The organism is Synechococcus sp. UW105 (genome assembly GCF_900473935.1).
Taxonomy (GTDB): Bacteria; Cyanobacteriota; Cyanobacteriia; order PCC-6307; family Cyanobiaceae; genus Synechococcus_C.
In genome coordinates, this window is the sequence record NZ_UCNN01000030.1 from 337603 (window position 1) to 378165 (window position 40563).

Genomic DNA, 40563 nt, shown 5'->3' on the forward strand with positions numbered 1-40563 from the left:
TTTACACACCGATCTTGCGCCAACAGATTCCAGAAATCAAAGACTTCTTTCTGCCGATGGAGGCATTGAGCTACAAGCTGGCAGTGATCTCCATCGACAAGGCCTATCCCGGACAGGCCAAAAGGGCCGCCATGGCCTTCTGGAGTGCACTGCCACAATTTACTTACACCAAATTTGTGGTGGTCGTCGATCGCCAAATCAACGTGCGAGATCCACGCCAAGTGGTCTGGGCAATCGCAGGTCAGGTTGATCCGCAGCGAGATTTATTCGTACTGGAAAACACACCGTTTGACAGCCTTGACTTCGCCAGTGAGCAACTCGGGCTTGGTGGTCGTATGGCGATCGATGCGACCACCAAGATTGGACCGGAAAAAAACCATGAATGGGGAGAGCCTCTGCACAGGCCACAAGAGCTCGAGAACCGTGTGAGTGAGAGGCTGGAAGAATTGGGTCTGGGTGACCTAGACGGCCAAGAACCAGACCCAGAGCTGTTTGGCTATGTGATGGAAACCCTGTTCAAAAAGGTCAACATCAATAACTAGAGGGAGGGAATCATTTCCAGCCCGCTTCTGCCATCATCCGGATCGCCATCGGCTGATATTGGCTCAATTGCGAGATGGTGACCGAGTCCGGGGTAAAAGCACCGAAACGGGTGACATACCCAGAGGTATTGTTAACAGATACTGGGTGCTCAAACGTTGGCAAAGCCAACAAGGCACTACCCTTTGGCGAGGCTAAAAATTCAACCAATCGGATCGCATTATTCTTATTTTTTGAGTACTTAGCTACGGCAGCAGCGCTAATATTAACGTGGGCAGGATCAGGGATAAAAACTCTAACGCTATTCGCTAATTTCTGATCCTTGTTGCCATTGACGCCGGCCAGCATACGGGAGACGTAATAGTGATTAACAATCCCAATCCCACATTGACCCTGAGCAACCGCACGGACCAATGAGATATCACCAGGGAAGTAGGGCTGGGAAACATTCGAGATCATGCCTTTCAACCAGGCCTTGGTAGCATCTACACCACGCAGCGCAATCTGGTCCGCCACGAGAGACTGGTTGTATACATTCTGGCGATTACGCAAACAAACCTTGTTCTTTAAAAAAGGTTTTGACAAGTCTGCATAAGTCTTGAGCTTGGACATTGGCACGATCTTGGAGTTAACCACCATCACGCGCAGTCGCCTTGACACTCCGAACCAACGTCCGCTGGGATCGCGATAACGAGCAGGAACGTCTCGCTTCAAGGCAGCAGAATTAATCGGCGCAAATAAACCAGCCTTGGCCGCATTATTAATGCGAGCTGCATCCACCAGAAGGATCACATCAGCCTTGGAATTAGATCCCTCACGGCGCAAACGCTCAACAAGGGATGCTCCCTTACTCTCCAACAAACGAACTTTGATGCCAGTCTGATCGGAAAAAGCCTTGAAGACCTGGCGATCAGTGTTGTAGTGACGACCGGAATAAACACGAACTTCTTCAGCGGAGGCAGCGGGGATTGCGAGCGAAGCCGGCATCAGCAATGCGAAAAAACCCGTCAGGCAGCGATTCATCGAAAAATCGGGGGAGGATGTTACCATCAAAGCCACGATCCGAGCAAAAAACGAATCATTAGGCACATTTCAAGCGTACAAAAAGCACGAACCATAAGTGGACAGTCTACAAATTGAGATCTTCACTGCCAAGGAATGCGAAGCCATTCGCCACAAGCTTGAACATCTGGAGGAAGGCCAATGGGTCGATGGCAAGCAAACCGCTGGGAGCCATGCCAAGGACATCAAAAAAAACCTACAGCTGAAGCCATCAGATCCACTGACGGAGTCGATCGTTGCTGAGGTCCACAGCAGATTAAAAAAACAGATGGCGATCAAAAGCTTTTGCTTACCGAAAAAATTACATCACACACTGATCAGCAAAACAACCAGAGATGGTGGCTACGGCCAACACGTAGACAATGCATTCATGACAACTGGTAGGGCGGATATTTCCTATACGGTGAGCCTAAGCAACGAGAAAGAGTACGAGGGTGGCGAACTCGAGATCCTCGACACCACCGAAACGAATACCTACAAGTTAAAGGAAGGCCACGTTTTCATTTACCCAAGTTGCTACTTGCACAGTGTCAGACAAGTGCGTGCGGGTACACGCTACGCCTGCGTTGGCTGGATCGAAAGTTACATGGCAAGCCATGAGATGCGCATGAATCTATTTAACCTCGAATCAGGAGCACGTTATCTTCTGGCGGAAAGAGGGCGCTCGGAGGCTCTAGACAGAATCTTCCTGGCACATGCCAACATTCTTCGAACACTTGGAGGATGAGTTAAAAGCAGCATTCGTAGACAGACGCCAGGCAGAAGATCACTTAGAATTGAATTTTAAACTTTGGTTCTGATGCCAAACAAAACTGCGCTCGGTCTATTGATTGCAGCCTCTGCATTGATGGCAACTGGCGCCCCTGCAAACGCAGATTTACCCAGTGGCGAACTCGAAGGTGGTTACCAGGAGTGGACCACTGATCAAGATCTCGATGCGGAAGCAACGAAAGATGCAAAGCTCAAGAAGACGGAAGCCGCGGCTGAAGATGAAGGAGTCTGCATCCCAATCGGAGAAGGCGAAAACTGCTGGTAAGCCGACGATTTCAAGCAGAAGAGGGGGGCGTTAGCCCCCCTCTTTTAATGCCAAATTTCAGCACAAAAAAAAGGAGAGGCATAGCCTCTCCTCCAATCGAAATTCAGATCGAACGATCAGAACTTGAAGGTGGTTTGCACCAGGCCACCAAAGGTGCTGAAGGTGTCGGCACCATGACCACCGTACTTGTTGCTAGTACCGGTCTTTTCACCAAAGGGACGGCTGAGGTAGAAGAGAGCTGGTGTGATGGAAACGTTATCAGTGACTTTGAAGTCGTAATAGAGTTCAAAAGCCATGTTTCCGTCATCAGGAGTACCGTCTTTCTGAGCGGTTTTCCACTGAGGCTCGCCAACAGCGAAGCCAAGACGGTTGCCTTGGATGAAGGCATCCTTCCAGTTCAGACCAACGAGCCAACCCTGGGATTGGGTGCGACGGGTGTCCTTCTTATTAGCCTTTGTCAGGGCGTCAAATGCGGCTTTGGTGTAGACGCAATTCTGAGACGCCTTGGCATACTTGCCTTTGCAGACAAAGTCTGGATTGTTGAAGGCAGTGATGCTCCAACCAGCACTGATGCTGGGGATCCAACCACTTTCAGAAGGCTGCCAGAACGCATTCAGGTTGAACTGATTAGCGTCATCAAAACCACCCGAAGACGCACCAAGAGGTGTGCCGGCGCCACCAACGGTCATGCCCCTTTGTGAGTAGGCATAGGCAGCAGAAACTTGCCACTGAGCGTTGCCGTAGGCAATCTGGCTGAGGAACTTACCTTTGCTGGTGTCGGTCATGATGCCGCCACCGTCACGAGCATTGGCCTTCATGCCGTTTTTGGCGACATAGTTGGCACTGATCTTCAGCTTGGGATCACTGAAGTTGGAGTTACGATTGCTGATCCAGTTGATACCAGCACCGGGTGAAGTGCTTGCACCATAGGCGCCGTAATAGCCGCCCAGCTTGAACTGCTTCAGCACATGCCTGTAGACGCTAGGTGTAGCGGCAAGCATGTAGTAGTTTTCGATCAGGGGACCAACGTAGGCCCTGAAATCACTACCGATGGGGAACTCATACCAGAGCTTGTCAATCTTCAGATAGTTGGCGCTGCTCTTGGAAGCTTCAATCTGGGTTTGCTTCTTGGTGTAGCCACTACCAGAGAAAGCGTTCGTATTGAAATTACCCGTTCTGAGGCGGGTGTAGAGCAAATCCTTACCCGTGAAGCTGGTATTCAGGTTCAGGGTTGCGCGGTAGGAGAAGGTGAACGCCGTGTCACCTAGGTAGTCATTGGTGTAGAGAGGCTTACCATCTTTGTAGGGGGTCTTGCCGTCCTTATCCGTTTGATAGGCAAAGAGATTGTCGGTCTCATCACCACCGTAAGAGGTGGCGCCCATGGTCATTTCGACCTTACCGGTGAGCTTGGTGGTGGTAGAGAACTGGGTGGCTTCCAGTTCGCCAACGCGAGCTTCCAGACCGTCAACGCGGCCCTTGAGGATGGCGAGTTCACGCTCGAACTCTTTCATCAGGCGCTTCAGCTCGTCGGTCACTTCAGTGATCCGGTCGAGGCAAGCGTTCAGCAGTGCGGCCGCTTCAAAGCGGGTCATCGCACGGTTGCCGCGGTAGGTGCCGTTCGGGTAGCCGGCGACGCAGCCGTAGCGCTCGACCAAGTTGGACAGAGCTTGGTAGGCCCAGTCGGTCGGATAGACATCCGAGAACTGGGTGATGCTGGTGACCTGCTCGCCAGAAGCGGCGTAGTCAGACACACCGTTGATGTTCAGGTCGCTGGCGTTTGCAGCCACAGGAGCCAAAAGGCCCAAGGCAGCAGGAGCAACCAGCAATTGCTGGAAGAGTTTCATGAAGGTCCTCACACAAAAGCGCATTAAGCGCTGCGCAGAAGATAATCATTGGCCCGGGCCCTGGTTAGAACAAAAACAACAACGTGGGTCCCAAGGCTTAACAACACCTCGCCTCAATTGACCGCCCCTAAAGGAGCATTTGATACGAAGCCAGGGATGGGCAGCGTTTCGATGGGGCTGGATGCGCCAAAGCTCCTATGCACCGATTGATCAAAGCCTGCTTGGTGCTCCTCGGAGTGCAGGTGCTGGTTGGGCTGATGCTTGTGAGACAACCCACACAAAACCCCAGACTTCCAGTCTCGCAGCAAAGTCCCTAGTCGCAGAGGGGTTTTGGCACGAAAAGGTGTCGCATAAAGCCCACCAAGGCCGCCCATTGAGCACAGAGGCAGCCGCAACAAGGCATTGATATTGAGAATCGCTCGCGAGAACAGCCTGGTTCATGTATATTGCAATGGATTCTCAATAGCTTTAACGGTTTCTCGACGTGAGCTTCCGCTTCTTACCTGACGACCCCAGTTCATCGATCAGGATCCCCTCTGGCCAAACGGTCCTGATCAATAGTGATGACCATTCAGACTGCATGAAGCTGAATGTGCTGGAAGGGATCGCCAGGGTTTATTGCCCATGCGAGGAAACCGAGGGCATGACCCTGGCCTTCCTGCAAACTGGGGACCAACTCAGAACAGACTGCCTCTGCAGCGAAGGTGTCTGCGTCGAAGCGTTGACAGACCTGCGCTTTGAAACCAAGTCAAACGTTCCATCCAACACGGGTTACGACTCTGTGAATGAATGGACCCTGCAACTGTTGCGGATCAGGCATCTCGGCCAAGCCGAACATCGTCTGCATGCCTTGCTGAGCTTGCTTGTCAACAGACTTGGCAAACGCTATGGCGAATGGTGCAATCTCCCTTTCCGGTTAACCCATGAACGAATCGGTGAATTAATCGGCTCAACACGAGTGACATCGACTCGCCTGATGTCGAAATTACGCAATGGCGACATGATCGTGACCAGCGCGAGCAAACAGGAGATCAAGCTCTCGCCCCAGTTGATCGACTCAAGCCCTATTTCATTCTAAAAGTGAACGATATCTCTCACTCAAAATATTGCTATTCAGACAATGCACAAAAACAACTATAATCACCTGATTTGGTATCAGGAAAAGCTAGCCACAAGGCATAGCTTATGCGACAACAACAAACTAAGATCCAGACTGGCGAATGAGTTGCTTAAAATCAACCAAGAGATTCTTGGCAACTGTCTTGTTGAGGACAGCAGCAAAATCAGCCTAGAGAAACTGTTTGAAAACGAGAAGCAAAAACGTAGCAGTCTTAGGCTGTTCTCTGGGTTTGGCCAGCGCGAATCTCTCCGTCGATAATCAACAGGCCAGTCGGATCATTCTTGGCAAAACGAACGCGTCCAGAGATATAGGCGTATTGGTCTTCAGACTGAGTTTGCTTTTCAACTAGGGGGTCGAGGAACACAGTTGTACGTGTATCGCTTTCCCTTTCTGCGATTTCATACACATGTTGAATCGAACTTGTGGTGTCCGATTCAATTTTAAATGCATTATTAACCAATTCCTCCAGAGAGTCCCATGCCTGCCTTGGCCTGTCGAGGGAATCAAGGGCAGTAGACTGTCCACGCGCAATCAAATATTCGGAAAATTGCACGGCATGCAACTTTTCATCGACTGACTCTGCAGCAAAAAACTTGTAGAAACCCGAAAGCTCATGTTCAGCACACCAAATCGACATGGCAAAATAAGCCATTGAGGCTTGGAGCTCAAGATTCAGATGCTGTTGTAGAGCAGAAACAAGGCTCTCACTCATTGGCTCAGCAGCATACCGTCCATTTGGACCCGTGATCAATTGCTGACCAGCGGTGGATGGGAAGGCAATGTCTGTCATAAGCAACTTCAGCGCGAATCATTTGATACTACATCAATAATGATGGCCGATAAGTGAGGCGTCAAGTAACAAAGCGCACTCTTGTGCGATATCGACCATCTATAATGAGAGTCAATAGCAAAGCGAAGCGACTCGTGCCGATTTCTGATGGGCTTGGTATCGCGCAGACAGACCCAACAACGACAAGCCAGGGCGCAAAAAGAACCAACCTTCAACCGTCAAGCCATAAAAAAAAGGGATGCAAACGATCCAAATGTTCCAAATGGAAGGGAAGCAAATGCAAATGTGGTCGTGAGTAACTGATTAATCGATCAATTGACCACAGAATCGGTTATGCCGATTCATCAGCTCTTCAGACACAATCAGTCCTTCGCCATTCGCAGATAGATCTAAAATTCCATGTTCTCTGAGCGCGAGCATGTAGCGAGTAACGGTTGAACGGGTGCAGCCCAATAAATTAGAGATTTTTTCGTGACTTAACAAAAATGGTAAGAAATACTCCTCTTTTCTCCTAAAGCCAAAGCGTGATGTAAGAGTACAAATCAAACGCTCAATCCTCAAAGAAGTCGATTTCGAGGTCACAATCATATTCATAATCAAAGGCCAGTTTCCGAATGTATTTAGGTGACAATTGCAATTCGGATCAAGTTCACGCTCCTGATCCGAGAGACACAAAGCCAGCTCGGAATACGTTAGGGCCTCAATCCTTACGTCGAACTCCTCATAAAAAAGGGCTGATATCCTTAATTTATTTTCTGCGTAAAAACCAACAGTGCTCGACTCGTCCGTAAATTTATTGTGAAGAGCTAAGCGAACAATCCCTTTGTTGATCAAGAGCAAATAGTCTTTATTGGCAACACCGGGCTCAATTTCCTCGAGCCTGAGTGTTTGAGCTCGTTTAACAGTGAGCGAACGTATCAAAAGGCCTAGCTTGCTATATATATTTCAGCAGACTCAAATCAACTACGAAGAATCATTTGATCATGGCAGGCGTGATCAATGATACAAGGTTAGAGTTTTTCGATTTTCATCCAAAGCACCTGAGAGGCTTGATGCTGCTCGGTCAATAACTCATAGAATTCATCCGTAAGCGCTTGTGCACCTTGATTATTCTCGTCTAGGCTGAGATTGCTGACACGGTGAATACACCAGTCGGTGAGTCGTGTGATCTGCTGTATGCGTTTTATTTTTGGGCAATCCGTAAAGTCCATGCAAGGCCTTTAATCGAATCCGATTCTTGCATTGTTTGTCGGTGAGCGGTCAATCACTGCTACCCACTCTTGGCATAACAAGCACAAGTAAGAGGGTCATTTCTTACATCGCCAAAACCAAGCGATTGGATGGCAAAAGATCTGGCCTTCCTGTCAAGCGATCTTCTAAGTTAACTGCCCAATCTCTACACTTTGCAGCATCTCAATCTTGCCCAGCACAGCGAAACAGGATGATCGAACTGTTGAAACCAATTCATTTCGATCAAGTTGATTTTGATCCAGGAGGTGGAAAGCCCAATCACCATCCATCATCTACAAAATACCCACCTCTTGATCGATCAAGATACAGCAGCGATGCTTCGAAGAAGCCATCTCTTTTATCTTCTCTAATCAATGATTAGAGAAGATAAATCAACCAAGTGCTGCGCCTTGATGGGCAAGCATTTCTCAAGTCAATTGAAGGGACTTACGACGACAATATATTTATTTGATACGCGTTATTTCCAATCACAGCAAAAGAAGGATGATCAAGAAATGGCTGGTCATTTCACAAGAATGGCGGCAAGAAGTCGCGATCTCCGCCACAGCAGCAATCAAGAAGGTTCAGCAAACACGTGCAAAACTTATTAAGGACGCGACAACAAGAAGAAACGGCTAGAAAATGATCATTGCCATCTGCATTGCACCAGGGAGAGGCCATGGAAGTGATCGGTCTTGTTATTGCTCTGGTCGGCCTTCTCGGTGCAAAGGAGGTGTTTTTCAGCATTCTGCTCCTCATCCTCAGCGGCCTGATTTGGAATCAATCCAGGCGTCTGACCACTCTCCAGAGGCGTCTTGAGGCCTTAGAGACGCCGTTGAAGCAGGCTGAAAAGCCCCCAGCCTCACCTCTGGCATCGAAAGAAGGGGTGGAGGCGACGACCATCCTCTCGGCATCCATCCAACCGCCGCCAACGACTCGCGCCCATGCCCCGAGCCAGGTCAGCCAGCCAGCCGCTGCACTGACAACGCAGGCCTCGCGACCAGCAGCCAAGCCAAGGCCATCGGCTAGCCAACCATTACCAAGCAACACAACCTCTGATCGAGGCGTCGAGAGCCGCAAGCGCTGGCAAAGCATTGAGAGAAATCTGCTCAAGAATTGGACAGGGCTGATCGGCGTTCTGGCCATCGTTTCCGGTGTCTCCTTCGTGGGCATCAGCAGCCTGTTGGTGCTGCAACCGTTTCAACGGTTTCTATTGCTGGAACTGGTCTGCGTGGTGATGGCCGCACCCTCGTTTGTCATCCAACGCGGTCAACGATTCCATCCCCTCGCCGTGTGGCTGCGGAGCGGTGCCGGTGGTCTGCAGCTGTTTGCAGCTGCAGCATCAAGCAGCTGGCCAGCACTGGGACTGGCCTGGAACGAATCAATCCTGGTGGCGATCAGCCTGATGGGTGCGGCGATCGGCGCCAATCTGCTGCTTGCGGCAATCACAGCCTCGCCCTGGATGGCCGCGGCGCATGTGGTCATCGCCATGGTGCCGAGCATCGTGGCCGCACCCTCCATCACAACCATGGGTCTCGTGGCTGTGATTAGTGCATTCGGCATCTGGAGTCGTGCAGGGCGTCATGGTCCAAGCCGTGTATTGATCTCCGTGAGCTTCATCGCCGGGGAACTATGGCTACAGCGCCAGGTCACTCCCTCCCTGGCTGGTGGCATCGCCCTGTTGCTGGCGGGTGTCGAACTGCCGGTGTTGCATCTTGCCCCCCCCGACCACCTCAAGCGTCATCCAGCTTGGCGAGCTGCAAGTGTGCTGATCACCTGGCTGGGACTGGCGCTCCTCCTCGGCCAAGCACCGATTCCTGGTCTTTTGCCCGGAGTAGGGATGGTGCTCAGTGCCTTCGGCGCCGTGGCCTTGGTCGTGCTCTGCGGCAGGAGGGAGGAGGTGGATCTCATGCGCCTGAACTGGTGCGCTGCACTGGTGCTGGCGATCTCAGGTCTTGGTCAGATCTTGGCTCCGCTCAACACCGATCTGTTCCTGATCTGCCTGATCACCATCGTCTGCACTGGCTTTGTCTGGGATGCCTGTCGACGAGGGGATCGGATCTTGATCCGAAACGGAGGCTATGGCCTGCTGCTGCTCAGCAGCGCACTGGCGTTGCTACTGCCTCTGGAAGCTGATCGTGCGACCGTTGCAGATCTTCCTCTGATCCTGCTACTTGGTCTCTGGCAACAAAGGCTGGTGCACCGGCTCAGTCAAGGCAACACGTCGCTCTGGTTGAAGCGAATTCTGGCGGTTGTGGCCGTCGTCATTCCAGCAGTGAGCATCACCCTTCTGCTCCCAACCCAGGTTGGCATCTGGGTGCTGACAGCATTTCTGCTGGCGTCACTCCGCCTTTCCGGACAGGCACAACCGCTTCGCGCCCTGCGCGTGAGCGTGGTGAGCGTGGCCGTACTGAGCTGGATCTACTCAGCCAATGTGCTCCTCTCCGAACCCTGGACGACGAATGCTCTGGGAACGACCGCACTGCCTCTACTGATTTTGAGCGGTGGGATGGCCATAGGAGGCCAGCGCCTGCAAGGCAGGCTGATTGGCACGCGCAGCATCGGACTGGTGCTCAGCAGCCTCAGCCTGGTGCTCACAGTGGTGGTGATGCGCGAAGCACTGGGATGGCCTGCCACCGGTCTTGCCTCGCTGTGGTGGCTGCTGCTGGCTGTGAGCTGTCTCGGCGCAGCAAAGACTATGGCCAGCCGCGGCTTTCGCGGTGAAGTCGGAGTGTTTCTGGGTCTGAGCTGGGCCGCTCTGATCTGCTTCGTCTTGTCCCGCTTGGCAGGGCAGCCGTTCAATCCATGGCTACCGGTCGCGATTGACAGCAGCTTTATTGGTGCACTCATCCTCATCCGCCAAAGCGGACACCGCATCGGCCTGGATGCATGGCGACTGTGGAGAAGTCTCCGGCAGAGCGCTGGCGATTTGGCCGTACTGGGCACCGTTGTGCTGGTCAGCATCCGCCTGGACGCTGCTGCCCAGGTGTGTGTGCTGGCATTGCTGACCCTCGCCGCCTGGCGCTGCCCCCCTTCACAACACTGGCCCCGCCAGAAAGCGCACGGGGTTGTTCTATTCCTTTCCGCGCTGATCCCCCTGGCGGGCCTGCAACCTGCACTCTCAGTGATGACAGTCGGCGGCCCCTGCCTGATGGTGCTCGCCGCGGCCACTGTCTCAACAACAGGTTGGACCTCCAGCCAAGGGAAGGCCACAAGCCTGGAGGTCACCCCCTGGTGCTTCCGCTGGATCGACGCACTGGCCGGCCTCGCCGCCAACCATCCCCAGAGACTGATCGCCGCTCCACTCAGCATCGCGATTGTGGTGATGCTGGCTCAGATGCAAACGAGCCTGAACTGGCTCACCTTGCTCTGGTCTGTCGAAGCATTGATCCTGTACGGACTCAGTCTGCTGTTCCGAGATCGGCCCTTAAGGCTGACGGCGCTTGTGATGTTGGGTCTTTGCCTGGTGCGCTTGGTGGGATGGGATATGCGTCGAGCCGACATGACACTGCGCGGCATCGTGTTCACCGGGGTGGGCGTGGTGCTCGTGACGATGAACATTGTGAGCACCAGGTTTGAGCGCTGAACAGAAGACCTGGCCCATAGGATCGACGGCATTCAAAGGCGACTAATTGAACGTGTCCGGAACGAGTGGCGCTCCGCGGGAACTGAAAGCGGGAGGCGGTCTGAGCGGACAGGTACGCGTGCCTGGTGACAAATCGATCTCCCACCGAGCCCTGCTGTTCGGCGCCATCGCCGAGGGCACGACCACCATCGATGGTCTGTTGCCGGCGGAGGATCCGATCAGCACAGCAGCCTGTCTGCGTGCCATGGGTGCAGAGATCAGCCCGATCGCAAACGGACAAGTGATCACCGTGCAAGGCGTGGGCCTTGATGGCCTGCAGGAGCCTGATTCGGTGCTCGACTGTGGCAACTCCGGAACCACGATGCGACTGATGCTGGGGCTGCTGGCGGGACGTGACGGACGCCATTTCGTGCTCAGCGGTGATGATTCCCTGCGCAGACGCCCGATGCAGCGGGTTGGGCAACCGCTGGCGCTGATGGGAGCAGAGGTGCGAGGCCGCGATGGTGGCAACCTGGCGCCCCTGGCGGTGCAGGGGCGCAAACTTCGCGGCGCCGTGGTGGGCACACCCGTGGCCAGTGCCCAGGTCAAGTCAGCCTTGCTGTTGGCAGCGTTGACAGCCGATGGGCCAACCACCGTGATCGAGCCAGCCCACTCCCGTGACCACAGCGAAAGAATGTTGAAGGCCTTCGGTGCCAACCTCGAGGTGGGTGGCGAAATGGGTCGCCACATCAGCGTCAGACCCGGTGCATCCCTGAGCGGTCAGCAGGTGGTCGTCCCCGGAGATATCAGCTCGGCGGCGTTCTGGCTGGTGGCAGGAGCGCTCGTACCCGGCGCTGACCTCACGGTTGAAAATGTGGGACTGAATCCCACCCGAACCGGCATCCTTGAAGTGCTGGCACAGATGGGAGCCTGCATCGATGTGCTCAACCGCCGCGATGTTGCAGGCGAACCGGTGGGCGACCTACGGGTGAGTCATGGTCCGCTCAAACCGTTCAGCTTTGGGGAAGAGATCATGCCCCGCCTGGTGGATGAAGTGCCGATCCTCAGCGTTGCAGCCTGTTTCTGCGATGGCGAGAGTCGAATCAGCGGCGCCGCTGAACTGCGAGTGAAAGAAACGGACCGGCTGGCGGTGATGGCACGTCAGCTCAAACTGATGGGAGCCGATATCGAAGAGCACGACGACGGTCTGACCATCCGGGGCGGCAAGAGCCTGCATGGAGCAGAGCTGGACAGCGAGACCGACCACCGCGTGGCGATGAGTCTGGCCATCGCCGCGATGATGGCCGAGGGTGATTCCAGCTTGGCCCGCAGTGAAGCCGCCGCCGTCAGCTACCCCACCTTTTGGGATGAACTTGAGCGGTTACGTCGCTGACCCCGGTGAAAGGCAGCATCCGCTTGGAGAGCTGACCAGCCTCTGCACAGGGGATGGAAGCCTCAGCCTTCACAGCAGCTGCTTTGACGAAGCCTTCCACAGCTCAGCTGGAGCGCTCGCCGAAGCGAAAGCAAAATTTGTGGCCCCGGCACAGATCACGAGATTTCGATCGGGCACACCCCTGCGGGTGCTGGATGTGTGTGTCGGCCTGGGATACAACAGCGCGGCCCTGATGGCAGAACTCCCCCTACAGGGCGCACCCGATCTGCAGTGGTGGGGACTCGAGCTGGATCCAAGGCCCCTGACCCTGGCCTTGCAGCACCACGGGTTCTCAACGCTTTGGCCAGCCCACGTGCTCGAGCGTTTACAGGCTTTGCGGGATCACGGGCACTGGACTGATGCCAGTGGCGGTGGAGGTGGAGGTGGCGGTGGCGGTGGCCGCATGCTCTGGGGTGATGCAAGAACGCAGCTGAAGCAACTGCCAAAGGGGTGGGCAGTGGATCTGATTTTGATGGATGCGTTCTCTCCAGGTCGCTGTCCGGAACTCTGGAGCGAAGAGTTTCTGGCAGCACTAGCGGCACAACTGGCGCCGGGAGGGCGATTGCTCACCTATTCCAGGGCCGCCGCTGTGCGCGCCAGCCTGCGCCGAGCCGGACTGGAGCTCCGCTCGCTTCTACCGGCACCAGGGCAACGCCAGGAATGGAGCTCCGGCACCTTGGCGGAACGTCACGCAGCGTCCAGTCCTCTGGCCAACCATGGGCCAGGTTGGCAACCGCTGAGCCTGATGGAGGAAGAACACCTAAGCACTCGTGCTGCGATTGCTTATCGCGATCCCACCGGCCAAGAAACCGCCCTGATGATCCATCAACGACGCCAGGCTGAACAGCAGGCGTGCCCTTGGGAAAGCACCAGCAGCTGGCAGAGACGCTGGGCGCCCTTCACTCGACCGCAAGCGGGGACTTAGATCCAATTCACAACCTGGAGGTCAAGCCATGGTCGAGCAGACATTCAGGCTCAACACCACGGCTTTCGTGATGCATCTGTGGCTCGCTGATGCACCCACAGCAAAGAACAATCAAGGCCTTCGATTAAAACCTTGGCCTGCGTCACATCGACCCAGCCTCCAGCGTGTGGGTTGTCATCTTGGTGATGTTGTGGCGAAACAAGCTGGATTCTCTCTGCCGTAGATAGAGAACAGCTCGAGAAGAAAGCTCATGGTGGTCGCGCTCGTGGCGATCCTGCTGTTGACAAGCTTGGGCTGGTGGCTGAGCCATGCCACAGCCTGGGGGCGCCAACTCGGCATGACCATGGTCGTGCTCTTGTTGGGTCTCGTGGTGACCAATGTCACGGGCTGGCAACCGGATCAGAAGGCGGCCAGCTGGATCAATGGTCCGCTCACATCGTTGGCCATTGCCCAATTGTTGCTGGCAGTTGATCTGCGGCGGCTATGGCCTGATGCGCGTCGCCTCCTCACACCCTTTCTTGTCTCCGTTGTGCTCACCGTGCTGGCGGTGTTGCTCGGGGCTCTGGTGCTAGGGCCACTACTTGGAGAACAGCGCAGTGTGCTGGCGGGGGTGTTCACGGCCACATTCACCGGCGGCAGCCTTAATTTCGTCTCCGTGGCGAGGACGTTGCAACCGCCAGACTCGCTGCTGCTGGTAACAACGGCGGCTGATCACGTCGTGTTTGCGATCTGGTTTGCGATCAGCTTGTGGATCGGTCAACGCTGGAGCCGCGCAGAAGCGGCCGGCTCTATTGAGCCCAACAGTGACAAGCCACAACCTGCCGGCGCAGTTGGCCTGGCCCTGCTGTGGGGGCTGGCTGTCTTGCTGGCGGCCCAAGCTGTGAGTGTGGTGCTCGCAGCAGTGCCCTCAATTCTGGTGCTCACCACCCTGGCGCTTCTCGCGGCGCAGTTGCCAGGAGGGAGCAGCCGCCGCGGATGCTACGAGCAGGGATTACTACTCATCCAACCGTTCTTCACCGTGGTCGGATTGAGTTCCCCCGTGGCAGGGCTACTTGGAGAGGGGCTGCCTGTCTTGGTCTATGCCGCCTGGATCGTGACCTTGCAAGCAGTGGCTTTATTGCTGCTGCGCCGATGGCGGCGTTGGCCCCTCGGGGAGACCTTGGTGGCCTCCCAAGCGGCGATTGGGGGACCCAGCACAGCTTTGGCTCTAGCCACATCCCTGAAGCGATCGGAGCTGGCTTTACCAGCGGTGGCGATTGGGCTGCTTGGGTATCTGTTTGGCACCTACCTCGGATTGATCGCCAGTGCCGTTGTGTTGTCACCTACAGGCGTTTGAGGCAATCGATCAGCCCCCCTGTGATCGGCTGATCGATCAGAAGAACAGTGAGAAGTCAAGAGTGAGCAGTCGACAGTGCGCCTTGAACTTGAAAGGGTTCATGACCCATCCCAGGCGAAGGCTGGTTCGCAATGGTGCCGTTGCAAGCAACACCACAGCCTTACGACACCCTCAAATCAGTTGATTGACATCGCTGAATGCCCCAGGAAAGCTTGCAATCAAGGGGAATCTCTGGGTTCGCCAGGGCAGCGAGACCCTCAGCAAGTCTCTGCAGTGGCTACAGCAGTGGTTTCAATATCAGCCAACCTGCCAAGACAAAGCCTTCGGAAGGGGCTTCAACCTGGAAGTCGTCAATTTCAACAGAACCTTTGCTGGCAACCGGTGTGAGTGTGCCCTCTAGCCGGTTGGTGTTTCGCCCAACCTCAAGGCAACCACGACCCATCTTGATAGGAGAAGGCAATAAAAAAGCGGGGAGCTTGATCAGCCCCCCGCTCACTGCTTAAGCAACGCGACGCATCACTCTTCGTCTTCGTCAGCACCGCCGACAGGAACGAGACGAATCTGCTTACGGCCCAGCTTGATTTCAAACTCGTCGCCAACTTGCAGGTCGAGCATGGCCGTGTAGGCCTTGCCGATCAGCAGGTTGCCATTGCCTTGAACGGTTGCTTTGTAAGAGAGCTTGCGGCCACCTTTGCCCACACCAGCAGTGCCACCACCAAGATCAATGCCTTTGGCGTTGAGCAGCGCTTCGTAGAACGCAGTGAAGTTGACTCGCTGACCACCCCCCTTTTTCTCAGAGACGTAACCACAAGCCGTTGCCAAGTCACTCTTGGAGACATCGCCCAGATCTTTCACCTTCGCCAGAAGGTCTGCACCAGTCAGCATGAAATTAAATCCCCAACATTTCTATTAATGCAGCCGCTGTCTGCAGAAGTCAACTAAATCAAAGCAACAGCACAACATTGAGAATAATTCTCAATGCAAACACAGAAGAGAGCTCCGTGGCTTTAGCCCACAAAGGGTTTGAGCAAAGCCTCCCAGCCTTGACTGGCTTCAGCGACGCGAAGGGCAACCCGCGATCGAGGCGCAGGACGTGCACAATTATTATTTCTGCTGCCTGAGCTGCCTGGATCAGCGCAACGTGAGGCTCGCTGCATGTCGACACCCCTAAGCGCCCCGCTGCGATCTGTGGCTACTGAGCTCTCTCGCGAGAGACGCGCCCGATCAAACAAGAGCTTGACTAACTTGTGACCAAGGGGGGCAATGCACCTTGAACAGGCTCAATCCATCCCTGGCAGTGGCCCTCCTCGTGCTGACAAGCTGCAGTTCAGAAGAGATGGACAAGACAAAATATTCAAACTGGAGACACGCCCAAGAAGCCTGTGAGATGTGGGCGAAACAACAAGCGGTAAGGGCATGTCGGCAAGAACAAGCAGACAACCTCTGGCTAGGAACTGACAACCAAGAGGGCCTAAGCAAGACGTTTAGCTACTAGACATCCGCCACCAAGACTTCAGCGACTCAACGTCCAGTGGCGCAGCAAAGGCGCGCAAGTGATCAGGGCAGATCGACGCCATGCACACGATCAAATCAGCGCTGTGTGCAGGATCACACCCGGGCAGGACCTTGAACAACAAAGCTTGAGCAAGCCGAGGCGACGGTGAAACCATCAACCACCCAAGCCTGGCCATGACCTTCACACTCTCCGGCTTCGATTCCTGGACCTTCCAGATCGTTTTTTATGGAAGTTTGCTGGTGCTGGAAGCGCTGCGCGACGACCAACGGCTGAGCACTGTGCTCAATCCAATGGACTGCACCCGAACATGGGCCCATGACGTCATTCGCCACCCGAGCTGCAGCCTGATCAGCCGCTGAACCACCGAATCGTTTCTTGAGCGGCAATCCCGGTAGATTCCGGCCACCGATTCCCCTGCCCAGCATGCTCGCCGTCGCCGTTCTGGCCGCCGGAAAAGGCACCCGCATGAAGAGCGCCCTGCCGAAAGTGCTCCAACCACTCGCGGGTGCGACGTTGGTGGAGCGGGTCCTGGCCAGTGCTCGCAACCTCAGCCCAGACCGGAAACTGCTCATCGTTGGCCATCAGGCCGAGCGCGTAGAAGAGCAACTGAGCCAACTGGACGGGTTGGAATTCGTGTTGCAGCAACCACAGAATGGAACCGGCCATGCCGTGCAACAGCTGTTGCCGGCTCTTAAGGACTTCAACGGCGAGCTGCTCGTCCTCAATGGAGACGTACCCCTTCTGCGCGCCGAAACGATCGATCAGTTGGTCAACACCCATCGCACAAGTGGCGCCGATGTGACCCTGCTCACCGCCCGCCTGGACGACCCCACTGGCTACGGACGCGTGTTTGCGGATGCCTCTGGGCGTGTCAGTGGAATCATCGAACATCGCGACTGCAGCGAAGAGCAGCAAGCCAACAACCTCACCAATGCAGGGATCTACTGCTTCAACTGGAAAACCCTGGCGGCGATGCTGCCCAAACTGAGCACCGACAACGATCAAGGAGAGCTCTACCTCACCGACACGGTGGCCATGCTCGACACCGCCATGCACGTGGAAGTGGCGGATCCCGATGAGGTGAACGGCATCAACAACCGCAAGCAGTTGGCCCAGTGCGAAGCCGTGCTGCAGGAACGGCTTCGGGAGTATTGGATGAGCGAGGGAGTGACCTTCACCGATCCGAGCAGCTGCACCCTGAGTGAGCACTGCAGCTTCGGAACCGACGTGGTGATCGAACCGCAGACCCACCTGCGCGGACGCTGCACGATCGGAGCGGGCTGCAGGATCGGGCCGGGATCCCTACTGGAGAACACCACCCTCGGGAACCAAGTCAGCGTGCTGATGTCGGTGGTGCGCGACACGCAGGTGGGAGATGACGTGGCCGTCGGCCCCTATGCCCATCTCCGTCCCGGTTCGGACATCGGCGACAACTGCCGCATCGGCAATTTCGTTGAAGTGAAGAAGAGCCGCTTGAATTCAGGCAGCAAAGTGAACCATCTCAGCTATATCGGTGATGCCCAACTCGGCAGCGGTGTGAATGTGGGAGCAGGCACCATCACAGCCAACTATGACGGCGTGAATAAACATCAGACCGTCGTTGGCGATGGCAGTAAAACCGGAGCTAATTCTGTACTCGTTGCCCCGGTCACCATCGGGTCCAACGTGACGATCGGTGCCGGCTCCACCATTACCAAAAACGTTCCAGACAATTCTTTGGCGTTAGGCCGAGCCAAGCAATTGATCAAGGAGAACTGGAGCTAAATCATCGCTTCCAGAAAGCAGCCAAGATCAACACCATCAATTATCAGATTGTTTTCACACACGCTTGGATGGCAATGATCCAGGCATGTGTGAGCGTAAGGGCGTCGCAGCCAAGGCCATGACTCCACACAAGCGTTACACGGTGCGCTATCGCGACGCCGACAGCACCCCACTCGAGCGCTGCTATTACGCCAGTGACGCCTATGAAGCCAGAGTCTTGGCGATGGAATCAGTGCGTCATATCCACGACCATCCCCACGCCATCGACCTGATTCGCTGCGAGAGCTACCCGCTTCATCAACGGGCCGCCTGAAGCAGTGTGTCTGCTGACGCACCTGAACCAAGAGCGGAAAGGTCGAGACTTGACGATCCACCACCAGTGCCGCAGCGGTCAAGACCAGCCGCTGCCAGATCGTCTTGCAGGCTGGATGCGCAACTGAGCAATCGCGACCAACTGGGCAATTGAATGGTGAGTGGATCCTTCTGAAATCGCTCGACCCCAGGACGAATCAATTTGGCAAAATCCTGAACAGCAAGCTCTTCATAATGGCGGTTGTATGGGAGGTTATTGACCGCAGAATCGAGGGCAAACTGACGAATTCTGTCTTCTCCAACACGACGGAACAACACCTCAAGGGTGGCCACCTGCTCAGCAGGAATTGTGCGGCCTTGATGCTCCATCAGACCACGGAGAACACTGGTGAGAATTTCCGAGCACATACGCTGCAATCCCTCGTGTGGTGAACTGCCAAGGCTCTTATGTTTGTGATCAAACAGGCCCAGATCCACCTGGGCAATGCGACTCAGAGCCACATGGCGGTGCACTTCCGAGAGCAGACCAATTTCCAATCCCCAATCACAGGGAATGCGCAGATTGACAGCAAGATCGCGCGTAAAGGCGAATTCGCCAGCGAGCGGATAACGAAACGCCTGCAGATAGCGAAGAAAAGGGCTGTCTCCAAGCAACTGCGACAGTGCGGATAAAAGAGGGCCAACAAACAGGCGCGTGCCACGCCCCTGGAGAGCATGGCTCTCGAGCGAAAGTCGGCTGTAAAAGGCTTTGACGTAAGCCACCCCACTGGAGGGGAACAAAAGCGGCAGCAGCATCCGCCGCGGATAGGCCGGGGTGAAGGTGCGAATGTCGGCGTCAAAGAGGGCCACCACCTCGGCGCTGCGCGTGGCCACACCGAGACCCTGCCACACCGCCCAGCCCTTACCGGGAGTGCCGAGCAAATCGAGGCCTTGGTTGGTGAAGCCCTGCAGCAACTCCATGACCGCCGGGGCATTGGTCCAGTGCACATGCACAGGAAAGGGCATCTGTGAGAAAAACGATTCCGCTTCTTTCACCTCCTCCGCCGTACTCGCCGATAAAGCAATCACGAGTTGATGCAAGCCCTCCAGCTCGCGCAGCACCGATCGGATCAAGGCCAGGGCTGGACGCCTGAATTCCTCCATCAGACAGGGAATCAGGATGGTCGTTGGACGCTGGAGCAGGCCCTGTCGCAGCAGGACGGGGTCCTCCAGAGCAAGGTTGTAGTCGTGAACGGTGGTGATCAGGCCCTGTTGAAAATCCATTCCGTGATCAGTGCGACAACATGACTGGATCGACACCGCGCACCCTGGCGTTTCATCCGTGGGAGCAGAGGCATTGCAGAAAGAGGGGCAGGAGCGGGTGGCTGCACTGCTCGGGCGGTGGCGACCTGCAGAGAATCGGGAGCAAATCGAATTCCTGGCGTCGCAATTGCTGCAATTTGCGCAGACCGGCACAGACAGCAACAGGGACGGCTCACGCTGGGATAGCGCCACCTCGGTGCTGATCACCTACGGCGATGCCGTGCGCAAGGGCGACGAACCGGCGCTGGTGAGCCTGACTCACTTGCTGAACAGCCATCTGGGACTGCTCGCCAAGCTGGTGCATGTGCTCCCATTCCTGCAGTCGAGTAGCGACGGCGGTTTTGCCGTCGCCAGCCATGAGCGCATGGCCGACCATCTCGGCGACTGGGACGATCTGCAAGCCCTGGCCCAAGGGCGAACGCTGATGGCCGACCTTGTTCTCAACCATGTGTCAGCAGCGCATCCATGGGTCCAGCAATTCCGGCAACGGCGGGAACCAGGGTTGAGCTGCGTGTTGGCACCTGATCCCCAAGCCGGCTGGGAGCAGGTCGTCCGTCCTCGCAGTTCTGCTCTATTCACACCCCTGCAAACCGAGGACGGCATGCGGCCGGTGTGGACCACATTTGGCCCCGACCAAGTGGATGTGGATTGGAGCAGCGAGGTGGTGCTGCTGGGGTTCACGGCACTACTGGCCAAGATGGTGGCCCATGGAGTGGGTTGGCTGCGGTTAGACGCGGTTGGCTACGTGTGGAAGGAAGCGGGCAGCAGCTGCATTCACCACCCCCAAGCCCACCTGCTGGTGAAGCTGCTGCGTGCCCTGTTGGACACCATGCATCCAGAGGGTGTGGTGGTGACCGAAACGAATGTGCCCGAAAAGGAGAATCTCTCCTACCTCACCCCCGGCGATGAAGCGCATCTCGCCTACAACTTCCCCCTACCACCACTTCTGCTCGACGCCATCCTGCGCGAGCGCAGCGATCTCCTCAACGTCTGGCTCAATCGCTGGCCGTGCTTGCCCCCGCAAACGACACTGCTGAACTTCAGCGCCAGCCATGACGGCATTGGCCTGCGGCCGCTGGAGGGGTTGATGGATCAGGAACGGCTGGAGCGGATGCTGGAACAGTGCGAACGGCGGGGCGGCCTGATCAGTCACCGCAGGCTCAGTGATGGGCACGAGCAACCCTATGAAGTGAACATCAGCTGGTGGGCCGCCATGGCCGATGCCGGGCGAGATCCAACGCGGCACCAACGCGAACGCTTCCTGCTCAGTCAACTGCTGGTGATGGCCCTACCAGGGGTGCCGGCCTTTTATCTGCCCACCCTGCTGGCTTCAGGCAACGACGAGGCCAGCTTCCGCAAAAGCGGCCATCGCCGCGACCTCAATCGTGAACGCTTCAACGCCGAGGCTTTGGAACGGCGATTGAACGATCCCGATAGTGATGCCAACCACAACCTCAACGCCTTGAAACGCTGTATGACGGTTCGGTCGAGGCTGCGGGCCTTTCACCCGGAAGCAGCACTGCAATGCCTCAGTGGTGCTTCCCCCGATCGCGTCATCATCCGTCGTGGCGCAGGCGATGAGACCCTTTGGGCGGTGCACAATCTCAGCCGCAACCGCATTGACATCAACCTCCGCACCCTCGCCAATCACGAGCAATGGTGCGATCGTCTCCAGGATTCGGCCGCAGTGCCGACCCGCCTCACCATCGCCCCCTTCTCTGTGCACTGGCTCCAACCATGCTGAACAAGGCTGTTGTGAATGAAGTTGTGAATGAAGGGCCGGTCTGGGTGGTGACAGATCTCGACGGCACCCTGCTCGATCACCACTATTGCTGGGACGCCGCTAAACCGACCCTTGCCTGGCTGAAGCAAGTGGGCATCGTCGTGATCCCCTGCACCAGTAAAACCGCGGAAGAGGTGGAGCGCTTTCGAATTGACGCGAACTTGGATGGCCCCTTCATCGTCGAAAACGGAGGAGCCATCCATGGAGGAATCGGCGCTGAAGCTTGGGAGCAGGGCCTGGGACGGCCGCATGCAGAACTGCGCCACAAGCTCCATGCCCTTTCCCATCAGGTGGGCCACCCCTTAGCGGCTCTGGAGGATCTGAGCTCAGACCAGGTGACTGAGCTCACAGGACTGCGCGGTGAGGCGGTGCTAATGGCTCAACGGCGTCGCTGGAGTGTTCCCTTTCTCAACCCCCCAGCGCCACTGCGGGAGACGGTCGAACATGAAGCGATCCAACTCGGACTCACCGTGGTGCAAGGCAACCGGATGAGTCATCTGCTCCAGGCCGGAACCAGCAAGGGAGCGGCGCTGGCAGCACTGAAACAGCGACTCAACCAAGCCGACGTGCATGTGCTCGCCCTGGGCGACTCCCCCAATGATCTGCCCTTGCTCGAAGCGGGCGACCACAGTGTGGTGGTACCTGGTGAACACGGGCCCCATCCTCGACTCCAGTCTTGGGTGAACGAGGGTCGATTCGTGCTTGCACCGGCAGCCCATGCCGCCGGCTGGGCCCACAGTGTGCTCGCTCACATCAAAGCGCGAGTGACTCCAGAGCTGGCAGCAACCGCTCCAGAGCCACCCCGCGACTGGCCTTGAGCAACAAGCAATCGCCTGAGCGAAGCCAAGTACCGAGTGGCACGGCGGCCTGTTCAGGCGCCTCCACAATGGCGAAGTTCTCCATCCCAGCAGCAGCCTCAACCATCGCTGCAGCCTCCGCACCGCTGGCCACCGCCACGAGTCCATCCAATCCAAGCAAGCGAGCACGCTCCACCACGGCACGGTGAAGGGGCACACTCTCACTGCCGAGTTCAAGCATGGTGCCGAGCACGGCAAAACGCCGACCGGGTTGCTCAGCAAGCAAATCGAGAGCGGCGAGCACGGCCTCGGGAGAGGCGTTGTAGGTCTCATCCAACACCGTCAAGCCACCAAGGCTGAGACGACGGTTGCGCCCACCGGGAACCTCAACAACCAGATCGGCAAGCTTGGCGGCATCAACTCCAAGAGAATCGGCGACTGCACGGGCAAGCAACCAGTTACGGGCGTTATGGCGACCAGCCAGAGGCATCCGATATCGATGCCGATCCAGGGTGAGAAACTCGCTGGTTTCATCCAGAACAGCCAGGTCGTCAACTCCGGTGGCAGATGTTTCTCCTGCCAGGCCAACACGATGCACGCGTCCGCTCCAAACAGCTGCCAGTGCAGCCTCGAGTAGAGGGTCTCCTGCAGGAATGACCACCAAGCCATCCGGCTTGAGCGATGCAGTGATCTCGCATTTAGCGGCTGCAATCGCCTCACGACTACCAAGCCGACCAATGTGCGCCGTGCCGATGTTGGTAATCACGGCAATGTCAGGTTCGGCGCAGCGGGACAGCCGCTCGATTTCACCAGGGCCACGCATGCCCATCTCAACCACAACTGCCGCGTGGCCAGGATCGGTGCCTAACAAGGTGAGCGGCACGCCGATGTCGTTGTTGTTGTTGCTTGCACTGGCCTGGACTGAGCCGAGCGGGGCCAAAGCAGCACGAATGAGTTCGCGGGTTGTGGTTTTTCCCGCTGAACCGGTGACTGCCACGACAGCAGCCCTGAGCTGACGTCGATGCAAGGTTGCGAGTTGCTGGTAGGCAAGCGTTGTGTCATCGACACGCCAGTGCAACAGACCTGCAGGCACGGGATAGGAGGCATCGGCCGCCACCAGCGCCGCCTGGGCACCGAGCTCAGCCGCATTGGCCAAAAAAGCATGCCCATCAAACTGCTCCCCCACCAAGGGAACGAACAGTGCACCGGCTTCCAAGCGCCGGCTGTCGGTACAGACAGGCCCCAACGCTTGGGCGAGCACAGCGGCCAAACCTTCCGGGGTCACCCCCACTGGATGCCCCCAGAGCGGCACCAACTGGCCAAGGTTCAACACAACAACAGAGCTGCGGCACTGCCCCGATCATGCCGTTGCCCCTGCACAGCGGATGGAGAGGTTGCCACCAAGGCGACTGGCAATCGGATGGCTGCGCACCATCCACACCAAGCCCCGACGAGGCAACCCAGCCATGCATGCGGTTGGACTGATCGCGCCGCCAAAACGGCCTAGGTTCGGCACAGCTATTTCAGCAACGCTCTCGACCATGCCTCTGCATCGCCCCTTGGTTTGGATCAGCTGCATCGCGCTTCCCTTGCTGACGGCAGGTGCGGCCCAAGCCCAGAAGGAAATCCCCAAGGCCCCCGGCCATGACCAGTGCCCTCTCGGCTATGTGAACACTCTGGGCACGACCTGCGTGTCACCGATCTATTACGAAGTGACGCCCACCCATGGCGAAGCCTGTCCTTCAGGCTGGATGAACATCGGTGCTGGCTACTGCAAGAAGAAGACCCTCGGCATCTTCTGATCCTGCGTTGAGGTGGCGAAAGAGAGTGAGCCACTCAAGTCTTCAACCAGACGGAGGCGGCCCGAATGGCTGGTTGACCACCATCCCCTGGCCGACTCGGGCGTTGCGGCCAAGCTGAACGCCCTGGGTGGAGACGAGCGTCAATTCGGCATAGCCCTCTGATCCCAGCCGTTCCCACCACAGCTCAGCCAGCTGCTGACGGCGTTGCTGGGATAGATCGAGCCAAGCATCACTGATGGTGAGGGCCAGCGCATTCCGTGCAGGCAGGGGGAGGGCCGCCGTTAACAGGGGCGCTTGATCCTCTGCCGGGGTGAGCGGATCGGTGGACTCCAGTAGCAACGTGAGCAGAGGATCCTGTGCCGCAACGGCCGTCTCCTCCTGGGAGCTGTCGACCGGAGCACGCGTTGCTGAGCGGGGATCAAGCTGATCAGGAGTTCCATCCGCACTGAGACGGGGCTGGGGTTCTTGCCGTGGGGCCTCCGTTGGCAAAGGCGAGGGCGCGGGCGAAGGCACGGGCTCTAGCGGCTGGGCAAACTCAGCCTGTGCCTCCCCCACCGGCGGCGAGGGCAGCCAGCGACCAAGGGCCACCGCAGCCCCACTGATCACCGCCAGAGCAAGAGCGAGCAGTAACGGCCAAAACAACGGCGCCAGATCTTGCGGCCAGATCTCCGGCCGGTAGAGATCACCCTCACGGTTGCGGCGCCACACCTCCTGGCAGCGAAGCCGCAGATCAGCGATCACCGAGCTCAGGTCCTCACCCAGGGCGGTCCATGGATTGGTGTAAGGAACCGGCAGGGAGGAGTTCTCCCGATTCGGCGCGGGCGCCTGATCAGGCATTCAGCAGCAAGGGTCAGATGGCCCCAGTCTGATGCGCTTGGTTAGCGCTCGTTGCGATGACGTCCCAGTAAGCGGGAGATCGGATTGCGCGGAGCCGGCTCACTGTCCATGGGCGCAGCCTGCACTGTGGGGGCATGTTCACCCTCACGCCAACGGGAAGGGTCGGCATCTTGGCCCTGGGAGAAACGCTCCACTTCCGAGGCATCCGGGCCGGGCTCCTTGATGCCACACACCTCGCGGTACATCCGGTCGTACTCGAGCGCAGACCGGGACCAGCTGTAGTCCTGCTTCATGCCACGCAACTGGAGATCCTTCCAGCTGTCCTTATGGCGATAGGCCTCCCAGGCGCGCACCAAGGCGGTATAAAAATCAACCGGATCAAAGCGATCGAAGCAGAAACCAGTGCCACTATTTCGGCCTGGATCGTGGGGCGGCACGGTATCAACCAAGCCACCAACCTTGCGCACTACCGGAACGCAGCCATAACGCATGGCCATGAGTTGACTGATCCCGCAGGGCTCGAAACGGCTGGGCATCAGGAAAGCGTCGCTGCCTGCATAGATCAACCGCGACAAGGCATCGTCGTAGGTCAGGAAGACGGCCACCCGGCCGGGGTAACGCGATGCCAGTTGCCACAGGCCCGACTCCAGACCTCGATCACCGGTGCCGAGCACCACGATCTGCGTGTCAGTGTACGCGAGCAAACGGTCGGCCACTTGGAGCAGCAGATCAACGCCCTTCTGATCCACCAGCCGACTGACCATGCCAAGCAGGAAGGTGTCTGGATTGACATCCAGACCCATGCGCTCCTGCAGCTCGCGCTTGTTCGCGGCACGCCCGGAGAGATCGTCAGCACTGAAATTACCGGCCAGGGCCTGATCGGTAGCTGGGTCCCAGGCCTCTAGATCCAGGCCATTGAGGATGCCCCAGAGCTTGCCGGAGATGTAGTTGAGCAAACCATCAAGCTGCTCGCCATATTCAGCGGTTCGAATCTCCTGGGCATAGGTGGGCGAAACGGCGTTGACCCGATCGGCATACAGCAGCGCCGCCGCCATGGTGTGATCCCCTTGCATGTACCAAGGGCACCAGGTGATGCGATCGAGCTTCCAGCGCCAAGGCCCCTGGTACTTGAGGTTGTGGATGGTGAACACCGTGCTGATTTCGGGGTCCTGATGCATCCATACCGGAATCATCCCGGTGTGCCAGTCATGGCAATGCAGCACCTGGGGCTTCCACATGTTCCAGGCAAATTCAGCCGTGGCACTGGCAAAGAAGGTGAAGCGCCAATCTTCGTCCTCGCCGCCATAAATGCGCTCCGGATCAAACACGGGATGGCCAACCAGATAAATGATTAGGCCGTTGCTGGGATGGCGGGTTTCATAAACAGCGAACTCCGTGCCCATCGTCTGGGCTCGCCAGATGGGTTCTGCCGGAATCTCGAGCTTGCTCCAGAGGCGGCTGTAGCCGGGCATGATCAAGCGAACGTCATGGCCCAGCTCGCTCAAGGCCGGAGGCAGGGAACCGACCACATCACCCATGCCACCCACCTTGACCATCGGTGCGCACTCGGCGGCAGCAAAAAGCACGCGCATGGTCGTGGGAGCTCAAGAAGGCGCCGCGACTTTAGGTTGTCATCACCAAAAACCCGAAACCGAAATGGCCGGCCGGGTCCGGCTCAGGGCAGCACCGTCACCGGCGTACCGACCCGCACAAGCTCAAACACTTCCTGAACGTTCTCTTCATACAGACGAACGCAACCGTGGGAGACGGCTCGACCGACCGTCCAGCGGTGAGGCGTGCCATGGAAGCCGGCCACGGTGCAGCCATCGATATCAAGGTATTGCTCACCGTCCCAGCCATTTCTGCCCTTGCAGTCGCGATAGAAGCCAATCCAGCGGGAGCCCAAGGGGTTCTTCTCCCCTGGGGCGATTTTCTTGCCATTCACAGGATGGGTCCAGACCGGTTGACGCACCTTCTCCAGAACCCGATGCTGACCAGCTGGCGTCTCCCATCCTTCGGTGCCCACAGCCGCTGGATAGCGGCTACGGATTTCACCATCGCGAAGCACCAGCAGCTGACGATGGGTGCGATCGAGCACCAGCTGCAGGCCAAGGCGCTGACGAAGGTCGGTCGGCACCCGCGCCAAGGACGCCTCCAGGGAAATGGGTTCTGCCATCGGCGGAATCGGATCCGCAGGCCGCTTGGGGCGAGACGTATTGGTGGCGCCGGCCGGACCAGCCAGGAGTGCAACAGCAGCGACGGCGGCAGTGAGGCGTAGGAGCATCACAACGAATCCGAAGGAGGGAACAAGCTGCCCCAGTACTAGCTACGGCAGCCAAGGAGAGTCAGAAAAGTCAGGATCACGCTTCTCCAAAAATGCATTGCGGCCCTCCTGCCCCTCCTCGGTTCGATAGAAGAGGTGGGTGGCTTGTCCGGCCAATTCCTGCAGACCCGCCATGCCATCGGTTTCGGCATTGAACGCCGCCTTGAGGCAACGAATCGCCGTAGGACTGTGCTGCAGCACCTCCCGCGCCCAGCGCACACCTTCTCGCTCCAGCGCCGACAAGGGCACCACTGCGTTCACCAGGCCCATCGACAGCGCTTCCTGGGCACCGTAACGACGGCAAAGAAACCAGATTTCTCGAGCTTTGCGCTGGCCCACCACGCGGGCGAGGTAACCAGCACCAAAACCGCCATCAAAACTGCCGACCCGTGGGCCGGTCTGACCAAACACGGCATTGTCTGCAGCGAGGCTGAGATCACAAAGCAGATGCAACACCTGGCCGCCGCCGATGGCGTAGCCAGCCACCAACGCGATCACCACCTTGGGCAAGCTGCGGATCAGACGCTGCAGATCAAGCACATTCAGGCGCGGCATGCCCGCCTCATCGACATAACCCCCATCCCCGCGCACGCTCTGATCGCCGCCAGCGCAGAAGGCATAGCCCCCATCCTCGGCCGGGCCAACACCGGTGAACAGCACCACACCGATGCTGCTGTCATCGCGAATGCGGGTGAAGGCATCGCACAGTTCCACCACGGTGCGGGGTCGGAAGGCATTGCGGCGGAAGGGTCGATTAATCGCCACGCGGGCAATGCCATCGCCGCTGCGATCCACAAGAATGTCTTGGTAGTCACCCCAGGGCTGCCACAACGTGCCTGAGTCACCGGGCAAAACCTGGCGGGGCTGAGGGGCGCTCATCAAGAGGACTCCAATGCTGGAGCCATTGTGATCTCCAGCACCTCCCGGCGGAGCTCGGTCCGCAAAGCAGCGTCGCCCTGCCGATCGGTGCAGACCCTCAGCAGCGCAGGGCCCGATTGGGACAACCCCCATTCCAAGGCCGAGGCGAGGTCATCCAGGCAGGCAATCTGCCTGGTGGCAATGCCGTGGGCGGCGGCGAGGGCAAGGGGATCGGTCTTCTGCGGCATGGCAAACAGCTGCTCAAAGGCTTCAGCCGGTGCAGCTGGCACGGGCAACTGCTGAAAGATGCCACCGCCAGCATTGTCGATCAGCAGGATCAGCAGCGGGCCAGAACCGGAAGCATGACCAGCCTGCAACCAACCATTGCTGTCATGCAGCAAGGCGAGATCACCCGTGATCAAGAGGCTGCGGCCGAGCACCGCCGCCAAGCCCAAACCGAGCGAAAGGGTGCCATCAATGCCGGATGCACCCCGGAAACTGAAGCAGGGACGAAGACCTCGATCTGCAACGGCGAAGGCCTGCCAATCCCGCACGGGACTGCTGGCGGCGAGCATCAACGGCAGCCCAGGCGGCAACAGGCGAGACAACGCAAACATCAGGGCTGGTTCGCTCATGCCGCCGCGGACGGGAAGGCGTTGCTCAAGCCAAGCCGCGATGCGGCGGTCACGTTGCTGCCAAAGGGCAGACCAGGCGTTGTCAGCCTCGGGCTGTGGCTCCACAGGCGGGAGAGGCAAACAGGCTTCGTTGGCCTGCAACTGGATCTGCGGCCAACGCGCCAAGCCACCACTCCACTGGCAAGCGCACTGGAGAGGATCAAGGGATCGCTCCTCGCCCTCAGTAATCAACAGGTGGGGGCCGGTGCAGCGTTGCAACCAGGTCTCCAAGCGCCGGCTGGCTGGCATTGGGCCAAGCCGCAACAGCTGCAGCTCATTGACTGCAACCCCAGCGGGGAGTGGCAGTTGCTCAGGAAGCAACAGATCCCAGCAGCGCACCTGTCCAGCCAACGTGGCGGGCACCGCCGCCAGCGGATCGACAAGCACGGGCCAACCGCTGCGTTGCTGCCAGCGGTGCAGCGCAGCTTCAAACGCAGGCCGCTGATCCGCGAGTCCGCGCCAAGGGCCGGCCACAACAACACCGGGACGATCCGGGTCCAGCTCAAGCTCAGGAGCGAGGGGCCCTGGCAGCGATGCGACGGCCATGGATGCCGAGCCGGCCGGTGGGGACTCCAGGCAATCAATCGACTCCTGCACGGGGGACCAGTTGCTCCAAAACGCAGCCTGCTGCTCGGCGGAGGGATGCAGTGGCTCTTCAAATGGAAGGTTGAGATGCACGGGCCCAGGCCAGTGGTGCGCTTGGTGCCAGGCCTGCTTGGCAAGCTGCAGCAACTGCGGAGGGGATGCCGCATCCAGGCCGACGTCTGGGCCACTCGCACACCAACGGCAGACGGGCTGGAGGAACTGCTCCTGATTCACCGTCTGATTGGCACCGCAGTGCTTGAGGCGGATGGGGCGATCGGCGGTTAAGAGCAGCAGTGGCTGAGAGGAACGATCGGCTTCCACAGCGGCTGGCAAGAGGTTGGCCACCGCCGTTCCTGAGGTGGTGATCACCGCTGTAGCCCGCCCGCTGGCGGTGGCTGAGCCAACAGCCAGAAAAGCAGCAGACCGCTCGTCCAGGGCTGTCGTGAGCTTGAGGAGACCCGCGCGGGCGAGACCACCGGCCGCCAGGGCCAATGGACCGGAACGACTGCCAGGACAGAGCACAACCCGTTCCAGCCCCTGGCGATGCAGGCCTTGCAGCAACACGACGGCGGCCTGCAGATTGGCAAGAGGACGGGTCACGGCAGAAGCAGCGCCTGGGAGCAGGGCAAGAGAACAGCACTGATGCGATCCTCGTTGTACAAGCATGAGGCCATGGCAAGCGAAGGCAAGACCAGCCAAAGGCAGGGTTGGCGGGATGTGCTGCTGTGGGTGCTTCTGGCACTGATGTTGCGTTGGCTGGTGATCGAGCCCCGATGGATCCCCTCCGGTTCGATGCTGCCCACGCTGGAACTGCAGGATCGAATCCTGGTGGAGAAGATCCGGCCCAAACTGGCGCACCAGAGGCATCAGGCGCTGTCCATTGGCCGTGTCGTGGTGTTTGCCGTACCCGACCCGTTGATTGATGCGGGGTACGACCCCAACTCAGCCCTGATCAAACGGGTCGTGGCTGGCCCTGGCGATCAGGTGGAGGTGCGCGATGGCGTGCTGTTCCGCAATGGGATTGGCGTACATGAGGCCTGGCTGAGTGAACCGATCGGCTATGCAATGCCCGCCCAGACAGTGCCAGACGGTGACCTTTGGGTGCTAGGGGACAACCGCAATGCAAGCCTCGATTCCCACCTCTGGGGACCGCTGCCGCAGGATCGGGTGATCGGCACTGCGGTATGGCGTTATTGGCCCCTGAATCGGTTCGGTCCGATACGGTTCCCACCCCAAGCGCAGGCGGGGCCTGCGCCGGAAGCTGCGTTAGGGTCAGTGTCTTGACGGCGAGCGGGCGGAATGTTTAATCCAGAGTTCCTAACCACCGACAGCCAAGACGGCCAACCCGTCAACGGACTGATTCAGTACCTGCAGGATCAATCACCAGACGTTCTTCAGCGGGTCGCCAAATCAGCAAGTAACGATATTCAGGACATCATTCGCCACAACGTGCAGGGTTTGCTGGGCATGCTCCCTGGTGAGCATTTCGATGTGAAGGTCACGGCCAACCGCGACAACCTCGCCAATCTGTTGGCGTCAGCGATGATGACAGGGTATTTCTTGCGCCAGATGGAGCAGCGCAAGGAACTCGAGGAAACCCTGTTTGCTGATGATCAGATGGCAGTCAACCCCGATGACGACTTCAACGCCTGAGTCAGGGCTGAGGGCTTGAACAGGGGTTTTCAGGCACTACGCCAAGCTCAAGTAGGCGTTTGTCGATGCTGCCGAGGAACTGCCAGTTGCCAGCACTGGGAGCCCACTGGCGTTGTTCCAGTTGCTGTTTCAGCTCCGCCACAACGTCCGGACTGAAATGCAGAGGGGCGGAATAGTGAGCAGGAACCAACCAACGCAAACCAACCTGCTGCTCCACTCGGGTCAGCCACTCCATAAGGGTCTGACGAGCCCGAGGCAAGACCAGCCTCTCCAGCACCGGGGCCACCTGCAGCCGGGGGAGCTGGTCACCCATCAGCGCAGCAGCAGCCTCCTCCCATCCATGTTTCCAAGCAAAGGGATAAATGCCGAAATGACTACGCGGCGAACGACATCCAGGCCGAAGCGCATGGCGAAGCACCTCTAACGTGCCGGGAACCTCCAGCGGTTCAGGCCGCAGATAGGAGGCAAAGAGCACAAGCCGAGCCCAGCCTCGACGGCGATTGGCAGGGGTGTCGTCCAGAGCTTGATCGCCCCGCTCACGGGCATGGAACAACAACGGTGCAGGGTCGCTGTTGAACACAAGCGGCGGTTCAACGGCAATCCCGACAAGGGCATCGGTGACAAGCAAGGCCCCAGACAGCCGATGGAAGCAGCTGATTTCTTGGAAACGACCAACACCGAGATCAAGGGGGCCAAGCGAAATCCATGCACAAACGTCAGCGTGAGGCACGCCATCGTCGAGCAGGACCCTTGTGCGCCTGGAGGGAATGCCTAGCCAACCAAGGGGAAGCTGCACGGGGAAGCTCCACTGACCTGGGCTCAGCCACACTTCGGCATCAGGAAAAGCGCGTGCCAATGGAGCGAGCGGCAGCTTGTGCTCGAGGCCAGAAGCCGTCGGCAACACGATCGTTTGCACCCGCCCATGCAGCTGCTCGAGTTCAGCAATGGCCGTTCGCAACTCACCCGTAGGTGGCAGGGGATTCACCAGCATCAAACCGCCGGGAACCTTCACCACTGTGAGCCGGATCGGTACCGCCACGTAATACACCCCCTGAAGCTGCTCGAGGCTCCAGATCTGTCCGGGGATCAGCTCTTCAAAGTGAGTGGCACGGCGGCCGTACGGATACAACGGCAGCAGCGGCCACCAAGGCCAGCGCTGATCAGCAGGTTGGATGCCGTTTGATGCCACTCAGCTGAGGTTCCCTGCCCACGATTCTGCCTAGATGCGGTGCGTGCAGCAGACGATTTGCAACTGCCCAGCAGCCAGTGGCATCGAACAGACCTCTAAACGCCTCGCAGCGCCAACGAGACCTCGAACAATGACTGAACAGAAGACAGAAAGAAAATCATCAGCACATTGAGTCAGTGTCATGAATGCTTGGTTATCTCTTCATGAATCAGAGGATGTTGGCGGCCAGTTCAGCGAGTTCGCTTCGCTCTCCCTTGGTGAGAGTCATGTGACCGACCAGGGGCTGACCTTTGAGCTTTTCGACAAGCCAGGTGAGCCCGTTACTTTCAGCGTCGACATAGGGGTTGTCGATTTGGTAGGGATCACCGGTGAAGACAACCTTTGTTCCTTCGCCCACCCGAGTGACGATCGTCTTCACTTCCAGGGGAGTCAGGTTTTGAGCCTCATCCACAACCAGAAACTGATGAGGGATCGATCGCCCGCGAATCGTGTTGATGGCTTCAACCTCCAATAAGCCCATGCCTTGAAGGTCAGCCCAGGCGTTGCGTGGTTCGCGGTGCCTTGATTTCTTCGTCTGCTCAGCAGCATCACCAGGCGAAGCACCGGTAATGAAGTCGATGTTGTCAATGATCGGCTTCATCCAGGGGCCAAGCTTCTCCTCAAGCGTGCCGGGCAGATAGCCAATGTCTTTTCCGAGTGAGATCGGCGGCCGCGTCACCAGAAGGCGTGCGTATTGATGGGTATCGGCCACCTGATGCAAACCAGCAGCCAGGGCCAACAGTGTTTTGCCTGTGCCTGCCTTACCCACCAAGGTCACCAGGGCGATGGATGGATCGAGCAGCAAATCAAGCGCAAAACTTTGCTCTCGATTTCTGGCCTTGATGCGTCCTAAATGGGCTCGATTCACCCAGTGCAGGGGTTTGATTGTTTTGCTGTTGCCTTGATGACGGGCAAGCAGTGTGTGGCTGTCATTTTGCTGATCCACCATCACGACGCCCTCATTAGCGAGGAGATGCTGCCACTCGGCATCTGTTACAGCCGAGAGCGAGAGATGATCCTCATCATGCAGTGTCTTCATCGTCTCAGCATCTGTGCCGAGTTGACGGAACCCCGTGTAGAGGTCGTCGATCGAGACGTTGTCGTTGATGTAATCCTCGGCTTGGAGCCCCACCGCATCTGCCTTGATTCTCAAATTGATGTCTTTACTGATCAGGACAACCTCAGGGGCCTCTTTGAGACCACTGCATCGCATCTGCTCCAGAGCTACCGCGAGAATGTTGTTATCACCACCGCCACCCTGCAACTCTACAGGTAATTCTTTGAGAGCTTGAGCCTGACAGAAAATCACTTGGAGCTTTCCCTGTTCAGTGCCTTCAAGTAGAACGCCATCGGCAAGGCTTCCTCGCTGTCGATAGGAGTCCAAGAGTCTCGAAATCCTTCGGGCATTCCTTCCTTTCTCAGAGTGATCCTTTTTGAATCGATCGATTTCTTCGACCACTTGCATTGGGATGACAACTCTCAGATCCCCAAAGCGGTGTGGAGCCTCAGGATCGTGGAGAAGCACATTCGTATCGAGAACGACAATTTTTTCTTTCATTGGATCTCACTCCTGAATGTCTCTTGGCGTTAATACATGAATTGATCAGCTGATAAGCAAAAACATCTGAATAACTTGGCATAGTCCCATCAAAAGAGAAGCGATTTGGCTTCTTTTTTGATTACCACCCAGTGCTGATGTCATTCAAGGCCGCCGAATCACCAAAACAATCAGAACTCCGAGGAGCAGACTCAGAAGATTGCCTAGCGAGCTAGTCGAAACGTTGGTTCAGATATGTCCCGCCGACTTAATCAGGCAATCAGGCATACAAAGCTGCCAAGCAGGATAAATTCCTATGCAGCAACAACGGACTCAGTGCCATCATCAATCTTCAAATGAGTCACAAGGCAGATTGTGATGCAGTTTTCATCATTCAAATCACATTCGGTGATACAGGCAAAGTAGCCTTCAAGCGCGTCCCAACGCTCAGCAATTGAGCCTTGAATGGATTCTTTTTTCAGTTCATACATGACCATCTCCCAAGTGTGTGATCTATAAGAGAGACGTTACAGGAAGTCAATTTCATTGTGTCGGGAAATAAACTACCTAGGAATATTCCCTTACGAATCAATACCTACATACAAGCGCCTTGCAAGCAAAGGGCAGCTCGTCTGCTTGCAGACACTTGCACCGTTGGCTTGTCCATCCGTGCAAAAACAGTCAATCCAATCGAACCTATGTGCAATAAATCAGTGACAGGGCATGCTCAACTCCACCGGCGTTGCTCTCAGTGAGCTGCTTGTCGCCGATGGAACTTGCCCCAAGATCCGCGAACTGCTGGCAACGAGCCAAGTGCCGGTCCTTTGGCTTGACAGCCACAAAGAACCCCTCATCGCAGTCAGCCAAGCCTTAGAGAAGAGCAAAGCCAACGGATCACCAGTTCAAACCCTGCATTGGGTCAGCCACGGTGCACCAGGAACTCTTTTTGTTGGCAAGACAACGATCAACACCAAGGCCCTGCTCCATGCCCAGCAGCAGCTCGCCTCCTGGCAACTCAACACAATCGCCCTTTGGAGTTGCTCAACGGGTGCAGATCATGACTTCATCACTGTTTTAGAGGAACTCACTGGATCGACCGTGTGGGCGAGCAATCAACTGCTCGGCCGAATGAAAGACGGCAGCAGGTCTTGGCAGCTCAAAAGTTCCAGGCGAACAAAAGCACCAAATACAGCTCCCGATTTGCCAATCAATGCCAGCCAACCACTGGCCTGGAACCACCAACTTGGTGGCTTTACAAAAAACACGCCAATCGCGGGATCCAAACCCGGCTTCACACCTCATGAATATCGTAATCGTCTCGCCTTTGCGGCACTCAAAGATGACGGCTCCGTCATCACCTGGGGGTCCTCCTGGTACGGCGGTGATTCATCCTCCGTTTCCTCATCGCTGACCTCAGGCGTTAGCCAAATCTTCTCCGCTAACTTCGCCTTCGCGGCACTGAAGACCGACGGCTCCGTTATCACCTGGGGGGACATATCCAGGGGCGGTGATTCATCCTCCGTTTCCTCATCGCTGACCTCAGGGGTTAGCCAAATCTTCTCCGCTGCCACTGCCTTCGCGGCTCTGAAAACCGACGGCTCCGTCATTACATGGGGGGGCTACACTTCCGGCGGTGATTCATCCTCCGTTTCCTCCTCACTCTCCTCTGGCGTTAGCCAAATCGTCTCCAGTAGTCATGCTTTTGCAGCACTGAAAAATGACGGCTCCGTGATCACCTGGGGCGCCTCTAACTGGGGCGGTAATTCATCCGCGGTTGCCGACTCCCTAACCTCTGGCGTTAGCCAAATCCTCTCCACTAGCAAAGCCTTCTCGGCACTGAAGACCGACGGATCGGTCATCACCTGGGGGCACTCAGATTGGGGCGGTGATTCATCCTCCGTCTCCTCCTCGCTGTCCTCAGGCGTTAGCAAAATCTTCTCCAATACAATCGCCTTCGCGGCACTCAAAACCGACGGATCGGTCATCACCTGGGGGCACTCAGATTACGGCGGCAACTCATCCTCCGTTGACCTCTCCTCTGGCGTTAGCCAAGTCTTCTCCACTAGCGGAGCCTTGGCGGCACTCAAAACCGACGGATCGGTCATCACCTGGGGGCACTCAGATTGGGGCGGTAATTCATCCGCTGTTGCCGACTCCCTAACCTCTGGCATTAGCCAAATTTTCTCCAATGATCATGCTTTTGCAGCACTGAAAACCGACGGATCGGTCATCACCTGGGGGCACTCAGATAGGGGGGGTAATTCATCCGCTGTTGCCGACTCCCTAACCTCTGGCGTTAGCCAAATCTTCTCCAGTGATCGTGCTTTTGTAGCACTGAAAACCGACGGATCGGTCATCACTTGGGGGGACTCCGGTTACGGCGGTGATTCATCATCCGTTTCCTCCTCACTCTCTTCTGGCGTTAGCAAAATCTTCTCCAATTCAATGGCCTTCGCGGCACTCAAAACCGACGGATCCGTCATCACCTGGGGATATGCCTCCGAGGGTGGTGATTCTTCCGCTGTCGCCTCATCGCTCGCCTCTGGTGTTGTTGGCTTCGCTAATCCATTCACCAACGACATTTACTTCCCAGGCCCCATCTACGCCTCAGCAGCAACATCAACAGACGGCACCAAAGTCATCCTCACCTACGACGAAACTCTCTCCTCAACAACAGCCGCCAAATCTGCCTTCTCGGTCACCTCAGGAGGAGTAGCCAATACCGTCACCGCTGTTGCCATCTCCGGCTCCACCGTTGAGCTCACTCTCTCCAACACCATCTACACAGGAGAAGCCGTCACTGTTGCTTACACAGACCCAACCGCTGGTGATGACGCCAACGCCATCCAAGACGGCGCAGGCAATGATGCCTCCTCCCTAAGCAGCACAGCCGTTACCAACAGCTCAACCGCGCTCATTCTCTATCTCCAATCCAAACTCAAAAAAACGCAGGTCACTGCCTCTCTCACCCTCGCTGCTGATTCCCTCTCCCAATCCATACGCTCAAACCTCAACAGCAAAGGCATCAGTCTCGCTAGCAAAGTTGTTCAACTCACCCACAGCCTTCCCGAGAAACAAACAGAAACCAACCTCAACCTCAAACTCGCAACCATCGCACCCAACCTCAACCTTGCCGGCAGCAATGGCAAACGCAGTTCAAGCAAGAAATTCCTCTTCTACAACATCAACGATCAAGGCGCTCTTTCTTCCTTGCTCTACAACCCCATCACCAGAACAGGTGCTGGTCTCTACGACACCAATGGCGATGGCATCGGTGATTTCCTCTCGATCGCCTACCGCGATGGCAACACAGGTGATAACGACGCTCAGACCAATGGTTCCCTCAGCCTGAAAACCACCGCTGCAACCATTGACCTCAATCCTGTCTTCTCTGGAGCAGACAGCACCTTGCTCAAACTTGCTGATGCAGCCGACAGCGCCACTGCCGCTGCAGTGAATTTCAAAGCCACACTCACATCCCGCAGTAAAGCCGTTCAGTCCATCGGCTACATCATCCTCTCCGCTGCGGAAACCAAAGACGCAGACACCATCCTCACGGACCTTGATGAGCTCAAGCAACGTGCCGTGAGTCTCTTCTCCACCCTGGAAGCCTCCGATGTCACCCTCCACGACTCTTTTCACTTCCACAAATCACTGCAGCTGCTCAACGGTCAATCCATTCGCTTCTTCTCAACGGCAGATGCACGCCTCAGTGATCTGACGAACCTAAGTGATTCACGCTTCTCTTGGCTCGATCACACCATCAACTCCGATGGCAGCCTCTCCATTCGCGGCAAGAACAACATCGGCGTCTCGCTCTCACAGCAAGACAACGATCCAGGCTTAGCAAGCCTCATCGCTCAGAAGCAGGACATCGCTCCACTCCTTGACTTCACTGCATTCACGGCAGGACAAACACTCTCAGGCACCATTCACACCGCCAGAGAAGCTGACTTCGATTCCGTCATTGGCTTCTATCGCTCCGTTGACGCCGCAGGCACGGTTCTTGCTGCTGATGGCTCCCTCATTGCTCCAGGGCAAGACGGCTATGCAGATGCCGCCTTACTCGACTCCAATCGCGTTACTGCACTAGACAATCTCTCCGTTGCCGACAACAAAACCAAAGACACCTCTTTCTCCCTCACCGAATTCAGTTATCTCGCTCCCTACGCGAAAGTCACAAACACAGAAACGAACAAGACCAATACCTTCTTTGCCTTTGCCGGCGCCAATCCCGATCAACTCCCCCACTTCCAAGCCTTAGGCGAAAACCTCTTTGGCCTAGAAGACTCCCTCGGTGGTGGTGACCGCGACTACGACGACTTCATCCTCGGCTTTAATTTCAAAGCCCTCACCACCTGAGCTCGGATCGTTGAGGCATGGGCACTGAGTTCGAGTCTCTGATCACTCACAACTGAAACCAAGCAAGGCGATCGGCTTGGCATCGAAACTCGCGCGCTCTTCCCTAAGCACCAGCACCCTTCTGGCCTATCCCAGTTGCACACCATCCGCTCCACTTGCACAAAATCCCAGGGACAAATCAGGGACAAGCCCCTAAAACACACTGTAATTACGTACTGAATGGTGGCAGCAGCGGCCACCAGGGCCAATGCTGATCCTCAGGTTGGATGCTGTTTAACGCCACTCAGCTGAGGTTCCCTGCCCACGATTCTGCCTAGAGGCGGTGCGTGCAGCAGTCGATTTGAAACCGCCCAGCAGCCAGTGGAATCGAACAGACCTCTAAAGCCGGAACCAAGCCTCAGCCCCCTCTTGACGCCTCTCAACGAAACCGAGCGAAGTGCTGAGCAAATCGTGCACGAATCGGACCAATGGCCGTTGGCGACATAGGTCAGTTCGACGAAAATCGCTGAAAGATCAAGACTGCTCTTGGTTATTCCCTCGCGCGCACTGATAGGGGATCCCCCTTGGAGAAGGGAGTGGGATGCTGGCGTCGCGGCAACCTCCGTCGACTCTGTTTATTTGCTCAATTTGAGAGATCAGCACGCTCATCCGGATGAAGCGTAGCGATGTCTTCGTTCACCCAACTCGGCCCAGACTTCGACGGAGAAGCCGCAAATGACCGAAGCGGCAGCTCCATCTCGCTTTCCAGCAACGGCAGCATCATTGCCATTGGTACTTCTAAGAACGATGGCAATGGTGAGGATTCAGGCCATACGCGCATCTACCAGTGGGATGCAGGCTCTTCCTCGTGGAACCAGCTCGGCAGCGACATCGATGGAGATGTTGGTCATCAAAGCGGCGATTCTGTCTCGCTCTCCAGCGATGGCCACACCATTGCCATCAGTGAACCGGGTGTAAACAGCCGCTGGGGCGCAGGTTCGAAAGGCCGCACACGCATATTCACCTGGAATGGCGATGCCTGGGTTCAACGCGGCAGCGCTATCGATGGACGAAATTATGGTGACTACAACGGCACTGTCTCGCTCTCCAGCGATGGCTCCGTCGTTGCCATTGGTGCCTACCATCACAACGGACTGAATGGCCACACACGCATCTTCCAATGGGATGCAGGTTCATCCTCCTGGAACCAGCTCGGCGAAATCACGGGAGCCCACTCGGACCGTAGCGGTCGATCTGTCTCCCTCTCCAGCGATGGCACCGTCATTGCCGTTGGTGAGCATGGAAGCTTCCAAAGCGGAAATGGCTTTTCTTCAGGCCGAACCCGTCTTTTCGCCTGGAATGGCAGCAGCTGGGTTCAGCGCGGCAGCGATATAGATGGAGAAGCCGCAAGTGACGTCAGCGGCTATTCCGTCTCGCTCTCTGGAGATGGCACCATCGTTGCCGTTGGCGCTTATGGCGCCGACGGAAATGGCGAGCAGTCAGGCCATACGCGCCTTTACCAGTGGGATGCAGGCTCTTCCTCCTGGAACCAGCTCGGCAGCGACATTGATGGAGAAGCCGCTGGTGACCGTAGTGGCTATTCCGTAGCCCTATCGAGCGATGGAACCGTCGTTGCCATTGGTGCCCTTAGAAACGACGGCAATGGCACCCATTCCGGCCACACGCGTATTTACCAGTGGAGTGGCAGTGCCTGGGTGCAAATCGGCACTGATGTCGATGGAGAAGCCGAGGGTGACGAAAGCGGTGATTTTGTCTCCCTCTCCAGGGACGGCAGCACCGTTGCCATTGGTGCCCGATTGAACGACGGCAATGGCAACGAGGCCGGCCATGTGCGGGTGTTCAGCCTCGACATCACTCCTCCCACCATCGCCATCAGCTCTGATGTCTCCTCCCTAAAAGCTGGCGAAACGGCAACCCTCACTTTCACGCTCTCAGAAGCCTCCTCCAACTTCGTTCAATCCGACGTCACTGTCTCCGGTGGAACCCTCTCCAACTGGAATGCGGCATCGGCAACCTCCTACTCCGCCACCTTCACACCAACAGCTGACAGCACCAGCAACGGTGTGATTTCTGTTGCCAGTTCCAAGTTCTCTGACTCCGCAGGCAATACCAACAGCGACGGTTCCGATAACAACAACTCCGTCACCCTCTCCGTCGACACTGTCAGGCCCACCATTGCCATCAGCTCTGATGTCTCCTCCCTAAAAGCTGGCGAAACGGCAACCCTCACTTTCACGCTCTCAGAAGCCTCCTCCAACTTCGTTCAATCCGACGTCACTGTCTCCGGTGGAACCCTCTCCAACTGGAATGCGGCATCGGCAACCTCCTACTCCGCCACCTTCACACCAAC

35 protein-coding genes (1 of these 35 only partly in view) are annotated in these 40563 nt (G+C 57.2%); 18 read left to right on the plus strand and 17 right to left on the minus strand.

Annotated features, from left to right (window positions below; genetic code table 11):
- A protein-coding gene (locus tag DXY16_RS14040; RefSeq protein ID WP_115121730.1) for a UbiD family decarboxylase crosses the window boundary here: on the plus strand, nucleotides 1–542 show its 3' portion. The gene continues 1021 nt to the left of window position 1, outside the view; 542 of the gene's 1563 nt are visible here — the last part of the coding sequence; its start codon lies beyond the left edge, outside the window; the stop codon is at nucleotides 540–542.
- A gap of 10 nt (nucleotides 543–552) precedes the next feature.
- On the opposite strand, the gene DXY16_RS14045 is transcribed toward DXY16_RS14040, so the two are convergent.
- Nucleotides 553–1527 carry an extracellular solute-binding protein gene (locus tag DXY16_RS14045; RefSeq protein WP_244281715.1) on the minus strand — a complete coding sequence of 325 codons (975 nt, stop codon included), beginning with the start codon at nucleotides 1525–1527 and terminating at the stop codon, nucleotides 553–555.
- Between the two features lie 133 nt (nucleotides 1528–1660).
- Here DXY16_RS14045 and DXY16_RS14050 point away from each other — a divergent pair, with 133 nt between their 5' ends.
- A complete protein-coding gene (locus DXY16_RS14050; RefSeq protein ID WP_115121732.1) occupies nucleotides 1661–2329 on the plus strand; it encodes a Fe2+-dependent dioxygenase in 669 nt (222 codons plus the stop codon).
- 72 nt (nucleotides 2330–2401) lie between these two features.
- On the plus strand, nucleotides 2402–2638 hold the full coding sequence (locus DXY16_RS14055; protein WP_115121733.1) for a hypothetical protein: 237 nt from the start codon (nucleotides 2402–2404) through the stop codon (nucleotides 2636–2638).
- A 116-nt stretch (nucleotides 2639–2754) separates the two neighbouring features.
- Here the strand turns inward: DXY16_RS14055 and DXY16_RS14060 are convergent, their stop codons facing one another.
- Nucleotides 2755–4482, minus strand: coding sequence for an iron uptake porin (locus DXY16_RS14060; protein WP_115121805.1), 1728 nt, complete (start codon nucleotides 4480–4482; stop codon nucleotides 2755–2757).
- A gap of 484 nt (nucleotides 4483–4966) precedes the next feature.
- On the opposite strand from DXY16_RS14060, the gene DXY16_RS14065 reads away from it, so the two are divergent.
- Nucleotides 4967–5560 (plus strand): Crp/Fnr family transcriptional regulator, encoded by a 594-nt coding sequence (locus DXY16_RS14065; RefSeq protein WP_115121734.1) that lies wholly within the window; start codon nucleotides 4967–4969, stop codon nucleotides 5558–5560.
- Nucleotides 5561–5813: 253 nt separating this feature from the next.
- Here the strand turns inward: DXY16_RS14065 and DXY16_RS14070 are convergent, their stop codons facing one another.
- The 3 genes from DXY16_RS14070 to DXY16_RS15055 form a co-directional block, all read right to left on the minus strand.
- Nucleotides 5814–6392: a ferritin gene (locus DXY16_RS14070; RefSeq protein WP_244281703.1), complete on the minus strand. Its 579-nt coding sequence runs from the start codon at nucleotides 6390–6392 to the stop codon at nucleotides 5814–5816.
- Between the two features lie 303 nt (nucleotides 6393–6695).
- The gene (locus tag DXY16_RS14075) at nucleotides 6696–6986 is read right to left on the minus strand and encodes a helix-turn-helix domain-containing protein (RefSeq protein ID WP_115121807.1); all 291 of its coding nucleotides are present in this window, start codon (nucleotides 6984–6986) and stop codon (nucleotides 6696–6698) included.
- A 416-nt stretch (nucleotides 6987–7402) separates the two neighbouring features.
- Nucleotides 7403–7603, minus strand: coding sequence for a hypothetical protein (locus tag DXY16_RS15055; protein WP_115121735.1), 201 nt, complete (start codon nucleotides 7601–7603; stop codon nucleotides 7403–7405).
- Between the two features lie 698 nt (nucleotides 7604–8301).
- On the opposite strand from DXY16_RS15055, the gene DXY16_RS14085 reads away from it, so the two are divergent.
- From DXY16_RS14085 to DXY16_RS14105, 4 genes are all read left to right on the plus strand, one after another.
- A complete protein-coding gene (locus DXY16_RS14085; protein ID WP_115121736.1) occupies nucleotides 8302–11208 on the plus strand; it encodes a hypothetical protein in 2907 nt (968 codons plus the stop codon).
- 52 nt (nucleotides 11209–11260) lie between these two features.
- The gene (aroA, locus tag DXY16_RS14090) at nucleotides 11261–12580 is read left to right on the plus strand and encodes a 3-phosphoshikimate 1-carboxyvinyltransferase (protein ID WP_371410927.1); all 1320 of its coding nucleotides are present in this window, start codon (nucleotides 11261–11263) and stop codon (nucleotides 12578–12580) included.
- A complete protein-coding gene (locus tag DXY16_RS14095) occupies nucleotides 12561–13544 on the plus strand; it encodes an MnmC family methyltransferase (protein WP_244281704.1) in 984 nt (327 codons plus the stop codon). Before aroA ends, DXY16_RS14095 begins: the two co-directional genes overlap by 20 nt.
- Before the next feature lie 250 nt (nucleotides 13545–13794).
- The gene (locus DXY16_RS14105) at nucleotides 13795–14880 is read left to right on the plus strand and encodes a DUF819 family protein (protein WP_115121740.1); all 1086 of its coding nucleotides are present in this window, start codon (nucleotides 13795–13797) and stop codon (nucleotides 14878–14880) included.
- Between the two features lie 516 nt (nucleotides 14881–15396).
- On the opposite strand, the gene DXY16_RS14110 is transcribed toward DXY16_RS14105, so the two are convergent.
- Nucleotides 15397–15765: an AbrB family transcriptional regulator gene (locus DXY16_RS14110; RefSeq protein ID WP_115018000.1), complete on the minus strand. Its 369-nt coding sequence runs from the start codon at nucleotides 15763–15765 to the stop codon at nucleotides 15397–15399.
- 804 nt (nucleotides 15766–16569) lie between these two features.
- Here DXY16_RS14110 and DXY16_RS14120 point away from each other — a divergent pair.
- From DXY16_RS14120 to DXY16_RS14130, 3 genes are all read left to right on the plus strand, one after another.
- Entirely contained in the window at nucleotides 16570–16755 is a 186-nt protein-coding gene (locus DXY16_RS14120; RefSeq protein WP_115121742.1) for a hypothetical protein, read from the plus strand.
- Nucleotides 16756–16819: 64 nt separating this feature from the next.
- Complete coding sequence (gene glmU, locus DXY16_RS14125; protein ID WP_115121808.1) at nucleotides 16820–18160, plus strand: bifunctional UDP-N-acetylglucosamine diphosphorylase/glucosamine-1-phosphate N-acetyltransferase GlmU; 1341 nt, start codon at nucleotides 16820–16822, stop codon at nucleotides 18158–18160.
- Between the two features lie 118 nt (nucleotides 18161–18278).
- Nucleotides 18279–18473 carry a hypothetical protein gene (locus DXY16_RS14130; protein WP_115121809.1) on the plus strand — a complete coding sequence of 65 codons (195 nt, stop codon included), beginning with the start codon at nucleotides 18279–18281 and terminating at the stop codon, nucleotides 18471–18473.
- Here DXY16_RS14130 and DXY16_RS14135 read toward each other — a convergent pair.
- Entirely contained in the window at nucleotides 18458–19735 is a 1278-nt protein-coding gene (locus DXY16_RS14135; protein ID WP_244281705.1) for a glycosyl transferase, read from the minus strand. The two genes, DXY16_RS14130 and DXY16_RS14135, sit on opposite strands and share 16 nt — an antisense overlap.
- Before the next feature lie 73 nt (nucleotides 19736–19808).
- Here DXY16_RS14135 and DXY16_RS14140 point away from each other — a divergent pair, with 73 nt between their 5' ends.
- Both DXY16_RS14140 and DXY16_RS14145 read left to right on the plus strand, forming a co-directional pair.
- Nucleotides 19809–21518 carry an alpha-amylase family glycosyl hydrolase gene (locus DXY16_RS14140; RefSeq protein ID WP_115121810.1) on the plus strand — a complete coding sequence of 570 codons (1710 nt, stop codon included), beginning with the start codon at nucleotides 19809–19811 and terminating at the stop codon, nucleotides 21516–21518.
- Nucleotides 21512–22375 carry an HAD-IIB family hydrolase gene (locus DXY16_RS14145; protein ID WP_115121743.1) on the plus strand — a complete coding sequence of 288 codons (864 nt, stop codon included), beginning with the start codon at nucleotides 21512–21514 and terminating at the stop codon, nucleotides 22373–22375. Before DXY16_RS14140 ends, DXY16_RS14145 begins: the two co-directional genes overlap by 7 nt.
- On the opposite strand, the gene murF is transcribed toward DXY16_RS14145, so the two are convergent.
- Together murF and DXY16_RS14155 are read right to left on the minus strand one after the other, a co-directional pair.
- Nucleotides 22311–23687 carry a UDP-N-acetylmuramoyl-tripeptide--D-alanyl-D-alanine ligase gene (gene murF / locus DXY16_RS14150; RefSeq protein WP_115121744.1) on the minus strand — a complete coding sequence of 459 codons (1377 nt, stop codon included), beginning with the start codon at nucleotides 23685–23687 and terminating at the stop codon, nucleotides 22311–22313. The genes DXY16_RS14145 and murF overlap by 65 nt on opposite strands.
- A 27-nt stretch (nucleotides 23688–23714) precedes the next feature.
- The gene (locus DXY16_RS14155) at nucleotides 23715–23897 is read right to left on the minus strand and encodes a hypothetical protein (protein ID WP_115121745.1); all 183 of its coding nucleotides are present in this window, start codon (nucleotides 23895–23897) and stop codon (nucleotides 23715–23717) included.
- On the opposite strand from DXY16_RS14155, the gene DXY16_RS14160 reads away from it, so the two are divergent.
- Nucleotides 23896–24156, plus strand: a complete 261-nt coding sequence (locus tag DXY16_RS14160) for a hypothetical protein (protein ID WP_115018242.1) — start codon at nucleotides 23896–23898, stop codon at nucleotides 24154–24156. The genes DXY16_RS14155 and DXY16_RS14160 overlap by 2 nt on opposite strands.
- Before the next feature lie 42 nt (nucleotides 24157–24198).
- Here DXY16_RS14160 and DXY16_RS14165 read toward each other — a convergent pair whose 3' ends face one another.
- The 5 genes from DXY16_RS14165 to menD all read right to left on the minus strand — a co-directional run bounded on the left by DXY16_RS14165 (nucleotide 24199) and on the right by menD (nucleotide 29994).
- On the minus strand, nucleotides 24199–24993 hold the full coding sequence (locus DXY16_RS14165; RefSeq protein WP_115121746.1) for a hypothetical protein: 795 nt from the start codon (nucleotides 24991–24993) through the stop codon (nucleotides 24199–24201).
- Between the two features lie 41 nt (nucleotides 24994–25034).
- The gene (gene glgA / locus DXY16_RS14170; protein WP_115121747.1) at nucleotides 25035–26585 is read right to left on the minus strand and encodes a glycogen synthase GlgA; all 1551 of its coding nucleotides are present in this window, start codon (nucleotides 26583–26585) and stop codon (nucleotides 25035–25037) included.
- 83 nt (nucleotides 26586–26668) lie between these two features.
- Nucleotides 26669–27277, minus strand: a complete 609-nt coding sequence (locus DXY16_RS14175) for a L,D-transpeptidase (RefSeq protein WP_115017977.1) — start codon at nucleotides 27275–27277, stop codon at nucleotides 26669–26671.
- A 42-nt stretch (nucleotides 27278–27319) separates the two neighbouring features.
- Nucleotides 27320–28195: a 1,4-dihydroxy-2-naphthoyl-CoA synthase gene (menB, locus tag DXY16_RS14180; RefSeq protein WP_115121748.1), complete on the minus strand. Its 876-nt coding sequence runs from the start codon at nucleotides 28193–28195 to the stop codon at nucleotides 27320–27322.
- The gene (menD, locus tag DXY16_RS14185) at nucleotides 28195–29994 is read right to left on the minus strand and encodes a 2-succinyl-5-enolpyruvyl-6-hydroxy-3-cyclohexene-1-carboxylic-acid synthase (RefSeq protein WP_371410931.1); all 1800 of its coding nucleotides are present in this window, start codon (nucleotides 29992–29994) and stop codon (nucleotides 28195–28197) included. The genes menB and menD overlap by 1 nt, the downstream gene beginning before the upstream one ends.
- A gap of 111 nt (nucleotides 29995–30105) precedes the next feature.
- Between menD and lepB the strand changes: the two genes are divergently transcribed.
- Nucleotides 30106–30717: a signal peptidase I gene (lepB, locus tag DXY16_RS14190; RefSeq protein ID WP_115121750.1), complete on the plus strand. Its 612-nt coding sequence runs from the start codon at nucleotides 30106–30108 to the stop codon at nucleotides 30715–30717.
- Nucleotides 30718–30732: 15 nt separating this feature from the next.
- Nucleotides 30733–31086, plus strand: coding sequence for a DUF760 domain-containing protein (locus tag DXY16_RS14195; RefSeq protein ID WP_115017968.1), 354 nt, complete (start codon nucleotides 30733–30735; stop codon nucleotides 31084–31086).
- A gap of 1 nt (nucleotide 31087) precedes the next feature.
- On the opposite strand, the gene DXY16_RS14200 is transcribed toward DXY16_RS14195, so the two are convergent.
- From DXY16_RS14200 to DXY16_RS14945, 3 genes are all read right to left on the minus strand, one after another.
- Nucleotides 31088–32275 (minus strand): DUF4336 domain-containing protein, encoded by a 1188-nt coding sequence (locus DXY16_RS14200; RefSeq protein ID WP_115121751.1) that lies wholly within the window; start codon nucleotides 32273–32275, stop codon nucleotides 31088–31090.
- A 208-nt stretch (nucleotides 32276–32483) separates the two neighbouring features.
- Nucleotides 32484–33872 carry a PhoH family protein gene (locus tag DXY16_RS14205; RefSeq protein WP_115121752.1) on the minus strand — a complete coding sequence of 463 codons (1389 nt, stop codon included), beginning with the start codon at nucleotides 33870–33872 and terminating at the stop codon, nucleotides 32484–32486.
- A gap of 293 nt (nucleotides 33873–34165) precedes the next feature.
- A complete protein-coding gene (locus DXY16_RS14945) occupies nucleotides 34166–34342 on the minus strand; it encodes a hypothetical protein (protein ID WP_170953975.1) in 177 nt (58 codons plus the stop codon).
- Between the two features lie 232 nt (nucleotides 34343–34574).
- Here DXY16_RS14945 and DXY16_RS14210 point away from each other — a divergent pair, with 232 nt between their 5' ends.
- Nucleotides 34575–38213, plus strand: coding sequence for a DUF4347 domain-containing protein (locus DXY16_RS14210; protein ID WP_115121753.1), 3639 nt, complete (start codon nucleotides 34575–34577; stop codon nucleotides 38211–38213).
- A gap of 665 nt (nucleotides 38214–38878) precedes the next feature.
- On the plus strand, nucleotides 38879–40563 hold a 1685-nt coding region (locus DXY16_RS14215), incomplete at its 3' end, for an Ig-like domain-containing protein (protein ID WP_115121754.1).

Bases quoted from the DNA above. Each gene is read 5' to 3' on its own strand.
- DXY16_RS14045 (WP_244281715.1), bottom strand. From the start codon at position 1,527: ATGCCGGCTTCGCTCGCAATCCCCGCTGCCTCCGCTGAAGAAGTTCGT.
- DXY16_RS14055 (WP_115121733.1), top strand. From the start codon at position 2,402: ATGCCAAACAAAACTGCGCTCGGTCTATTGATTGCAGCCTCTGCATTG.
- DXY16_RS14060 (WP_115121805.1), bottom strand. From the start codon at position 4,482: ATGAAACTCTTCCAGCAATTGCTGGTTGCTCCTGCTGCCTTGGGCCTT.
- DXY16_RS14070 (WP_244281703.1), bottom strand. From the start codon at position 6,392: ATGACAGACATTGCCTTCCCATCCACCGCTGGTCAGCAATTGATCACG.
- DXY16_RS14075 (WP_115121807.1), bottom strand. From the start codon at position 6,986: ATGAATATGATTGTGACCTCGAAATCGACTTCTTTGAGGATTGAGCGT.
- DXY16_RS15055 (WP_115121735.1), bottom strand. From the start codon at position 7,603: ATGGACTTTACGGATTGCCCAAAAATAAAACGCATACAGCAGATCACA.
- DXY16_RS14085 (WP_115121736.1), top strand. From the start codon at position 8,302: ATGGAAGTGATCGGTCTTGTTATTGCTCTGGTCGGCCTTCTCGGTGCA.
- DXY16_RS14105 (WP_115121740.1), top strand. From the start codon at position 13,795: ATGGTGGTCGCGCTCGTGGCGATCCTGCTGTTGACAAGCTTGGGCTGG.
- DXY16_RS14110 (WP_115018000.1), bottom strand. From the start codon at position 15,765: ATGCTGACTGGTGCAGACCTTCTGGCGAAGGTGAAAGATCTGGGCGAT.
- DXY16_RS14120 (WP_115121742.1), top strand. From the start codon at position 16,570: ATGACCTTCACACTCTCCGGCTTCGATTCCTGGACCTTCCAGATCGTT.
- glmU (WP_115121808.1), top strand. From the start codon at position 16,820: ATGCTCGCCGTCGCCGTTCTGGCCGCCGGAAAAGGCACCCGCATGAAG.
- DXY16_RS14130 (WP_115121809.1), top strand. From the start codon at position 18,279: ATGACTCCACACAAGCGTTACACGGTGCGCTATCGCGACGCCGACAGC.
- DXY16_RS14135 (WP_244281705.1), bottom strand. From the start codon at position 19,735: ATGGATTTTCAACAGGGCCTGATCACCACCGTTCACGACTACAACCTT.
- DXY16_RS14145 (WP_115121743.1), top strand. From the start codon at position 21,512: ATGCTGAACAAGGCTGTTGTGAATGAAGTTGTGAATGAAGGGCCGGTC.
- DXY16_RS14160 (WP_115018242.1), top strand. From the start codon at position 23,896: ATGCCTCTGCATCGCCCCTTGGTTTGGATCAGCTGCATCGCGCTTCCC.
- DXY16_RS14155 (WP_115121745.1), bottom strand. From the start codon at position 23,897: ATGGTCGAGAGCGTTGCTGAAATAGCTGTGCCGAACCTAGGCCGTTTT.
- DXY16_RS14165 (WP_115121746.1), bottom strand. From the start codon at position 24,993: ATGCCTGATCAGGCGCCCGCGCCGAATCGGGAGAACTCCTCCCTGCCG.
- glgA (WP_115121747.1), bottom strand. From the start codon at position 26,585: ATGCGCGTGCTTTTTGCTGCCGCCGAGTGCGCACCGATGGTCAAGGTG.
- DXY16_RS14175 (WP_115017977.1), bottom strand. From the start codon at position 27,277: ATGCTCCTACGCCTCACTGCCGCCGTCGCTGCTGTTGCACTCCTGGCT.
- menB (WP_115121748.1), bottom strand. From the start codon at position 28,195: ATGAGCGCCCCTCAGCCCCGCCAGGTTTTGCCCGGTGACTCAGGCACG.
- lepB (WP_115121750.1), top strand. From the start codon at position 30,106: ATGGCAAGCGAAGGCAAGACCAGCCAAAGGCAGGGTTGGCGGGATGTG.
- DXY16_RS14195 (WP_115017968.1), top strand. From the start codon at position 30,733: ATGTTTAATCCAGAGTTCCTAACCACCGACAGCCAAGACGGCCAACCC.
- DXY16_RS14205 (WP_115121752.1), bottom strand. From the start codon at position 33,872: ATGAAAGAAAAAATTGTCGTTCTCGATACGAATGTGCTTCTCCACGAT.
- DXY16_RS14945 (WP_170953975.1), bottom strand. From the start codon at position 34,342: ATGTATGAACTGAAAAAAGAATCCATTCAAGGCTCAATTGCTGAGCGT.
- DXY16_RS14210 (WP_115121753.1), top strand. From the start codon at position 34,575: ATGCTCAACTCCACCGGCGTTGCTCTCAGTGAGCTGCTTGTCGCCGAT.